The 57,671-nt window shown below is 68.2% G+C and carries 48 protein-coding genes and 1 pseudogene (2 of these 49 running past the window's edge); 29 read left to right on the top strand and 20 right to left on the bottom strand.

The window, feature by feature from the left end:
* The 5 genes in view from JI752_RS10340 to JI752_RS10320 are tightly spaced (at most 52 nt apart) and all read right to left on the bottom strand, a layout consistent with a single transcriptional unit that may run on beyond the window.
* Nucleotides 1–343: the start of a cysteine desulfurase gene (locus JI752_RS10340; RefSeq protein ID WP_216963312.1), read on the bottom strand. 902 nt of this gene lie to the left of the window's left edge; 343 of the gene's 1,245 nt are visible here — the first part of the coding sequence; the start codon lies at nt 341–343; its stop codon lies beyond the left edge, outside the window.
* A gap of 11 nt (nt 344–354) precedes the next feature.
* Nucleotides 355–1,653: a Fe-S cluster assembly protein SufD gene (sufD, locus tag JI752_RS10335; RefSeq protein WP_216963310.1), complete on the bottom strand. Its 1,299-nt coding sequence runs from the start codon at nt 1,651–1,653 to the stop codon at nt 355–357.
* A 1-nt stretch (nt 1,654) separates the two neighbouring features.
* Nucleotides 1,655–2,419 (bottom strand): Fe-S cluster assembly ATPase SufC, encoded by a 765-nt coding sequence (gene sufC / locus JI752_RS10330; protein WP_216963304.1) that lies wholly within the window; start codon nt 2,417–2,419, stop codon nt 1,655–1,657.
* Between the two features lie 52 nt (nt 2,420–2,471).
* Nucleotides 2,472–3,920, bottom strand: coding sequence for a Fe-S cluster assembly protein SufB (gene sufB, locus JI752_RS10325; RefSeq protein WP_216963302.1), 1,449 nt, complete (start codon nt 3,918–3,920; stop codon nt 2,472–2,474).
* 16 nt (nt 3,921–3,936) lie between these two features.
* A complete protein-coding gene (locus tag JI752_RS10320; protein WP_216963298.1) occupies nt 3,937–4,386 on the bottom strand; it encodes an SUF system Fe-S cluster assembly regulator in 450 nt (149 codons plus the stop codon).
* Between the two features lie 229 nt (nt 4,387–4,615).
* On the opposite strand from JI752_RS10320, the pseudogene JI752_RS10315 reads away from it, so the two are divergent.
* The 3 genes and pseudogenes from JI752_RS10315 to JI752_RS10305 form a co-directional block, all read left to right on the top strand.
* Nucleotides 4,616–5,077, top strand: a pseudogene (locus JI752_RS10315) (SET domain-containing protein-lysine N-methyltransferase); the annotation flags it as partial.
* 519 nt (nt 5,078–5,596) lie between these two features.
* Nucleotides 5,597–6,409, top strand: coding sequence for a 3-hydroxybutyrate dehydrogenase (locus JI752_RS10310; protein ID WP_216963293.1), 813 nt, complete (start codon nt 5,597–5,599; stop codon nt 6,407–6,409).
* Nucleotides 6,410–6,648: 239 nt separating this feature from the next.
* Nucleotides 6,649–8,871 carry a DUF5916 domain-containing protein gene (locus tag JI752_RS10305; protein WP_216963290.1) on the top strand — a complete coding sequence of 741 codons (2,223 nt, stop codon included), beginning with the start codon at nt 6,649–6,651 and terminating at the stop codon, nt 8,869–8,871.
* A 257-nt stretch (nt 8,872–9,128) separates the two neighbouring features.
* Here the strand turns inward: JI752_RS10305 and JI752_RS10300 are convergent, their stop codons facing one another.
* The 6 genes from JI752_RS10300 to fusA form a co-directional block, all read right to left on the bottom strand.
* Complete coding sequence (locus JI752_RS10300; RefSeq protein WP_345777341.1) at nt 9,129–9,587, bottom strand: putative toxin-antitoxin system toxin component, PIN family; 459 nt, start codon at nt 9,585–9,587, stop codon at nt 9,129–9,131.
* A 1-nt stretch (nt 9,588) separates the two neighbouring features.
* Nucleotides 9,589–10,269, bottom strand: coding sequence for a hypothetical protein (locus tag JI752_RS10295; RefSeq protein ID WP_216963284.1), 681 nt, complete (start codon nt 10,267–10,269; stop codon nt 9,589–9,591).
* A gap of 2 nt (nt 10,270–10,271) precedes the next feature.
* Nucleotides 10,272–10,832, bottom strand: coding sequence for a DUF1439 domain-containing protein (locus JI752_RS10290; RefSeq protein WP_216963281.1), 561 nt, complete (start codon nt 10,830–10,832; stop codon nt 10,272–10,274).
* A gap of 122 nt (nt 10,833–10,954) precedes the next feature.
* Nucleotides 10,955–11,593, bottom strand: a complete 639-nt coding sequence (locus tag JI752_RS10285; RefSeq protein ID WP_216963278.1) for a LysE family translocator — start codon at nt 11,591–11,593, stop codon at nt 10,955–10,957.
* 101 nt (nt 11,594–11,694) lie between these two features.
* The gene (locus JI752_RS10280) at nt 11,695–12,936 is read right to left on the bottom strand and encodes a DUF2272 domain-containing protein (protein WP_216963275.1); all 1,242 of its coding nucleotides are present in this window, start codon (nt 12,934–12,936) and stop codon (nt 11,695–11,697) included.
* Between the two features lie 90 nt (nt 12,937–13,026).
* Nucleotides 13,027–15,069, bottom strand: coding sequence for an elongation factor G (fusA, locus tag JI752_RS10275; protein ID WP_216963272.1), 2,043 nt, complete (start codon nt 15,067–15,069; stop codon nt 13,027–13,029).
* 309 nt (nt 15,070–15,378) lie between these two features.
* Here fusA and JI752_RS10270 point away from each other — a divergent pair, with 309 nt between their 5' ends.
* The 3 genes from JI752_RS10270 (at nt 15,379) to JI752_RS10260 (ending at nt 17,234) form a co-directional block, all read left to right on the top strand.
* Nucleotides 15,379–15,810, top strand: a complete 432-nt coding sequence (locus JI752_RS10270; RefSeq protein ID WP_216963269.1) for an OsmC family peroxiredoxin — start codon at nt 15,379–15,381, stop codon at nt 15,808–15,810.
* A gap of 9 nt (nt 15,811–15,819) precedes the next feature.
* Nucleotides 15,820–16,512, top strand: coding sequence for an alpha/beta fold hydrolase (locus tag JI752_RS10265; RefSeq protein WP_216963266.1), 693 nt, complete (start codon nt 15,820–15,822; stop codon nt 16,510–16,512).
* 101 nt (nt 16,513–16,613) lie between these two features.
* Nucleotides 16,614–17,234, top strand: a complete 621-nt coding sequence (locus JI752_RS10260) for a glycine zipper 2TM domain-containing protein (RefSeq protein ID WP_216963263.1) — start codon at nt 16,614–16,616, stop codon at nt 17,232–17,234.
* 6 nt (nt 17,235–17,240) lie between these two features.
* On the opposite strand, the gene JI752_RS10255 is transcribed toward JI752_RS10260, so the two are convergent.
* Nucleotides 17,241–18,122, bottom strand: coding sequence for a PhzF family phenazine biosynthesis protein (locus JI752_RS10255; protein ID WP_216963260.1), 882 nt, complete (start codon nt 18,120–18,122; stop codon nt 17,241–17,243).
* 185 nt (nt 18,123–18,307) lie between these two features.
* Between JI752_RS10255 and JI752_RS10250 the strand changes: the two genes are divergently transcribed.
* The 7 genes from JI752_RS10250 to JI752_RS19300 all read left to right on the top strand — a co-directional run bounded on the left by JI752_RS10250 (nt 18,308) and on the right by JI752_RS19300 (nt 29,378).
* Entirely contained in the window at nt 18,308–20,881 is a 2,574-nt protein-coding gene (locus JI752_RS10250; RefSeq protein WP_345777340.1) for a bifunctional aspartate kinase/diaminopimelate decarboxylase, read from the top strand.
* On the top strand, nt 20,878–22,239 hold the full coding sequence (murL, locus tag JI752_RS10245) for a UDP-N-acetyl-alpha-D-muramoyl-L-alanyl-L-glutamate epimerase (protein WP_216963254.1): 1,362 nt from the start codon (nt 20,878–20,880) through the stop codon (nt 22,237–22,239). The genes JI752_RS10250 and murL overlap by 4 nt, the downstream gene beginning before the upstream one ends.
* 7 nt (nt 22,240–22,246) lie before the next feature.
* Nucleotides 22,247–23,659, top strand: coding sequence for a UDP-N-acetylmuramoyl-L-alanine--D-glutamate ligase (gene murD, locus JI752_RS10240; protein ID WP_216964274.1), 1,413 nt, complete (start codon nt 22,247–22,249; stop codon nt 23,657–23,659).
* A gap of 418 nt (nt 23,660–24,077) precedes the next feature.
* Entirely contained in the window at nt 24,078–24,644 is a 567-nt protein-coding gene (locus tag JI752_RS10235) for a fimbrial protein (protein WP_216963251.1), read from the top strand.
* Between the two features lie 80 nt (nt 24,645–24,724).
* The gene (locus JI752_RS10230) at nt 24,725–25,450 is read left to right on the top strand and encodes a fimbria/pilus periplasmic chaperone (protein WP_254200538.1); all 726 of its coding nucleotides are present in this window, start codon (nt 24,725–24,727) and stop codon (nt 25,448–25,450) included.
* Between the two features lie 141 nt (nt 25,451–25,591).
* Nucleotides 25,592–28,162 carry a fimbria/pilus outer membrane usher protein gene (locus tag JI752_RS10225; RefSeq protein ID WP_216963248.1) on the top strand — a complete coding sequence of 857 codons (2,571 nt, stop codon included), beginning with the start codon at nt 25,592–25,594 and terminating at the stop codon, nt 28,160–28,162.
* Nucleotides 28,163–28,226: 64 nt separating this feature from the next.
* Nucleotides 28,227–29,378, top strand: a complete 1,152-nt coding sequence (locus tag JI752_RS19300; RefSeq protein WP_254200536.1) for a fimbrial protein — start codon at nt 28,227–28,229, stop codon at nt 29,376–29,378.
* Nucleotides 29,379–29,578: 200 nt separating this feature from the next.
* Here JI752_RS19300 and JI752_RS10215 read toward each other — a convergent pair whose 3' ends face one another.
* Nucleotides 29,579–30,595, bottom strand: coding sequence for a polyprenyl synthetase family protein (locus JI752_RS10215; RefSeq protein ID WP_216963244.1), 1,017 nt, complete (start codon nt 30,593–30,595; stop codon nt 29,579–29,581).
* 153 nt (nt 30,596–30,748) lie between these two features.
* Between JI752_RS10215 and JI752_RS10210 the strand changes: the two genes are divergently transcribed.
* From JI752_RS10210 to JI752_RS10190, 5 genes are all read left to right on the top strand, one after another.
* Complete coding sequence (locus JI752_RS10210) at nt 30,749–31,045, top strand: hypothetical protein (RefSeq protein ID WP_216963241.1); 297 nt, start codon at nt 30,749–30,751, stop codon at nt 31,043–31,045.
* Nucleotides 31,045–31,359: a DUF5076 domain-containing protein gene (locus tag JI752_RS10205; protein WP_216963238.1), complete on the top strand. Its 315-nt coding sequence runs from the start codon at nt 31,045–31,047 to the stop codon at nt 31,357–31,359. Before JI752_RS10210 ends, JI752_RS10205 begins: the two co-directional genes overlap by 1 nt.
* 137 nt (nt 31,360–31,496) lie before the next feature.
* A complete protein-coding gene (gene ssb, locus JI752_RS10200; RefSeq protein WP_216963235.1) occupies nt 31,497–32,003 on the top strand; it encodes a single-stranded DNA-binding protein in 507 nt (168 codons plus the stop codon).
* A 277-nt stretch (nt 32,004–32,280) separates the two neighbouring features.
* Nucleotides 32,281–33,039, top strand: a complete 759-nt coding sequence (locus tag JI752_RS10195) for a DUF4410 domain-containing protein (RefSeq protein ID WP_216963232.1) — start codon at nt 32,281–32,283, stop codon at nt 33,037–33,039.
* A gap of 186 nt (nt 33,040–33,225) precedes the next feature.
* Nucleotides 33,226–34,956 (top strand): alpha/beta-hydrolase family protein, encoded by a 1,731-nt coding sequence (locus JI752_RS10190; RefSeq protein ID WP_216963229.1) that lies wholly within the window; start codon nt 33,226–33,228, stop codon nt 34,954–34,956.
* 42 nt (nt 34,957–34,998) lie between these two features.
* Here the strand turns inward: JI752_RS10190 and JI752_RS10185 are convergent, their stop codons facing one another.
* On the bottom strand, nt 34,999–35,496 hold the full coding sequence (locus JI752_RS10185; protein ID WP_216963226.1) for a DUF6491 family protein: 498 nt from the start codon (nt 35,494–35,496) through the stop codon (nt 34,999–35,001).
* A gap of 87 nt (nt 35,497–35,583) precedes the next feature.
* Entirely contained in the window at nt 35,584–36,042 is a 459-nt protein-coding gene (locus JI752_RS10180; protein WP_216963223.1) for a glycine zipper 2TM domain-containing protein, read from the bottom strand.
* A gap of 267 nt (nt 36,043–36,309) precedes the next feature.
* Between JI752_RS10180 and JI752_RS10175 the strand changes: the two genes are divergently transcribed.
* The 3 genes from JI752_RS10175 to JI752_RS10165 are packed head-to-tail and all read left to right on the top strand — an operon-like array spanning nt 36,310 to nt 39,301.
* Nucleotides 36,310–37,749: a MipA/OmpV family protein gene (locus JI752_RS10175; RefSeq protein WP_216963220.1), complete on the top strand. Its 1,440-nt coding sequence runs from the start codon at nt 36,310–36,312 to the stop codon at nt 37,747–37,749.
* 15 nt (nt 37,750–37,764) lie between these two features.
* A complete protein-coding gene (locus JI752_RS10170) occupies nt 37,765–38,802 on the top strand; it encodes an AI-2E family transporter (protein WP_216963217.1) in 1,038 nt (345 codons plus the stop codon).
* A 37-nt stretch (nt 38,803–38,839) separates the two neighbouring features.
* The gene (locus JI752_RS10165; RefSeq protein WP_216963216.1) at nt 38,840–39,301 is read left to right on the top strand and encodes a hypothetical protein; all 462 of its coding nucleotides are present in this window, start codon (nt 38,840–38,842) and stop codon (nt 39,299–39,301) included.
* 16 nt (nt 39,302–39,317) lie between these two features.
* Here JI752_RS10165 and JI752_RS10160 read toward each other — a convergent pair whose 3' ends face one another.
* Genes JI752_RS10160 through JI752_RS10150 form a run of 3 tightly spaced genes read right to left on the bottom strand, consistent with a single transcriptional unit; the run spans nt 39,318 to nt 41,608 of the window.
* Nucleotides 39,318–39,866, bottom strand: a complete 549-nt coding sequence (locus JI752_RS10160; protein ID WP_216963212.1) for a hypothetical protein — start codon at nt 39,864–39,866, stop codon at nt 39,318–39,320.
* A gap of 40 nt (nt 39,867–39,906) precedes the next feature.
* Nucleotides 39,907–40,362, bottom strand: coding sequence for a DUF6491 family protein (locus tag JI752_RS10155; RefSeq protein ID WP_256448123.1), 456 nt, complete (start codon nt 40,360–40,362; stop codon nt 39,907–39,909).
* On the bottom strand, nt 40,343–41,608 hold the full coding sequence (locus JI752_RS10150) for a tetratricopeptide repeat protein (RefSeq protein WP_216963205.1): 1,266 nt from the start codon (nt 41,606–41,608) through the stop codon (nt 40,343–40,345). Before JI752_RS10150 ends, JI752_RS10155 begins: the two co-directional genes overlap by 20 nt.
* A 433-nt stretch (nt 41,609–42,041) precedes the next feature.
* Between JI752_RS10150 and JI752_RS10145 the strand changes: the two genes are divergently transcribed.
* Nucleotides 42,042–42,728, top strand: coding sequence for a MarC family protein (locus JI752_RS10145; protein WP_216963201.1), 687 nt, complete (start codon nt 42,042–42,044; stop codon nt 42,726–42,728).
* A 37-nt stretch (nt 42,729–42,765) separates the two neighbouring features.
* Nucleotides 42,766–44,199: a basic amino acid/polyamine antiporter gene (locus tag JI752_RS10140; protein WP_216963198.1), complete on the top strand. Its 1,434-nt coding sequence runs from the start codon at nt 42,766–42,768 to the stop codon at nt 44,197–44,199.
* 25 nt (nt 44,200–44,224) lie between these two features.
* On the opposite strand, the gene JI752_RS10135 is transcribed toward JI752_RS10140, so the two are convergent.
* The gene (locus JI752_RS10135) at nt 44,225–47,320 is read right to left on the bottom strand and encodes a sensor histidine kinase (protein WP_216963194.1); all 3,096 of its coding nucleotides are present in this window, start codon (nt 47,318–47,320) and stop codon (nt 44,225–44,227) included.
* A gap of 403 nt (nt 47,321–47,723) precedes the next feature.
* On the opposite strand from JI752_RS10135, the gene rfbB reads away from it, so the two are divergent.
* From rfbB to JI752_RS10110, 5 genes are all read left to right on the top strand, one after another.
* Nucleotides 47,724–48,776 (top strand): dTDP-glucose 4,6-dehydratase, encoded by a 1,053-nt coding sequence (rfbB, locus tag JI752_RS10130; RefSeq protein ID WP_216963191.1) that lies wholly within the window; start codon nt 47,724–47,726, stop codon nt 48,774–48,776.
* A 9-nt stretch (nt 48,777–48,785) separates the two neighbouring features.
* Entirely contained in the window at nt 48,786–49,667 is an 882-nt protein-coding gene (gene rfbA, locus JI752_RS10125; RefSeq protein WP_216963188.1) for a glucose-1-phosphate thymidylyltransferase RfbA, read from the top strand.
* A complete protein-coding gene (gene rfbC, locus JI752_RS10120) occupies nt 49,664–50,221 on the top strand; it encodes a dTDP-4-dehydrorhamnose 3,5-epimerase (RefSeq protein ID WP_216963174.1) in 558 nt (185 codons plus the stop codon). The genes rfbA and rfbC overlap by 4 nt, the downstream gene beginning before the upstream one ends.
* A gap of 10 nt (nt 50,222–50,231) precedes the next feature.
* A complete protein-coding gene (rfbD, locus tag JI752_RS10115) occupies nt 50,232–51,128 on the top strand; it encodes a dTDP-4-dehydrorhamnose reductase (protein WP_216963171.1) in 897 nt (298 codons plus the stop codon).
* A 108-nt stretch (nt 51,129–51,236) separates the two neighbouring features.
* Nucleotides 51,237–53,231, top strand: a complete 1,995-nt coding sequence (locus JI752_RS10110; protein WP_216963168.1) for a S9 family peptidase — start codon at nt 51,237–51,239, stop codon at nt 53,229–53,231.
* 69 nt (nt 53,232–53,300) lie between these two features.
* Here JI752_RS10110 and JI752_RS10105 read toward each other — a convergent pair whose 3' ends face one another.
* The gene (locus JI752_RS10105) at nt 53,301–55,079 is read right to left on the bottom strand and encodes an oligopeptide:H+ symporter (protein WP_345777348.1); all 1,779 of its coding nucleotides are present in this window, start codon (nt 55,077–55,079) and stop codon (nt 53,301–53,303) included.
* Between the two features lie 1,130 nt (nt 55,080–56,209).
* On the opposite strand from JI752_RS10105, the gene JI752_RS10100 reads away from it, so the two are divergent.
* Nucleotides 56,210–57,671, top strand: the 5' portion of a protein-coding gene (locus JI752_RS10100) for an oligopeptide transporter, OPT family (protein WP_216963165.1). It continues 479 nt past the right edge of the window; only the first 1,462 of its 1,941 coding nucleotides appear in the window; its start codon is at nt 56,210–56,212; its stop codon lies off the right edge, out of view.

Raw genomic sequence — 57,671 nt, 5'->3', positions numbered from 1 at the left:
GTGCCCACGAGTAGGCGACGAGATTCAGCGCGAACGTGGTGCCGCTGCACAGCACGAGTTCGTCGCCGCGCACGTTGAGGAACTTCGCCAGCTTCGTGCGCGCGCCCTCGTAGGCTTCGGTCGCTTCGGTGCCCAGCGCATGCACCGCGCGGCTGACGTTGGCGTTGTGGCGGCGATAGAAGTCATCGACCGCTTCGATCACGCTTTCGGGCTTCTGTCCGGTATTGGCCGAGTCGAAGTAGATCAGCGGCTTGCCGTGGACCTGGCGCGTGAGCAGCGGGAAATCCGCGCGGACGCGGGCCCAGTCGATGGCGGACGCGGATTCGGCGGCGGGCAGGTTCATGCGTGCTCCAGTCAGACGGTGCCCAGTCGGGCCAGCGCGGTGTCGAGGCGGGCTTCCTGTGCGGCGCGCAGGGCGTCGCCCGGTGCGAACACGGCCAGCGTTTCGCGGCAGAAGGCGGCGGTCAGCAGCGAGCGCGCCTGTTCGGCCGGCAACCCGCGGCTGCGCAGGTAGAACAGCGCGGTCGTATCGAGCTGGCCGACGGTGGCGCCGTGCGCGGCCTGCACTTCGTCGGCGTGGATCTCCAGCACGGGCTGGCTGTCGATCTCGGCGCCTTCGCTGAGCAGCAGGTTCTTGTTCGACAGGTTCGCGGCGGTGCCGTCGGCGCCTTCGCGGATCAGGATGCCGCCGTGGAAGGCCGCCTTGGAGCGGCCCGCCGCCATGCCGCGCCAAGTGAGGTCGCATGCCGTGTCGCGACCGACGTGGTCGATGCCCAGCCGCGTGTCGAGGTGACGCTTGCCGGACGCGAGCAGCACACCGTTGGCGTGCAGGCGTGCGCCGTTGCCGTGCAGCGCGGCGTTGAGCTCATGGCGCGACAGGCCCGCACCGAGCTCGAGGTCGAGCCGATGGTAGGCCGCATCCTTGGCGAGCACGGCGTCGCTGCGTGCCATCAGCGTCGCGCCGGCGCCTTCGTCCTGGACGCGTGCGTGACGCAGCACCGCGTTCGTGCCCAGGTGGACATGCATCAGGCTGTTGGCGAGGTGCTGGTGCGCATCCGTTGCGATGTGATGCTCGACGACGGCCAGCGACGCACCGTCGCGCAGCTCGATCAGATGGCGCAGGTGCCAGGCCTCGTCGGCCTGCGCCGGAGCGCCGATGAAGACGAGGTGGATCGGCGTATCCATCCGCGCGTTCGCGTGAGCGCGCAGCACGACGCCGTCATCGGCGAGTGCGGCGTTGAGGCGCGCGAAGATTTCGTCGGCGCGGTCGAAGCGGCGGGCGAGGAAGTTCGCTTCACGCGGCTCGCCTTCGATCAGCACGCGCGAGAGCGGCTGAAGCGTCACACCGGCAGGCAAGCCGGAAAGATCGCTGTGCGCGGCGTCGAAGCGGCCGTTGACGAAGACCATGCGCGGGCCGGGAATCGCCGCCAGCAATGCGTCATCGAACGTCGGAATGCCTGCCGGCGCCACTACGAACGCACGGCGTTCCAGCGAGCGCAGCGGCGTGTATTTCCACGCTTCCACCCGCGCGTGCGGAATTCCGTCACGCAGGACGGCATCGAGCGCGGCGCGGCGGCTGGCGCCCAGGCCGGCGGCATCGCGCGCGGCGAGCGAATCGAAGGCAGTCGCGAAGGAGTCGAGCAAGGCGCTCATGTCAGGCACTCGCCGCCGGAGTGATGCGCTCCTTCACCCACGCGTAGCCGTGCTGCTCCAGCTCCAGCGCGAGTTCCGGCCCGCCGGTCTCGACGATGCGGCCGTCGGCCAGCACGTGCACCTCGTCGGGCCTGATGTAGTCGAGCAGGCGCTGGTAATGCGTGATGACGAGGAAGGCGCGATCGGGCGAACGCAGCGCGTTCACGCCGTCGGCGACGGCCTTGAGCGCATCGATGTCCAGGCCCGAGTCGGTCTCGTCCAGGATCGCCAGCTTCGGTTCCAGCAGCGCGAGCTGGAAGATCTCGTTGCGCTTCTTCTCGCCGCCGGAGAAGCCTTCGTTGACGCCGCGGTGCAGGAGTTCGTCCTTCAGGTGCAGCACGGCGAGCTTCTCGCGCACGAGCTTGAGGAACTGCATCGAGTCCAGTTCCTTCTCGCCGCGCGCCTTGCGCTGGGCGTTGAGCGCCGAGCGCAGGAAGTAGGTGTTGTTCACGCCGGGAATTTCGACCGGGTACTGGAACGCCAGGAACACGCCGCCGGCGGCGCGCTCTTCCGGCTCCAGCGCCAGCAGGTCACGGCCTTCGAACGTCACGCTTCCGGCCGTCACCTCGTAGCCTTCGCGACCGGCGAGGACGTTGCCCAGCGTGGACTTGCCCGCGCCGTTGGGGCCCATGATGGCGTGCACCTTGCCCGGCTCGAGTTCGAGCGAGAGACCCTTGAGGATCTCCTTGCCGGCGACGGTGACGTGGAGGTTTTCGATCTTCAGCATGTTCGTTTCCGAGTTGTTCTTGAACCCTTCTCCTGCAGGCGGGAGAAGGGGATTACCCCACGGAGCCTTCCAGGCTCACTTCCAGCAGCTTCTTCGCTTCCACCGCGAACTCCATCGGCAATTCGCGGAAGACGCTCTTGCAGAAGCCGTCGACGATCATCGACACCGCGTCTTCCTCGCCGATGCCGCGCGAGCGGCAGTAGAACAGCTGGTCTTCGCTGATCTTCGAGGTGGTCGCTTCGTGCTCGACGGTGGCCGTCGGGTGCTTCACTTCGATGTATGGGAAGGTGTGCGCGCCGCACTTCTTGCCGATCAGCAGGCTGTCGCACTGCGTATGGTTGCGCGCGCCTTCGGCGCCACCCATCACCTTCACCAGGCCGCGATAGGTGTTCTGGCCGCGACCGGCGCTAATGCCCTTGCTGATGATCTTGCTCTTGGTGCGCTTGCCGACGTGGATCATCTTGGTGCCGGTGTCGGCCTGCTGGCGGTGGTGCGTCAGCGCGACGGAGTAGAACTCGCCGACCGAGTCGTCGCCCAGCAGCACGCAGGACGGGTACTTCCAGGTGATGGCCGAACCGGTCTCCACCTGCGTCCAGCTGATCTTGCTGCGCGCGCCGCGGCATTCGCCGCGCTTGGTCACGAAGTTGTAGATGCCGCCGACGCCGTTCTCGTCGCCGGGGTACCAGTTCTGCACGGTCGAATACTTGATCTCCGCATCGTCCAGCGCGACGAGTTCCACCACGGCCGCGTGCAGCTGGTTCTCGTCGCGCATCGGCGCGGTGCAGCCTTCCAGGTAGGAAACGTAGCTGCCTTCCTCGGCGATGATCAGCGTGCGCTCGAACTGGCCGGTGCCCATCGCGTTGATGCGGAAGTAGGTGCTCAGCTCCATCGGGCAACGCACGCCCTTGGGGATGAACACGAAGCTGCCGTCGGAGAACACGGCCGAGTTCAGCGCGGCGAAGTAGTTGTCGCCGGTGGGCACGACGGTGCCGAGGTACTTCTTCACCAGTTCCGGGTGCTCGTGCAGCGCCTCGGAGAGCGAGCAGAAGATGACGCCCTTCTCGGCCAGTTCCTTGCGGAAGGTCGTGCCGACGGAGACCGAGTCGAACACCGCGTCCACCGCGACACCGGCCAGCTTGGCGCGCTCGTGCAGCGGCACGCCGAGTTTCTCGTAGGTGTCGAGCAGCTCCTGCGGCACCTCGTCCAGCGAGGCGTACTTGGCCTTCGGCGCGGAGTAGTAGCTCACTGCCTGCAGGTCGATCGGCGCGATGTTGAGCTTGGCCCAGTGCGGCATCGGCATCGTCAGGAAATGCCGGTACGCCGCCAGGCGCCACTCGGTCATCCACTCCGGCTCGTTCTTCTTCGCCGAGAGCGCGCGGATGACGTCCTCGTTGAGGCCGGGCGGCAGGCTGTCGGATTCGATGTCCGTGACGAAGCCGGCCTCGTACTTGCGGCCGAGCTGCTCGTGGATCTCGCGGTTTTCTAGGATTTCGGTGGCCATGGGGGCTGCCTACTCGTCAAGCCAAGCGCAGGTCGATCTGCCTGCCGGGTGGTTCATTGGGTGGGGGCGGGGTGAGCATCTGCGCCAGGGTCACCCCGCGCAGCGCCTCCACCACCACATCGTTGATGCGCCGCCAGTTGGCGCGCACGCCGCAGGACTGCTCCAGGCCGCAATTACCCGTGTGGACGCTGCACTCGGTCATGCCCAGCGGCCCTTCCATGGCTTCGACAATCTCTATCAGGCCGATGTCATCGGCCGGACGCGCCAGGCGGTAGCCGCCGTTCGCGCCGCGGAAGCCTTCCACCAGGCCGGCCTGCGCCAGCGGCTTGAGGACCTTGGCCACGGTCGTGGCCTCCAGGCCCGCGCGCTCGGCGAGTTCCGAGGCGCTGAGCACGGAATCTTCGCCGTGGGCGAGGACGGTCATGACGACCGTGGCGTAGTCGGTGAGCTTGGTGACGCGGAGCATGGGGGTGGGGAAGTTCAATCCGTACCGGAATTGTACGGTTTCGCGCCGCCGCGGCCAAGGGTGCTGGAAAGCGCATCCGGTTCAGGTTCGCCGGAGGTGCCCGGCACGGTACCGAACCGGCGCGAACGTGCGGGCATCGCGTCGCATCTTCGTGTTCGTGACACAGTCGCGATGGCGATGTCGCGCCGATCCGTACAGAATGTCCGCTTTCCCAGATCCGGATTCCCGCATGCCGCGCAAGATCGTCGCCCGTCGTTCCGCCATCCACGGCAACGGTGTCTTCGCCGTCGCCCCGATCGCCAAGGGCGAGCGCGTCGTCGAATACAAGGGCCGTCGCCGCACGCACGCGCAGGTCGACGCCGACGCCGCCGGGGACATCGATTCCGGCCATACGTTCCTGTTCACGCTGAACGATGAATACGTCATCGACGCGAACTACGAAGGCGGCACTGCACGCTGGATCAACCACAGCTGCTCGCCCAACTGCGAGGCCGTGCTGGAAGAAGACGACGGCGACGACCGCACCCGCGATCGCGTGTTCATCGAGGCGATCCGCGAGATCAAGCCGGGCGAGGAGCTGTCGTACAACTACGGCATCACCCTGGACGAGAAGCACACCGCGGAGCTGAAGAAGATCTGGGAATGCCGCTGCGGTTCGCGCAACTGCACCGGCACGATGCTCCAGCCGAAGACCCCGGCGAAGAAAAAGCCCGCCAAGGCCGCCAAGTCGAAGAAGGCCGGCGCCAAGAAGAGCGGTGCCAAGAAGAGCGGTGCCAAGAAGGCTGAAAAGGCCGGCGCCAAGAAGGCCGGTGCGAAGAAGGGCGCAAAGAAGGCAGCCAAGCGCTGAAGCCTGGGCCGCGCTGGCACGACGCACGACAGTCAGCGCGGCACGTCGCCGCGTCCGTCATCCGGTGAAAGCCGGGACCCGGGCGTTCGAACGCTCCTAGGCAGTGTCGTCATCCCCGCGAAGGCGGGGATCCAACGCTCGGAAGCGGGACGGCATGAGTCCAGCGTGATATCGCACAGGCCTGGATAGTGCCGCCGTTCGGCGGCCCAACAGACCCCGCCTTCGCGGGAACGACGGCTGAGAGCGAATCGCCGCGTCATACCCGTCCCGTACCATCGGGCAATGGCGGCGCCGGCCGGGCGCCGACACACTGCGTCGCGCGCCGTCGAGCGCGTTCCGGTTCGCATCGCACAGGAGTCACGCATGAGCCCCCAGCCCCGCGCCCTCGAAGGCCAGACCGCGCTGATCACCGGTGCCGCCAGCGGCATCGGCAAGGAAATCGCCTTCGAACTCGCCCGCGCCGGCGCGCATGTGGTGATCGCCGACCTCAACGTGCAGGGCGCGCAGGCGGTCGCCAGCGAGATCGAAGCGGCCGGCGGCAAGGCGCTGGGCGTCGCCATGGACGTGACCGACGAAGCCGCCGTCAACGAAGGCGTGGCGCGCGCGACGGAGGCTTTCGGCGGCGTGGACATCCTCGTCTCCAATGCCGGCATCCAGATCGTCAATCCCATCGAGCAGTTCGCCCATGCCGACTGGAAGAAGATGCTGGCGATCCACCTCGACGGCGCCTTCCTGACCACGAAAGCCGTGCTGCCGCACATGTACGGCAAGAAGCCCGACGGCAGCAGCCGCGGCGGCACCGTCATCTACATGGGCTCGGTGCACTCGCACCTGGCTTCGCCTCTGAAGTCGGCCTACGTGACCGCCAAGCACGGCCTGCTGGGGCTGTCGCGCACGCTCGCCAAGGAAGGGGCGAAGCACGGCGTGCGCAGCCACGTCGTCTGCCCCGGTTTCGTGCGCACGCCGCTGGTGGACAAGCAGATTCCCGAGCAGGCCAGGGAGCTGGGCATCAGCGAGGCCGACGTCGTCAGCAAGGTGATGCTGGGCAACACGGTCGACGGCATCTTCACCACCGTGGAGGACGTGGCCCGCACGGTGCGCTTCCTCGCCGAATTCCCGACCGCCGCATTCACCGGCCAGAGCTTCGTCGTCAGCCACGGCTGGCACATGCAGTAACGGTCCCACGCGCGACGGGTCCGTACTGTCGTGATGCACCGCGGAGCGAAAGGGTTGCCATGACTCACGCCACTGCGTAGCGTGCGCTCCGCCCGCTAGTCTGCGCGTCGCCCGGCATGGTGACGTGCGCGGGCCAGCATGAAGCTGAACCTCCAGCACGGAACGCCGGCCGGCGACCCGCTAACGCGGTGCCGGGAGCGCGCCGGCTGGCCACATGGACCGCGACGACCCCCGACCGCATGCGCGCACCGCTGCTCCTGGCCCTGCTGGCCGCACTTTCCACGCCCACCTTCGCGGTGGAGATCGATGGCCGCATCGACCCCGCCGAATGGCAGGGCGCGCGCCACATCACCGACTTCCGCAAGGTCCAGCCGCTGTCGCTGGAGCCGGCCTCGCTGCCCACCGAAGCCTGGATCCTCGCCACGCCCGAAGGCCTGGCGGTCGCGTACCGCGCGACACAGCCGCTGGAAACGCGCACGCGCCAACGCGTGCAGCGTGACTTCGAGGAGCAGGTGGACCGCGTCAACCTCGTCGTCGACTACGACGGCGACGGGCGCACCGGCTACAACTTCACCATCTCCTCCACCGACGGCATCGCCGACGCGGTGGTGACCAACGAAAACCAGTTCAACGACGACTGGGACGGCAACTGGCGCCATGCCGTAAGCGAGGACGACACCGGCTGGTCGGTGGAGATCCTGATTCCGTGGTACATCGCGCCGATGCGCGAAGGCCGCGACGGCAAGCGCACGGTGAAGGTCTACCTGGACCGCGTGATCGGCTCGACCGGCGAACGTTCCGCGTGGCCGGGCGCGAGCTTCGCACGCCCGCGCTACCTGTCCGACTTCGCGCCGGTGGAGATGCCGCAGTACAGCCAGTCGCTGCTGGCGATCACGCCCTACGTCTCCGGCCTGTACGACAACGTCAACGGCTCCAGCGACTTCGACGGCGGCGCCGACCTGTTCTGGAAGCCCAACGGCCAGTTCCAGCTGTCGGCGACGGTGAACCCCGATTTCGGCCAGGTCGAAAGCGACGACCTGGTCGTCAACTTCGACGCCACCGAAATCTTCATCAGCGACAAGCGCCCGTTCTTCACCGAGAACCAGGGCATCTTCGAGTTCACCACGCCCTCGGACTACAGCCAGCTGCTTTACACGCGTCGCGTGGGCGGTCCGGCCGACGACGGCAACGGCGCCGGCGACATCACCGCGGCGGTGAAGCTCAACGGCAGCGTCGGCGCGACCAAGTACGGCATCTTCGCCGCCGACGAGGCCGATGAAGTGGGTCGCACGTTCGGCGCCGTGCGCGTGGTGCGCGACATGCCCAAGCAGAACCTGGGCGCGATGCTCACCTACGTCGATCGCCCGTTCCTGGATCGCACGGCCGCCGTGATGGGCGTGGACCACAACTGGCGGCCGACGGCGCGCGTAAGCGTGGAAACACGCCTGATCGGCAGCCAGATCGACGAGTTCGGCCGCACCACCGACGACACCGGCGCGACGATGTGGGTCAACTACGAGATGGACCACGGTTGGCGCCAACAGTGGCTGGCGATGCATTTTGGCAACGACCTGGAGATCAACGACTTCGGCTACCTGCAGCGCGCCAGCACCAATTACCTCAACTGGGAGGTGAAGCGCCGCTTCACCGATCTGCCGAAGGAGTCGCGCTACTCCGCCAAGGACTGGCGTTTCCGCATCAGCGGTACGGACAACGATCACGGCGACCGCCTGCAGCGGCAGCTGCGCATCAGCCGCGAAGGCAACGTGCGCGACGGCAGCTACGAGTACGCGCAGATCAACATCAACAGCTCCGGCGTGGACGACCTGCTCACGCGCGGCAACGGCGTGGTGAACAAGCCGACGAACTTCAACACCTACTTCGAGTACGAGCGCCCGCGCAAGGGCGACTGGGGCTGGGAGATGGAATCGGAGGTGTTCAGCGGCGGCCTGGCCGGCAACGACAAGGTCGGTTACAACCTGCGCGTGCAGCCGACGTACTTCATCAGCGACGCCTTCAGCGTGTACCTGGGCGGCTTCTACGAACGCATTCCCAGCTGGCTGGTCTGGCAGGAAGACAACCTGATCGGCGAGTTCGACGAGAAGATGCTGCAGATCGACGCCGGCCTGGACTGGACGATCACCAACAAGCAGGAGCTGCGCGTGAAGCTGCAGGCGATCGGCCTGGACGCGGGGATCGAGCAGGCCTACCGGATCGCACCGAGCGGCGCGGCGATCGCGTCGGACGATGTCGTCGAGGATTTCAGCGTGCGCAACCTGGGCTTCCAGGTGCGCTATCGCTACGAACTGGCGCCGCTGTCGTACCTGTACGTCGTCTACGGGCGCGGCGGTTACCAGCAGGATCCCTTCACGGAAAGCGCGAGCGACCTGGTGCGCGACAGCTTCGATCTGCGCGACGACGAGCAGCTGCTGGTGAAGTTGAGTTATCGCTTCGAGTTGTGATGGGGCGGGGTGTGGATAGCCTCGCATCGCGCAGTGTCCTGCATTGCGCGTGCAACGCCGTCATCCCGGCGAAGGCCGGGACCCAGGTCCTCGAAGGTTCCGACGCGATGCCGTCATCCCCGCGAAGGCGGGGATCCAACTTGCCGAAACGAAAGCCTGTGTCGAGCATGATGCCGCGCAGGCCTGGATAGTGCCGCCGTTCGGCGGCCCAAGAGCCCCAGCCTTCTGTCATGACAGCATGAGCGCGAGCGTATCCGTCAGCGACCCGCCCACGCTCCGACCCATTCCCCGGGCGCAAGGATCTCGAACAACCCCTCGCGCCTTGTCCGCTTCGCCAGACGCAGCAGTTCGTCATCGCGCGACAGCAGCCAGCGCGCCGAGGCGGCGGCCGCCAGCTCAAGGAATTTCTGATCGTCCGCGTCGCGGCATCGCGGCAGGGGTCGCGTCACCTGCACGACGCCAAACACGCTCGCCATCGCCGAGTCGTAGGCCGCGAGCCGGGACGCACGCGCGGCTTCGTCCAGCCGCAGCGCCGGGTACGACAGCACGCGTTCCCATTCTTCGCGACACGCCGCGCTGCTCACCGCGACGACATCGCCGGCGGAAAGCGCATCGCGCAGTACCGACACCGCGGGATCGCCGAACACGAACAGGTCCAGGCAGACATTCGTGTCGAGCACGATGCGCGGCGGCGCATCGCCGTGCGCGGTGTTCACGTCACTGGGCCACTTCGCGGATGTCGGCCGTGCCGATGCGCCAGGCTCGCTGGTCCGCGCTCGCGCCATCCACGACCGCGCGGCGCAGCGTGTACGCGCCGACGAAGCGCTGCTGGCGACCGTCCGCATGCGTGGCGGTCAGCGCGACCGGCACTTCGATGTAGCGCGAACCGGCGGCGGCATCCACCTGCCCGGGCGGCATGATTTCCACCGATACGCCCGTCGTGTCGGCGAATCCCGCGGCGAACTGCTCCAGCGTCTGTTTGCTGGCGCGGCCGCCGTCGGACCACAGCGCATGGGCCTGCGCGAAGTCGCGGCGGTTGATCGCGGCGTAGTAGTCGCGAATGACCGCGACGGCGTCCTGCGGCGTCGGCTCGGCGGTTGCGGGATCGATCACGGGCGCAGTGGGATCCACCGGTGTTTCCGTGCCCGTGACGGTGCCGTCGGCGGGCAGGATCGGATTGCCTTCGGCATCGAGCGCGACTGCATCGGCCGGTTGCGGCGGGCCGATCTGACCGGGGCCCGGCTGGTCGGGCATGCCGGTCACGCTGCCGCGCGCACCGGCCGGGGCGGGCAGGGCTTCGGCGTCACCGCCGGAACGCCCGGCGGCGCCGGGCTTGTCGCCGCCGCACGCGGGCAGCGCGAGCACGAACAGGAGAACGGCGTGGCGCAGCGCGGGCATCGTCATTGATCCAGATGGACGACCACGCCGCCGTTCTCGATGGCGGTCGTGCCGATGCGGCGCGAGCCCAGCCGGTCCAGCAGGCTGTTGTCGAAGCGGTAGACGGGTTCCTCGCGCGCGTAACCGGCCAGCCAGGAGTTGAGCAGGGCGCGCGCGCTGCCGTTCATGGCGCCGCCGAGCGTGGGCACGTCGACCTGCTCGATGCGCGGATCCTGCAGGTGCAGGCCGCGCGTGGTCGGGTCGTAGCGCAGCGCGCTGGTCAGGGCGAAATGGCCGGCCGGCTTGCTGCTGTCGCTGCCCAGCGCACCCAGGCCCAGGTCGAAATCCACGCGCAGGCGGTTCTGATCCTGCGGGATCGTCAGGCGCGGGTTCATCAGCGTCAGCGAGACGAGGCCGCCGAGCTTGTCGTAATGCTTGGGGAAGTTGCGGTCGAGCGAGTGCTGCAACTGCATCGGCGTGAAACGCACTTCATCGCCGAGCATGGCGCCCAGTGTCGAACAGGCGGCGAGCAGCAGGGTGAAGGCGGCAACGAAGGCGATCTGGAGATAGCGGCGCGGGTACATCTCGGGCTCCACGGGTTTGCCGGGACGATACCCGCGCCGCATGAACAACACCACACGACCCCACACGCATCGATGCTATCGCCGTCCCGTCCACGCCGGGTGACGAGCCGACCGGCGGTCGTTCACGCGCGTTGCTGCATCGCCAGGCGCAGACCCAGTCCGATGAAGAGGGTGCCGGTGACGCGCTGCGTCCAACGCCCGCCGCCGGCCATGCGTCGGCTGAAGCGCCCGGCGGCGAAACTCAGGATCACGTCGTTGCAGAAACCCACCACCGCGAGCAACGCGCCGAGCAGCAGGAACTGCAGCCACACCCAGCCGCGCTCGGGGTGGACGAACTGCGGCAGGAAGGCCAGGAAGAACAGCGCCACCTTCGGATTGAGCACGCCGGTCACCACCGAACGCAGGTAGACACTGCGGCCGGAGACGCGCGGCTTCGCGCCTTCGGCTTCGGCCTGCGGGCCGGCGGTCTCGCCGTTGCGCCAGGCCTTGATGCCGAGCCAGATCAGGTAGGCGGCGCCGAGGTACTTCACGAATTCGAAGGCCACGGCCGAGGTCGCCAGCAGGGCCGACAGGCCCAGGCCCGCAGCAACCGCATGCAGCAGCGTCGCCGTTTCCAGTCCAAGGCCGGCCTGCAGTCCGCGCCGCGTCCCGCCGGCCAGGCTCTGCCCGACGATCCACGCCGTGCCCGGGCCGGGCAGGATCACCAGCACCACGGCGGCGGCCAGGTAGGTCAGCAGCGTTTGCAGGTCGAACAGGGCCATGGCGGGCGTGGACGGTGATCGGAGTACGACAGACTATGCGCGCGGCATCGCTTCACGCGACGCGCCTGCACGCGATGGAGCGTTCCATCGCGTTGGCGCCCTCACGGCGACGCGGCATCGGTCTTGGCCCGCACGTCGCGCGCCCGCACCGGCACGGGCGGCGGCGCGCGGCGGCCGGCGGCGTAACGGGCGTAATCGCGATAGAGCATCTGCACCGTCGGCGTGCCGTCCAGGTCGTGCGCCAGCTTGCCGCCGGCGCGCGGTTTGAGCACCGCGAACCAGCGGTGCGCGCCGATGATGTCCTGGTCGGTGAGCGGACGGCCCTTCGTGTCGGTGGCGATCACCGACAGCGTGACCGAGTGGTTGACGTTGCCGCCGATCGCATAGAGCCGGTTGCGCTTGGCGTCGGTCTTCACCACCAGGTCGCAATGCAGCGCGGTGGACGGACTGTTTCCGGAACGGATGTCGGCGATGGAGGCGAAGGAACTCTCGCCGCGCGCGGTGCACAGCAGGTCGCCCGCCTCCGGTGTTGCTTCCTTGAGATCGTAGGCGACGAACAGATGGCCGGGATCCTGCCCATCGCGCGCGCGTACCGCCGCGCGCACGTAATCGATGTGGCCGCCGCTGCGACGGAACTGGTCGGTCGTCAGTCCCGCTTCGCAGGCCAGCCACGATATGAACGCCGCCGACCACGGCATCGCCCAGCCCGCTTCGTGCCAGCCGTAGTTGACGATGCTCTGCACGCGCATCGCTTCCTCGTTGCCGGTGGCGGCCCAGTACCCGGCGATCGCGGCCTCGACCGCAAGGTCGTCCTCCATCAGGCCCAGTCGCGGCGCCTGGCGCAGCACGCGGTCGCCGATGGACGCGTTGCGTTGCGGAGAGATGATCTCGACCACGCCGGACGGCTGCGGTACGCGCGGCACGATCGCCGCCGGCTCCACCGCCATGTCCAGCACGGGCAGGCCGAAGTAGGCCCATTCGGCGGCGGCCAGGTCGATCATGCGCGTGCGGAAATCGCCGCCGGTGGTGATCGACGGACATGAGGTCATCGCGATGCGATAGCCCGCCGCGCGTACGGGCGTGAAGCCGTCGCCGCTGCGTCGGTACAGCGGTTCGAGAGTGTTGGGCCCGGTGCGCACCATCATCGGCGGCGCTTCGTCGGCATATGCGTAGATCACGCGCCGAGCGGGGTCGGGAAATCCCGCAGGGCGGGGGAAGGCCGGGATCGAGCGGGTGGCGCTCGCGGCGGTCTGCGTCCATGCCGGGGCGGCGGCGAACAGGCCCAGGCTCATGCCAAGGCCAACGACGAGCACGGTCTGCAGCACGCTTCGTGACGGTCGCATCGGCGCGTTCCCCGGGGGCGGAGCGCACAGAGTGGCCACAACCGCGTGAAGCCGGCATCGCGTTGTCCGCGGTGCCGGCGTCGAACGCGCTCAGTCCTCGTCGTGCCGCGGCTTGTAGGCCTCCACGAGCTTTTGCTGCACGTTGGCCGGAACGGGCTCGTAGTGGCTGAAATCCAGCGAATACCGGCCGCGTCCGGCGGTCACCGATTTGAGTTCGGCCGCGTAGCCTTCCAGCTCCGACAGCGGGACATGCGCCTTCACCACGATCTCGCTTCCGCGCACGCTGTCGGTACCGCTGATGCGCGCGCGCTTGCTGGCCAGCCCGCCGCTGACGTCGCCCATGTGCTGCTCCGGCGCGCTGACTTCCAGCTCGACGATCGGCTCCAGCACCTGCGGCCGCGCCTTGCCGATCGCATCGAGGAACGCCTTCTTGCCCGCCGCGACGAACGCCACTTCCTTGCTGTCCACCGGATGATGCTTGCCGTCGTAGACGACCACGCGCACGTCCTGGATCGGATAGCCGGCCACCGCGCCGCTGCGCAGCACCTGGCGCACGCCTTTCTCCACCGCCGGCATGAACTGGCCGGGGATGGTGCCACCCTTCACTTCGTCGACGAACTCGAAGCCGCCGCCGCGCGGCAGCGGTTCGATGCGCAGGAACACCTCGCCGAACTGGCCCGCGCCGCCGGTCTGCTTCTTGTGGCGATGATGGCCCTCGGCCTTGCCGCTGACGGTTTCGCGGTAGGCGATGCGCGGCGGGCGCGAGGTGACTTCCACGCCGTAGCGGTCCTTCAACCGTTCCAGGTTGATGCGCAGGTGCAGGTCGGACAGGCCGCGGATGACCGTTTCGTTCGTCTCGGCCTCGTGCTCGACGACGAAGCAGGGATCCTCTTCGCCGAGCTTGTGCAGCGCGGTGGCGAGCTTCTGCTCCTGGCCCTTGCTCGCCGCTTCCACGGCCAGTCCGAACATCGGCTTGGGAAAGTCCAGCGGCGCCAGGCGGATCTGGTCTTCGTCGTGGCTGTCGTGCAGCACGGCGTCGAAATGCAGCTCCTCCACCTTCGCCACGGCGGCGATGTCGCCGGGAATCGCCTGCTCGATCTCGATGTGATCCTTGCCGCGCAGCTTGAACAGATGGCCGACCTTGAACGGCTTCTTGCCGTCGTCCACGAACAGCTGCGTGTCCTTCTTCACCAGCCCCTGGTAGATGCGGAAGATGCCGAGCTTGCCGACGAAGGGGTCGTTGACCACCTTGAACACATCGGCCAGCACGTGCGCCTTCGCGTCCGGCACGGCTTCGATGCGTGCGCGCTCCGGGCCTTTCTCGAACGGCGGCGCGTTGGCCTCGGCCGGATTGGGGAACCAGCGTTCGGCCACGTCGAGCAGCTCCTTCACACCCGCGCCCGTGCGCGCCGAGCAGAACAGCACCGGGACGAGGTGGCCCTCGCGCAGGCATTGCTCGAAGGCGTCGTGCAGTTCCTCACCGGACAGGCCGTCTTCGCCGACGTCGAGGTAGTGCTCCATCACCGTTTCGTTGATCTCGACGATCTGGTCGATGATCTTCTGGTGCCAGTCGGCGACCGGACCGAAGTCGCTGTCGCCCTGCGGGTTGATCAGGCAGTCGACCACGCGTTTGCCGCCATCGGCGGGCAGGTTGAGCGGGAGGCATTCGGGGCCGAAGGTCTCGCGCAGATCGGCCAGGACGCCGTCCAGCGCGACGCCTTCGTGGTCGATCTTGTTGACGACGATGACGCGGCACAGATTGCGCCCCTTGGCGTACTCCATCATCCGGCGCGTGCCGTACTCCACGCCGCTGGCGGCGTCGACGACGATCGCCACCGTCTCCACCGCGCCCAGCGCCGACAATGCCGGCCCGCGGAAATCCGGGTAGCCGGGGGTGTCGATCAGGTTCACGTGGATGCCTGCATGGTCGATGCTGGCGATGGCGGCGTCGATGGAGTGGCCGCGCTGTTTCTCGATCGGGTCGAAGTCGGAGACGGTGCTGCCGCGTTCGATGGTGCCTGCCGTCTGGAGTGCGCCGCCGGCCTGCAGCAGGGCTTCGAAAAGCGTGGTTTTGCCGGCGCCGGGGTGGCCTGCCAGGGCCACGTTGCGGATGGATTGTGTGCTGTAGGACATGAGCGGACTTCTCCCTGAATTCCTTAGGGTGGGAAGGCCGTCATGGCTGTCCGCGCTTCGCGCCGAAGCGGTGGCGCTCGGCGGGCGGTCATGGCGGGTGCCGGCGGGGGCCGGGAGCGAAAGCCTCGCGCAAGGGGCTGGGGTGGTCAAGCGCGCAAGGGCGCGAAGTGCGGATCGCTGCGGTTTTTTCCTTCGGCATGTGAAGACGCGCGTGAAGGCGGGGCCGGGCGAACCTCGCACGAATCGCCATGCGCGCCTAACGGACGCCGCGCTAGGCTGGCCGTCCTTCACCCCACGATGGAGAGCGTCATGGCGTTCAAGCGCATTGCCGATGCGGTCTGGCACGGCGACTTGCAAGGCGGAAAGGGCAGCATGAGCACGCCGCAGAGCGGGCTGTTCGCGGACCAGAACTACTCCTTCAAGACCCGATTCGGCGATGAGAACGGCACCAATCCCGAGGAACTGCTGGCCGCCGCGCACGCCGGGTGCTTCTCGATGGCGCTGTCGGCGGTGATGACCAAGGCCGGCGTCACGCCGGACACCATCCAGACCCGTGCCGAAGTGACGATGGAGCCGGGTGCGGACCCCGGGCCGACGGTCACCGGCGTCAACCTGGTCGTCTCCGCCAAGGCGCCCATCGACGAGGCGCAGTTCAAGCAGTTCATCGACGCGGCCAAGGCCGGTTGCGTGATCTCGCGCGCGCTGTCGGTGCCGGTGACGGTGCAGGCCACGCTGGGCTGACCGGAACGGATGGCAGCCGGGCGGGGGATCGGCCGCGCCGTGCTGGTGCATGGCGCGGGCGGTGGCGGTTGGGAATGGAACGTGTGGCGGGGCGTGTTCGCCGCCCGCGGCCTGCGCGCGGACGCGCCGGACCTGCAACCGGCGGCAGAGGGCCTGGAGGCCACCGGCTTCGACGACTACGCCGCCCAGGTCCGCGTCGCGCTGGAGGCCATGCCGCGCCCGCGCGCGCTGGTGGGCGCCAGCCTCGGCGGCCTTCTGGCCATGGCCTGCGCCGACGCGGCCGATGCGCTGGTGCTGGTGAATCCCCTGCCACCGGCGCCGTGGGCCGACGATCTCCCTGCGCGCGATTGGCCCGACCGCGTGCCCTGGGGCCGCGACGCCCGCTTGGCATCGACCCGCCGCGCGCTGCCCGATTCCGACGACGCGACGGCGTTGTTCGCCTTCCGCCGCTGGCGCGACGAATCCGGCGCCGTGCTGCGGCAGGCCCACGGCGGTCTGGTCATGGACGCGCCGCTCTGCCGCACGCTGTGCATCGCGTCGGTGCAGGACGAGGATGTCCCGCCCGACGTCACCGCCGAGCTGGCCCGTGCCTGGGGCGCGGACCTCCTGCGCGTGGCATCGCCCGGGCATGTCGGGCCGTTGCTCGGGCGTGACGCCGCAAGCGTCGCGGCGCAGGTGGCCGCCTGGCTCGCGGCGCCGTGAACCCCGCGCGCGGCGCGCGAATCTGAACGCCAGGATTCAGCGTGCATTGCCCGCGCCGGCCGGACGATGCGCGCATGCCATCCCGGCCCCGGAGCCACCCCATGAACCGCCTGATCGCCATCCCCGTCGCGCTGGCCGCCGCCATCGCATGCGGTTCGGCGTACGCCCAGTCCTACCCGCGCTACGGCTCCACCAGCAGCAGCGACTACGCGCGTGTGGTCCGCGTCGATCCGGTGTTCGATTCCTACTCCAGCGCCGCTCCCGCGCCGCCGCAACGCTGCTACGAACGCCCGACCTATGTCGGCAGCGATCCGTACCGCGAAGACGGCTACTACGATCCCTACGGCGGCTACCGTCGCCCCACCGGCGGCAGCGAGACCGGCCGCACCGTCTCCACGATCGTCGGCACCATCGTTGGCGCAGCGGTCGGAAGCCAGGTCGGCGGCGGAAGTGCGCGCTATGCGACCTCGGCGATCGGCTCGATGGTGGGCGGCATGGCCGGCCGCCAGATCTACGACGAGAGCCAGCGTCAACGCACCGGCATGGTGCGCGTGTGCGATCCGGTGTACGAGGGCGACGGCTACTACTCGCGCGAAGACGGCACGCGCGACGTGCGCGCCTATGACGTCACGTACGAATACGCAGGCCGCACCTACACCACGCGCACGAACTACGACCCGGGCGACCGGATCCGTGTGCGGGTGGACGTCACGCCGGAGTAAGCGGGCTCACGCCCAGTCGATCGTCCCGCGCACCACGTTGCAGACCTGCCCGCCGGACCACACCTCGCCGTCCTCGTCCACGCGCAGTTGCAGACGCGCATCGAAGCCCACCTCGCGGCCCTGGCTCACGGTGTAGCGCCCGTCACGCCCGGGCAGGGCGTCGTTGTGCTTGAGCCACGCGGCGAGCGTGGCGTTAGCCGCGCCCGAAGCCGCGTCCTCGAACCGCGCCGGCGCGCCGACGAAGGCGCGCACGACCAGGTCGTAGCCGTTGCCCGCATCCGCGCGCGCGAACGCGCACAGGCCCATCGTCTCGGTGGAATCGGCCAGCTGCGCAATGGCGTCCCAGTCCGGCGTCGCGCCGCGCAGCGCGGCTTCGCTTGCGACTTCGGCCAGCCACCAGCGTCGTCCGCCGTCCATCAGCGCCGACGGCAAGGCGCCCGGGGCCAGCCCGGCGAGCGCCGCGGCCAGACGGGCATCGCCGGCCTCGGCTATCTCCACCACCCGCGCGCGCGGCGTGCGTACCGAGATCGTGCGCGCCGAACCCTCGCCTTCGACCGCCAATGGCAGCAGGCCGACCGCACCTTCCTGCACCACGTGGCCTTCCACGGCCTGGGCCAGTCCGGCCTCGAGCACCACGTGGGCGGTGCCCACGCTCGGATGCCCGGCGAAAGGCACCTCGCGGCGCGGGCTGAACATGCGCACGCGGTAGGCCGCGCCGGGCTGCGTGGGCGGGAAAACGAACGTGGTTTCAGGCAGTCGCGTCCAGCGGGCGATGGCCTGCATGCGGGCGTCGTCCAGGCCGTTGGCGTCCAGCACGACGGCCAGCGGGTTGCCGGCGCCGGGCCGGTCGGCGAACACGTCGAGTTGCAGATAGCGGCGAAGCGTCATTCGGCGGGGGTCCGAGCGGATTATTCGACTAAACTTGCGGAGTTTACGGCCGCGTTACTCGCCAGTGCCGGCGAGGGGCGCCATTCTAGGTCCTGCGCGCGCCGCGCGTGGGCATGGTTTCGGCCGTAACGACTGAACCATTCTTCATCTCCAACCAACCCATCATCATCACGAGGACATTTGCGGTGGCGGAAGCGAATCGCTGGGTAGTACTCAAGTTCGGCGGCACATCGGTGTCTCGCCGGAACCGCTGGGACACCATCGGACGCCTCGCCGGAAAACGCATGTCCGAGGAAGGCGTGCGCGTGCTGGTGGTGGTGTCCGCACTGTCGGGTGTCACCAACGAGTTGCAGGCCATCGCCAATGGCGACGGCCTCCAGTCGCGCATCGAGGCGCTGGTCGAGCGCCACCGCGCGTTCTGTGCCGAACTCGATCTGGACCCGGATGCCGTGCTTGGCGAGCGCCTGGCCGCGTTGCAGTCGCTGGCGACGGACGCGCGCGCAGCGACGTGTCCGCTCGACTGGCAGGCCGAAGTGCTGGCCCAGGGCGAGCTGCTCTCGTCCACGCTCGGCGCCGCCTACTTGCGCACGCAGGGTCACGACATGGGCTGGTGCGATGCGCGCAACTGGCTCGACGCGGTGTCGCTGCCCAACGCCAGCGCATGGGCGCAGCGATTGTCGGTGAACTGCCGCCTGGACGGCGACGGTTTCGGCGAGCGTTTCTCCACGCAAGCCTCGCCGATGCTGATCACGCAGGGCTTCATCTCGCGCCACGGCGACGGCGGCACGGCGATCCTGGGGCGTGGCGGTTCGGACACCTCGGCGGCGTACTTCGGTGCATTGCTGAAGGCGCAGCGCGTGGAGATCTGGACCGATGTCCCGGGCATGTTCAGCGCCAACCCGCGCGACGTGCCCGAGGCGCGCCTGCTCACACGCCTGCATTACGCCGAGGCGCAGGAAATCGCCACGACCGGCGCGAAGGTGCTGCATCCGCGCTCGATCGCGCCGTGCCGCGACGCGGGCGTGCCGATGGCCATCCTCGACACCGAACGCCCGGACCTGCCCGGCACGCGCATCGACGCGACCGCGGCCACCGTGCCCGGCGTCAAGGCCATCAGCCGCCGCAACGGCATCGTGCTGGTGTCGATGGAAAGCATCGGCATGTGGCAGCAGGTGGGCTTCCTGGCCGACGTGTTCGAACGCTTCAAGCGCCACGGCCTGTCGATCGACCTGATCGGTTCGTCGGAAACCAACGTCACCGTCTCGCTCGACCCGAGCGAGAACCTGGTGACCACGAACGTGCTGGAAGCGCTCAGCGCGGACCTCGCCGAGATCTGCCGGGTCAAGGTGATCGCGCCGTGCGCGGCCATCACGCTGGTCGGCCGCGGCATGCGTTCGCTGCTGCATCGCCTGAGCGACATCTGGGCGACGTTCGGCCGCGAGCGCGTGCACCTGATCTCGCAGTCGTCCAACGACCTCAACCTCACGTTCGTCATCGACGAGACCGACGCCGAAGGCCTGCTGCCGCACCTGCACGCCGAGCTGATCCGCTCGCGCGCGATGCCGGTGCGCGATGCGACGGTGTTCGGCCCGAGCTGGCGCGAGATCGCCTTCGGTGCGCCGCAGCGTGCGCCGGCATGGTGGCGTGGGCGTCGTGATGCGTTGCTGTCGCTCGCGCAGCAGGGCACGCCGCGCTATGTCTACGACCTGGCCACCGTGCGCGAGCGCGCGCGTTCGCTCAGTGTCACCAGCGCGGTCGATCGCTGCTTCTACGCGATCAAGGCCAATCCGCATCCGGAAATCCTGCGCACGCTGGTCGGCGAAGGCTTCGGGCTGGAGTGCGTGTCGCAGGGCGAGTTCGAACACGTCTTCGCCACGCTGCCGCACATCACGCCCAGCCGCGTGCTGTTCACTCCGAGCTTCGCGCCGCGCCGAGAGTACGAAGCAGCGTTCGCGCGCGGGATCATCGTCACGCTCGACAACATCGAGGCCCTGCAGCGCTGGCCGGAGGTGTTCCGCAACCGCACGATCTGGCTGCGCATCGACCTGGGCCACGGCGACGGTCACCACGAGAAGGTGAAGACCGGCGGCGTGGCGGCCAAGTTCGGCTTGCCGATGACGCGCTTCGACGCGTTCGTCGAGGAAGCGCGCAAGCTCGGTGTGCGCATCAGCGGCCTGCACGCGCACCTGGGCAGCGGCATCGAAGATCCGCAGCACTGGCGCGGCGTGTATGCACACCTCGCGGGCCTGGCCGACGGCATCGGCACGATCGAGACGATCGACATCGGTGGCGGCCTGCCGATCCCGTACACGCCGGAAGCGCCGCAGTTCGATCTGCCGCTGTGGCGTGCGGGGCTGGAGGAGATCAAGGCCGCCTATCCGCGCTACGGGCTGGTGATCGAGCCGGGCCGTTACCTCGTCGCCGAAAGCGGCGCGCTGCTGCTGTCGGTGACGCAGGTCGTGGAGAAGGACGGCGTGCGCCGCATCGGCTGCGATGCGGGCATGAACGCGCTGATGCGACCGGCGATGTACGAGGCCTACCACGGCATCTTCAACCTGTCCCGCGACGGCGATTCGGCCGTGTTCGACGTGGTCGGTCCGATCTGCGAGAGCAGCGACGTGATCGGTCGCGGCCGCGCGCTGCCCGCCGACACCTTCGAAGGCGACGTGATGCTGGTCGCCGACGCCGGCGCCTACGGCATGGCGATGGCCAACACCTACAACCTGCGGGCCCTGCCGGCAGAGGACGTCATTGAATGAGTGAGTGGAAATTCAACCGCGACGCTATCCGCGCGTTCCGTTTCGTGCGCTGCGATTTCGACGCCGCCACGGGCATCGCGCAACTGGTGTACGCCTTCGACGACGGCCCGGAGATGATCGAGACGATCACCGTGCCGGGCGCGCCGTTCAAGCTGGACGACGCACGCGCACAGGCCGCCGAACGCGCCCTGCGCCTGCTGCACTTGATCGCCGGCGTGAGCTACTACAAGGCGGCGGTGCCGACGGAAATCCGCATCGATTCTTACGCGATCGACGCCGACACCGCAGCGTTGATCGAACTGATCTACGTCAACGGGCTGGGTGAGTTCGCCTACCGCAACGGCCTGAACCTGCACGGGAAGATCAAGTTCCCGGTGACGCAGGAACAGGGCACGAAGGCGCCGACGCTGGGCCTGTCGCACCACGCGCTGGTTGCCATCGGCGGCGGCAAGGATTCGCTGGTGAGCATCGAAGCGCTGCGCGCGCTGGGCGTCGAACAGACCGTGACGTGGATCGGCGGCTCGCAGCTGATCCGCGCCTGCGCCGAACGCACCGGCCTGCCGACGCTCAATCTCGGCCGCGCGCTCGCGCCGCAGTTGTTCGACTACAACCGCGAAGGCGCGTGGAACGGCCACATCCCGGTCACCGTGCTCAACTCAGCGATCATGGTCTTCGCGGCCGTGCTGCTGGGCGTGGACCAGGTGGTGTTCTCCAACGAGCGTTCGGCCAGCTACGGCAGCCTCATCGAAGGCACGGGCGAGGTGAACCACCAGTGGTCCAAGGGCTGGGCCTGCGAACAGGCGTTCGGCGAGTATGTGCAGCGCGAGGTCGCGGCGGACCTTCATTACTACTCGCTGCTGCGTCCGCTCAGCGAGTTGGCCGTAGCGCGGCAGTTCGCGAAGACCGATCGCTACGACGCGCATTTCAGCAGCTGCAACCGCAACTTCCACATCCTCGGCGAACGCCCGGCCAGCCGCTGGTGCGGCGTGTGCCCGAAGTGCCACTTCGTGTTCCTGGCGCTGGCGCCGTTCATGCCCAAGCCGCGTCTGATGGGCATCTTCGGACGCAACCTGCTGGACGATACGGCGCAGATCGACGGTTTCGATGCGCTGCTGGAGTACCAGAACCACAAGCCGTTCGAATGCGTGGGCGAAGGCCGCGAGTCGCGCGCCGCGATGGCCGCGCTGGCCGAGCGTCCGGAGTGGCGTGAGGACGCGCTGGTCGACCGTTTCGCGCGCGAGATCCGGCCGCAGCTCGACGCGGCCGAGCTGCGCATCGAGCCGCTGCTCGTGATCGACGACGAGCAGCGCATGCCGCCCGCATTGTGGGAGCGCCTGCGTGCGCAGTTCGCCGCCTGATCATTCGCTGACCCGCATCGCGCAGCTCGATGGCCGCAAGATCGCGCTGTGGGGCTGGGGTCGCGAAGGTCGCGCGGCGTACCGCGCGATCCGCGCGCGCCTGCCGGCATTGCCGCTGACGCTGTTCTGCTCGGCGCAGGAAGCGGAGGAAGTCGCCGCGCTGGGCGACGCGAACCTCGTCGCCGATACCGACGTCAGCGCCGCGCGGCTGTCGGCGTTCGACGTGGTGGTGAAGTCGCCCGGCATCAGCCCGTATCGGCCCGAAGCGGTGGAAGCCACCGCATCGGGCACGCGCTTCATCGGCGGCACCGCACTGTGGTTCGCCGAACACGCGGGCGACGACAACGTCGTCGCGAACGCCATCTGTGTGACGGGCACCAAGGGTAAGAGCACGACGACGGCGCTGCTGGCGCACTTGCTGCGTGCCGGCGGACATGTCACCGCGCTGGCCGGAAACATCGGTCTGCCGCTGCTGGAAGTGCTGCAGCCGCAGGTCACGCCGGAGTTCTGGGCGATCGAACTGTCGAGCTACCAGACCGGTGACGTCGCAGCGAGCGGCGCGCGCCCACAGGTCGCCGTTGCGCTCAATATTTTTCCCGAACATCTGGACTGGCACGGTTCGCACGAGCGCTACATCGAAGACAAACTTCGCCTGCTGACGCAAGCGCGGCCGCGCATCGCGGTGCTCAACGCCAACGATGCGAGGCTGGTCGGCATGGCCGCCTCGCTTCGCGGCGTGGAGGTGCGCTGGTTCGGCAATGACGAAGGTTGGCATCTGCGCGGCGACGATCTGTATCGCGGCAATACTTTCGTGATGGACACGCGCGCGCTGCCACTGCCGGGCCGCCACAATCGCGGCAACCTATGCGCGGTGCTGAGTTCGATCGAGGCGTTGGGCCTGGACGCGACTGCGCTCGTACCGCACGCGGCAAGTTTCCGGCCGCTGCCGAACCGGCTGCAGACCGTCGGTACGCGCGATGGCATCACCTACGTCAACGACTCCATCAGCACCACGCCGCACGCGAGCCTCGCGGCGCTGGACTGCTTCGGCGAGCGCCGCGTGGCGATTCTCGTCGGCGGGCACGATCGCGGCCTCCCCTGGGAGGATTTCGCCGAGGCGATGCGCACGCACGCGCCGGTGGCCATCATCACGATGGGCCAGAACGGACCGCGCATCCATGCGCTGCTCGAACCGGTCGCGGCGCAAGCGGGTTTCGTGCTCGGCGCAGCGGGTGATCTGAGCGATGCGATGGCGCAGGCGAAAGCGGCTCTCGGCGACGAAGGCGTGGTCCTGCTGTCGCCAGGCGCGCCAAGTTTCGGTGCGTACAAGGACTACGTCGCGCGCGGCCGGCATTTCGCCGAACTGGCGGGCTTCGATCCGGACGCGATCAGCGCCATTCCGGGGCTCGGCATCGCCTGAGCGGTCCGCGTCGATCGCCGATAGCAGTGACCCCAACTCTATAAGTCGTCAGAAGCCCCCTGCCGACGCTTCTGGTGTCCGGGAAAGTCCTGGGCGCTAGCCGCGTTTGGCTATTAATAAGCCTTAACGTGCTGCGCAACGCGGCAGGCGGAGCTGTGGCCGGGCTCATTCAGGCGATACAGCGTCGTCCGGGGCATATGGCGCCTGCTTCTCGGACTGTTGCCTTGCCCATTCGGCTTGCACTTCTTCTTATCGGAGGATTTTGACGCGACTTTTGCTTATCAGAATCATCTGATGCCAACCAGAAGATGCGAGGAATAGCCTGTATCCCGTCGTTGGACGGTGGCGCGAAGATCTCCGCTGGTTCCATTGCGACGGTCCATATCCCTGTCCCAATCAAGCCTTAGGATTCACAGAAATGAACAAGAACCTCCTCTCCGCCGCCATGGTCGCCGCACTCGGCTTTTCCGTCGTGGGTACGGCCGCCGCCGCCGACGGCAAGATCACCTTCAAGGGCGACATCACCGACGTGACCTGCACCGTGACCGCCGGTACCGGCATCACGGGCAGCAACGGCAACTTCGCCGTCGCCATGGGCTCGGTCAACAAGTCGGCGCTCGCCTCGGTCGGCGCACGCGCCGCCGATACGCCGTTCAGCCTGGTCATCGGCGGTTCGGGTCAGACCGGCTGCACCGACGGCAAGGTCGTCAAGCTGCGCTTCGAGCCGGCGCAGAGCCCGGTCGACATGACCACCGGTCGCCTGACCAACGCCGCCGGCACCGCCCCCGTCGTGCAGGTCGGCCTGCTGAACAAGAACAAGGCCGACATCAACCTGGCCGACCCGACCGATGCCGCCAACATCGGCGAGACCATCAGCGCCAACACCGCCACGATGAACTACTGGGCGCAGATGTACGCCCCGGCCACGGGCGTTGGCTCGGGCACGGTCGACACCTTCGTGATGTATTCGTTGCAGTACAACTGATCAGCGTGTTCGGACGCAGGCCGGAATCTCCGGCCTGCGGTTCGACCGAGCCGACCCAGTTCCATCAACGGGCAGTAGCCATGAACCTCTCCAAGACCCTGTGCGCCGTGGTGCTTTCGATGGCCGGCATCGTGTCATCCGCACATGCCGCCATCCAGATCGTCGGCACGCGCGTGGTGTATCCGGCCACCGAACGGGAAGTCACGGTGCGCGTCATGAACGTCGGCACCGACCCCCGACTGATCCAGGCATGGGTCGACAGCGGCGACGATCACGAAACCGCGGAGACCAGCAAAGCTCCGTTTACGATCAACCCTCCTCTTTCGCGCATCGATGCGGGCAAGGGCCAATCGTTCCGCCTGATGTTCACCGGCGCTGCGCTTCCGCAGGATCGCGAATCCGTCTTCTGGCTCAACGTGGTCGAAGTTCCGACGAAGCCCCAAGAGAAAGAAAGTGGGCAGAACTTCCTGCAGTTCGCGATTCGCACGCGCATCAAGATCTTCTATCGGCCCAGCACGCTGGTAGGCAATCCCGCAGGCTCGGTGTCCCAGCTGACATGGAAGCTGGCTCGTAAGGACGGCAAGCTCGCGGTGACCTGCACGAACGGCACTGCCTACAACGTATCCATGGGCGACATCCACCTCAAGGGCGCCGCGCAACGCAGCAGCGTCGAAGGCGGCGGTATGTGCCCGGCCAAGGGAAGCGAGACGTTCCTGGTTGACGGTGCGGACAGCGGAACCGTGGTCTACACCACGATCGACGACTACGGCACGACGGCCGAGCGCGAATCGCCCTATACGCGCTGACCGCGCGGTAATCGCTGCCAAGGCGCCTGCTGACGCGCCTTCGACAGCTCCCAGAAATTCCTCCCATCGCGACGCATTGCGCGTCGCGTGGGGACTCTTGCGCCCGACGAGGCGCAGCTCCCGATCGGAACCCTGAAGTTCATGTCACGCAACAAGACGCAGCCCGCATTCAACCTTCGCCCAATCGCGCTCAGCATCGCGATGGTCCTGGGAGCGATGCCGACCTTCGCGATCGCCGCGCCCGATCCGAACCCTTCGCCGGATCCGTCTCCCAGACCTGCACCGCAGGTCGAGTTCAACGTGATCGCACTGGGCGCCGTTGGCGCACAGTACGACCTGTCGCGGTTCGAGCGCGGCAACACAATGCTCCCGGGCGAGCAGCGCGTGGACCTGCGTGTGAACCAGGTGCCGTTCGCGCGCCAGAACATCACGTTCCGCGCGAACGACGAGGGGAACGTCGCGCCGTGCTTCACGCGCGAGCTGCTGACGATGATGGGCGTGGATACCGGCAAGCTTGAGGCGGCCGGTGCCAACCTCAATTCCGATTGCCTCGACATCAGTGCGTTGATTCCCGATGCGACCTGGACGACCGATGCCAACGAGCTGCGCATGGACGTGTCCATTCCGCAGATCGCGATGCATCGCGATGCGGCCGGCTACGTGGACCCTAAGCTCTGGGACCGAGGCATCAACGCTTTCACGCTGGGCTACAGCGCGAACGCATCGCAGTCGCGCACGGAAGACGGGGCCACCTACACGGGCGGCTATGTCGGCCTCAATGCCGGCCTGAACGTGGGTGGTTGGCGTATCCGCAACCAGTCCGGTTACCGCTGGAACGACAGCGGCGACCGCGAGTTCCAGAACATCCGCACCTACGCCGAGCACGACATCGACCGCTTGACCGCCACGCTGACGGTCGGCGACACGTTCACCTCGGGCGTGATCTTCGACACGACCGCGTTCCGCGGCCTCAGCCTGGCCACCGACGATCGCATGCGCCCGGATTCGGTCAATGGCTATGCGCCCATCGTGCGCGGTACGGCGGACACCAACGCCATCGTCGAGATCCGCCAGTCCGGCTACGTCGTCTACCAGACGACCGTGGCCCCGGGCGCCTTCGAGATCACCGACCTGGGCGCCACCGGCTTCGGCGGCGATCTCGAGGTCACCGTGATCGAGGCCGATGGCCGCAAGCACGCCTTCACGGTGCCGTTCGCCGCGATGCCGCAGCTGTTGCGTCCGGGCGTGTCGCGCTTTGCCGTCACCGCCGGCCAGCTGCGCCAGTCCAATCTTTCCGACACGCCGCGTTTCGCCGAGGGCACGTACCAGCGTGGCATCAACAACTGGCTGACCGGCTACACCGGCGCCCAGGTGGCCGGGGACAATCTGTACCGCAGCCTCGCGGTGGGTGGTGCCTTCAACACGCCCGTCGGCGCCGTCGCGCTGGATGTCACCGGTTCGCGCACGCAGTTCGGTGCGCAGGGCGGTGACCTCAGCGGCTACAGCGCGCGTGTCACCTACAGCAAAAACGTTCCGTCCACCTCGACCACGTTCGCGCTGGCGGCCTATCGCTATTCCAGCAGCGGGTTCCTTTCGCTGAACGATGCCGTCGTGGCCAATGACGACCTGCTCACCGATCGGCGCGAGCGCATCTACGAAGGCGAGGGCACCGCGCGCAGTCGCCTGCAGCTGACCGTCAACCAGCATCTGGGCGCCAATGCCGGCGACCTGTACGTGGTCGGCTCGCGCAACGACTACTGGAATGAACTTCCGGTCGACAACACCTACCAGATCGGCTGGAACAAGCGCTTCCGCAACGTGTCGCTGGGCGTGAACGCCAGCCGCAGTCGCGTCGCCAACGGGCAGACCGACGATCGCTATTTCGTCAACTTCATCATGCCCCTCGGCAGCCCGAGCGAGCGCAGGATGCCGCCGACGCTCAGCCTCAATGCAACGCACGGCGGCGATGGCAATCGCATGCGTGCCGGTGTCTCCGGTGTCGCGGGCGAGAATCGCCAGGTCAGTTATGGCGTCAGCGGCGATTTCGGCGACAACAACGACGACAGCATCGGCACTAACGTCAACTGGCAGCTGCCGTACGCCACGGTTGGCGGTGCCTACACCTACGGCAAGGACTCCCAGTCCGCCTCCGTGTCGGCGCAAGGCGCGCTGCTGGTCCATCGCGGCGGGATCACGCTGGCATCACAGTTGGGCGAGACCATCGGCCTCGTCAATGCTCCCGGCGCAAAGGGTGCGCGTCTGTCGGGTGGCGTCAACAAGGTCGACGGCCGCGGTTACGGCGTTGTCAGCAACATGCGGCCGTACCGCCTCAACGATCTGGTGATCGATCCGAAGGGAGTTTCCGCCGACGTCGAGTTCCCGGAAACCAGCATCAAGGTCGTCCCGCGCGCCGGCGCCGTGGTGCCCGTCACGTTCGAAACCAAGACGGGCGCCGCGTATCTGCTGCACGCACTGCGCGACGACGGCAGCCCGCTGCCGTTCGGTGCGGAAGTGACGGACGACGCGGGTGACGTCGTGGGCTACGTGGGCCAGTCGAGCCAGGCGTTCGTGCGGTTGCCCGACGGCACCGGCAAGGCGTTGAGCGTGCAGCTGGATGCCAGTGGCCGGAAGTGCTCGCTGGAATGGACGCCTGACGGCGGCGCGAAGGCGGGCGAGATTCGTCATGGAGAAGGCAAATGCCGTGCTCTGTGATGGCAACTGCACGGCGCGCACTTCAGGCGCGTGAGATAAACAGGATTCCGGTGCTCAAATGAGAATGTCTTCCTTCAGCTCCGTAGTGACCCGATGCGCGCGCATCGCGCCGTTGCTGGCGATCGGTTGCTTGTTCGCGTCGATGCCGGTGGGCACCGCGGCCGCCGGTACGGCCAATTGCGCGCCGCCTGCTGTCTCTTCGATTACAGCCGACGCGGGCGGTGGATCCTATGTCATCGGCCGCAATGCCGTGCCCGGCCCTGTACTCACGCCGTGGAGCGCATTCACCGCCGGCCCGGATAACCTGTTCGTTTGCACGATCACCATGGCTCCGAGCGGTGACTACTTCGGTTCGATGCGCCAGGCCGGCACTGGCCTCACTCCCGCCGATATGGGCGGTACGAACACGATAGTGATCGATGGGACGTCATACATTGTCTACAAGACCAATGTGGACGGCATTGGAATGGTCATGAAGGCGTACGGGGCATACGGGTCGGGCAACTCGACAACCTGGTTCCCGGGAGTGACTGGAGTTCCGCAGGCTTGGAGGCGCTTCACTGCCTGGACTGGCGGTGGAGTTACAAATTTGCCGGACCAGACCGCCTCCGGGGCGATTGCGTTCGCGTTCGTGAGGACAGGACCGATATCCGGCGGAACCGTGAATTACGGTGGCGCTCCGGTAGCGGAGTTCGCTGCAGCTGTGACGACAGGTGCCGTGAACAATGGTGCAAATGGTGGTCCCCAGTCCGCCATCGTGCCGATCACGCTCATCAATGGCCCGACGTTCGTCTCGGCCTCCTGCGTTACGCCCGACGTCCTGGTCGATCTGGGCCGGCATTCGAAGAGCAGCTTCACCGGCACGGATTACACGACCCCGTCGGTCGATTTCAACATCAAGTTGAACAGCTGCCCGGCCGGGATGAACAGCGTCAGGTATCGCATCGATCCGGCAACGACGGTGCAGCTTCCCGCGCAGTCGGTGGTGGCGCTGGATGGCACGTCCACCGCCACGGGCGTCGGCGTGCAGTTGCTCAACGGAGCCGGTGGCGTGCATCCGCTGGGCGTAGGCACCGATCAGGTGTTCGCTCCGTACAACAAGACGACAGGCGGCGACTACACCATCCCGCTCAAGGCGAACTACTACCAGACCAGCCCCACCGTGACGCCGGGGCAGGCCAACACGACGATGACGTTCACCATGACGTACCTGTAGCCGGACGTACGCGCACGCATCGGCAGCATCGGACGGCAGGGACTATCCCTGCCGTTTGTCGTTCGAGAAAGGTGTACTCGAAAGCAGTTCGCCGGGTCACGCGACGAGCGTGCGGGTCCTGCCGTATCCGCCGACATTACCGGCAGACCGTCTTCGTCGAATTGGTCGTACAGCGCGTACCGCCGCCGGCGCGCGCGCCGTCAGTGATCGCGACTGACCGCGTAACGCGCCAGCCCGCGCAGCGCGAGCGTGTAGTCGTTCTCGTCGAGTCCATCAAGCGCGCGCTCGGCAGCGTGTGCATATTCCTGCGCGCGGCGGCGGCTGTAATCGAGACCGCCGGTGGCATGGATCGCGGCGAGCACGTCGGGCATCGCGCCGGTGTCGCCGTGTTCGACCGCGCTGCGCAGGCGCGCGCGCGTGGCGTCGTCGCTGTGCACGATGGCGTGGATCAGCGGCAGCGTGGCCTTGCCTTCGGCCAGGTCGTCGCCGAGGTTCTTGCCCAGCGTGGCGGCATCGGAGGCGTAGTCGAGCACGTCGTCGGCGATCTGGAAGGCATAGCCCAGATTCATGCCGTAGTCGTGCAGCGCATCGCAGGTGGCCTCGTCCGCATCGGCCAGCAGCGCGCCCAGGCGCGTGGCGGCGGCGAACAGCACGGCGGTCTTGCGCTCGATCACGCGCAGGTACGCGGCTTCGTCGGTGTCCGGATTGCGCACGTGCAGCAGCTGCAGCACTTCGCCTTCGGCGATGCGGTTGGTGGTGTCGGCGAGGATCTGCATCACCGCCATGCGCTCCAGCTCGACCATCAGCTGGAAGCTGCGCGAGTACAGGAAATCACCGACCAGCACGCTGGCCGCATTGCCCCAGACCGCATTGGCGGTCTTGCGGCCGCGGCGCAGGTCGGACTCGTCGACCACGTCGTCGTGCAGCAGCGTGGCCGTGTGGATGAACTCCACCACCGCCGCGAGCTGGTGCGCGTCCTCGCCGATGCCGTGCCGTCCGCCGCGTCCGCCGAGCGCGCCGTTGGCGAGCAGCAGGAGCATCGGACGCAGCCGCTTGCCGCCCGCGCCGACGATGTACTCGGCGACCTGGTTGATCAGCACCACGTCCGAAGCGAGCCGGCGCCGGATCAGGGCATCCACCGCAGCCATGTCCTGACGTGCCAGGGCCTGGATGGTGGCCAGGTCGGGGATGGTCAGGGTCGTCGGGCTGGGAAGCATGGGCACGTCGCGTGTAAGGAGTTTCGGATTATACGGGGCGGTTCCATCGCAGGGATTTTTCGGAGAGTTCCGATATACGCCTCCCGCGGCTCGCACCAACCTGTGGTTTCGATGCCCGCATCGCTCCATCCCGCTTCCGGAACTCGCCCTCTCATGACCTCACTTCAAGACGACGCCAACCCCGTCCCCGCGTCTCCGGTCGCCGTGCCGCACTGGCCGGGTCAGCGCCACGTCGACGTGATCGAGCGCAGCCTGCGCCAGCTCGGTCCCGCCCGACGGGACGGCGTGCTCGATGCGCTGGCCCATGCCCTGGACCGGCACCTCATCGCGACCGGCGCGCCGCGAATCGGCGGCCGTGGCGCCGGACTCGACGCGGAGCTGGATGAGGTCCTGCGCTGCCTCGGTCCGCTGTCGCTGCGCGCGGTCGGCGACGCGGGAACTGCCGCCTGATGGCAAGCCGCGCCGCCACGCGGGTCCCAGCGGCCAGGGCGCTCGGCCCGGAGGCGCTCGCCGTGCCCGCGGGCGCGCGGGAGGACCCGGCGGCATTCGAACTCCTGCGCCTGTGGGCGGTGGACCGGCGACTGGCCATGTCCGTCTGCCCGCGCCTGGAGGGGGAGCCCGCCGATTTCGGTGTGCTGCTGGCCGACCTGTTCAGCCATGCCTGCGAGGGCCATGCCCGACAACACGCACGGGCGGAATCCGACGTCCGCGCCAGCATGTTCCTGGCCTTCGCCTGCCGACTTGGCGAGCTATCGCGCAGGTAATGCCCGACAGCACGGCGGCCGGCGATGGAGCCGTGGCGAACGGCGGACGGCTGTTATGATGCCGTTTCCGCCGGCACGGCCGCTTCAAGCGCCACTGCCGGCCCATGACAGACAGACGAAAGGGGCAGGCACATCCCATGGCACGCGGCATCAACAAGGTGATCCTGGTCGGCAATCTTGGCGACGATCCTGAAACCAAGTACACCCAGGGCGGCATGGCCGTGACCAAGGCCCGCCTGGCGACGACCAGCGTGCGCAAGGATCGCGACGGCAACACCCAGGAGCGCACCGAGTGGCACCGGGTGACCTTCTTCGGCAAGCTCGGCGAGATCGCCGGCGAGTACCTGCGCAAGGGCAGCCAGGTGTACGTCGAAGGCTCGATCCGCTACGACAAGTACACCGGCCAGGACGGCGTGGAGCGCTACTCCACCGACATCATCGCCGACGAGATGCAGATGCTCGGCGGACGTCCGGGCGAGGGCGGCGGCGGTGGCAGCCGTGGCGAGTTCCGCGGCGGTGGCGATCGCAGCGAGCGTCCTGCGCGCGCGCCGGCACGCCAGGAAGCCGCGCCGCGCCGCGAGGCACCGCCGGCCAAGTCGAGCAGTTTCGCCGACGACTTCGCGGACGACGACATCCCGTTCTGATCGACGCCATCGCAAGATGGCCGACGCGTCCGGCAAGAAGCCCGCTCTCCGAGCGGGCTTCTTTGTTTCTGCGTCACGCGCGTGGGATGGTGCCGCTCTGTCGACGGTGCACGTGATGACGCATAGGTCTCGCAGCCGTCGCCGAGCACGCCGCATGCCTCGCGCCATCCGCCCCCTCACACATCCCGCGCGCAGGCGTTGCAAGGCCCCCGACCTTCACCCCGGCATGACGCGCGCGGGCGTCTATTGAGCGCCACTTCAAGGTGGGCGCCCCTCCATGGCCTCCCGTGATCGCACAGTGCAGGAAGCCGCGCGGCGTTCGGGCAGTGCGCTGCTGTGCGTGGTTCTCCTCGCGCTGGCCGGCTGCGCCACCACCACGACTCAACCGTTCGAACAATCCTCCTCACACGCGGTGGAGCGTCCCGAACGCATCCTCGTCTACGACTTCGCGGGAACCCGCGGCGACCTGCCGCCGGATTCGGCCGTCACCGGCTACTTCGAGCAGAACGAAGCGCCGCAGACAGCGCAGGATGTAGACCAGGGCCGGTGGCTGGGGCGGCAGGTTGCGCAGCAGGTGGTCACGCGACTTTGCGAGGCGGGCATCGACGCGTACTCCGTGGGCGCCGGGCCGGTGCCGAAGATCGGCGATGTGATCCTGCGCGGTGAATTCGTGCACGTGCGTCCGGGCAGCCGCACGATGCGCATGCTGGTGGGCTTCGGTGCCGGGCGCGGTGAAATGAGCACGATGGTGGAGGCGTTCCAGGTCACCGCCACCGGGCCGCGCTCGCTTGCCGCGGCGCAGACCGAGACGGCGGGCGGCCGCATGCCGGGCATCCTGTTGCCGCTCGGCGTGGCCGGCACGGTGGCTTCGGCGGGCGTGGCGGTTTCCAGTGCCTCCAATGTCATGCAGGAACGCGGACCGGAGTCGCTGCGTGCGGCCGGTCGACGCACCGCCGACGCCATCGCCAAGGCCATCATCGACATCTACCGCGAACGCGGCTGGCTGGCCGCCGGCACGGGCGCCACACCGCCCTGATGCGCGCGATGGCGCGGCGTCCTTCGACGCCGACGCCTCACGGCTCCGTCACGATGCCTCTTGTTGGATGCACGAACGTTCCAGCAGGGGAGCGCAACGTCATGTGGATCGATCGCGAAGCCCGGGCGCGGCGCGACGCGCGCGAACGCGTCCTGCTCCGGCACGCTTCGGGCGAATGCAAAGCCAATGGCAACGCCTGATCGCCGCCGGATCGGCCACTGGACGCGCGCCGCCGCCGACGCCGTCGCGCGCCTGCTGCGTCCGCTGTCGCCCGCCGGATTGTTGCTGGGCGCGTTGTTGCTGGTGGCCTCGCTCACGCCCAGTCTGATTCCGCGCACCACGGTGACACAGGGATTGCTGGCGGGCGTGAGCCTGTCGGCCGGCTACGGCCTGGGCGTGTTCGTGCGCTGGCTGTGGGCGTACCTGGAGTTGCCACCGTCGCGTGGCCGTACGCCGCTGCGGACGAAGAAGGTGCTGTACGCGCTGTGCCTGCTGCTGATCATCTGGGCGCTGTGGCGCGCGCCGCACTGGCAGAACATCGTGCGCGCCGTATTCCACATGCCGCCGGCAGAGAACATCGACTCACTGAGCATCGGCGCGATCGCCCTGGGCCTGTTCGCGATCGTGCTCACCGTCGCGCGCCTGCTGCGCACGTCCGCGAGTCGTTTTTCCGATCTGCTGTCGAAGGTGCTGCCGCCTCGTGTGGCCAGCCTGCTGGGCGTGCTCGGCGTGGTGGTGGTGGTGATCACGCTGAGCAACAGCGTCGTGCTGCGCATCGCGATGCACCTGATCGACTCCTCGTTCCGCCAGGCCGATGCGCTCATCCCGCCCGATGTCGCGCCGCCTGCGGAACCCAACCGCACCGGCAGCGACGCCTCGCTGATCGCCTGGGATGCGCTGGGGCGCGCCGGCCGCCAGTTCGTCTCGACGACGCCCAGCGCCGCCCGCATCGAAGCGCTCGCGGGCGGGCCCGCGCAGATGCCGTTGCGTGTGTACGCCGGGCTGCCGTCCGCGGATTCGGCGCAGGCGCGCGCGCGTCTGGCGCTGGATGAGCTCAGGCGCGTGGGCGGTTTCGATCGCGCGGCGCTGATCATCATCACGCCCACCGGCACCGGATGGGTCGATCCGGCGGCCATCGAATCGATCGAGTACCTCTACCGCGGCGACATCGCCAGCGTGGCGATGCAGTACTCGTATCTCTCCAGCCCGCTGTCGTTGTTGATCGAACCCGAGTACGGCGAAGAGACTTCGCAGGCGCTGTTCCAGTCCGTGTACGGCTACTGGCGCACGCTGCCGAAGGATCGCCGCCCGCGTCTATACCTGCATGGCCTGAGTCTGGGCGCGTTGAACTCCGAGCGTTCCGTGGAACTGTTCGACGTCCTCGGCGATCCGCCGAACGGTGCGTTGTGGAGCGGGCCACCGTTCGCCGCGCGCACCTGGCGCGGGCTCACGCGCGCTCGCAATGCCGGAACGCCCGCATGGTTGCCGCAATTCCGCGACGGATCCTTCGTGCGTTTCATGAATCAGAACGGCACGCCCGTGCCCGCCGACACCCCATGGGGCGTGATGCGCGTGGTCTATCTGCAATACGCCAGCGATGCGGTGACCTTCTTCGACTACCGAGACGCCTTCCGCCCGCCGGCCTGGATGAAAGTTCCGCGCGGTCCGGACGTCGCGCCGCAGATGCGCTGGTACCCGCTGGTGTCGATGATGCAGCTGGCGCTGGACATGATCCTCGCCAACGATGCGCCGATGGGCTTCGGACACGTCTTCGCGCCGTCGCATTACGTCGCCGCGTGGCGGCAGGTCACTGGCGTGGAGGGATGGTCGCCGCAGGGCATCGAGCGTCTGCAGCACGAACTGGACGCGCAGCGTGCGGCAAGCCTTGCCGCCGACATCGACGAAGGCGGCGGCTGAGCGCGCGAGTCATGCGCGCCCGATCCGGGAAGTCGCGATGCGTCACGGCGTGGGCGTGCCGGACGGCGGCGATTCGGGCGTTTCCGCATCCGCCGGACGCTCGACGTACTCGGCTTCACGCATTTCACGTCGTGCGTCGCGCAGGCGGCTGGCGTCCAGCGGGCGGATGGTCTCGATGCGGCACGCACTGCCCGGCGCCGGCGAGCCGCCCGCGATGCGCGGCACCACGCTGTCGAAGCGGGCGGTGACCAGGCCCATGCGGTTGGTGATGGTGATGCGCGAAGCGACCGCCAGACCGCTGCAGCGATTGCGCATTTCCAGCAGAGCGCCGCGATTGGCGGTGGTCCACACGGCCAGCGCCTGGTCGCCGAGCGGCGTCCAGTTCTGTACGCCGGTCATGCGTTCCAGGCGGAAGGTCGCTGTCGGCGGCCCCGCGTTCTGCCGATAGAGGGCCAGGCGATCTGCGGTGGAGAGGGTAGGGCCGGTGGCGCAGGAGGCCAGCATCGCGGCCAGCGCCAGCATGGGGAGGGCGTTGCGCATGGGGTCGCCTGCCTCGGACGGGTGGAAGTGGCGACGCGCATGCGACGGCGAATGCGCCGCGCACGCGCGCCGTACACGACGGTTACCTCAGCGCGTCACGCGTGTCGTGGAGCCGTCGGACGAAACCTGCACGCGATCGCCGACGCGGAACTGCTGGCTGGAACCATCCTGCGTGACGGAGATGGTGCGACCGGATTCCAGCTCGACGGTGACCTCCACGCCAGGCCGCGTGCTGCGCGACATCGCATTGCCGGCCGCGCCGCCGCCGACCGCACCCGCGACCGCACCGGCGGCGTTCGCGCGGCTGCTGCCGCCGATCGTGCTGCCGGCGATGCCGCCCAATACCGCGCCCGTGGCGGTGCCCACGCCGCGCGAATCGTTCTGGATGGTGACGTCGCGCAAACCGCGCACGGTGCCCCACTGGACGGTGCGCGCGGTGCCGACTTCGGAACGGTTGAAGGTGGTGGGCGTCGTGTGCGTGGCGCATCCCGCCGCGAGAGCCAGACCCAATGCGATCCCTGCCGCGCCGGCAATCTTGTGATTCATGTCCGAGCCCTCCCTCTGCGTGGTCGACTTCGCCGCATTCACTTGTCCGGAAAACTCCGGGAGCGTGCGCGTGGATTACGCCTGCCGCGGTGAAGTGGTGGTGAACATCGCGTGTCCGTGCAGTGACGTTGTTTTCACGACATCGCGACATTGCTTGAACGAAAGTCGCGTCAATCGCGCGTGAGGCGATCCCGGGCGGGCGACGATGCGCTCGCGTCACGTGCGCGTTCGCCTTCCTTTCACACGGGACGTGCCGAGGACGATGCCGTGACGCAGCCCGCGACCTGCCTGCATGCCCCGGCGCCGCCACGGTGCCACGGACGCTGGCGCGGTCAGTTGCTCGCCAGTTCGCTGGCGACGGGGCTGTGGATGCTCGCGCCGCACGCAAGCGCGCAGGACGCCATGCTCGGCACCGTGCTGGAGGAGCCCGGCAGCGCCGGCCTGGGCTTCATGTTCCGCACCGAATCCTCGCCATACCGCGACGGCGGCATGCGCGAGGACTTCATGCCGCTGTACCTCTACGAGGGCGAGCGCTTCTTCCTGCGCGCGAACGAGGCGGGCGTGCGCGTGTGGCGCGACGACACGATGGGCGTGGAGGCCTTCGTCGAGCGCCGCCTGGAAGGCTACCCGGAAGACGAAGCGCCCTTGTCGCTGGAAGGCATGGAAGTGCGCAACACCGGCGCGGATCTGGGCGCGCGCTTCTATCTGAAGCACGGCGCTTCGCGGTGGGACGTGAGCGTGCGCCAGGACGTGTCCAACCTGTCGCACGGCACCGAGGCACGCGCGGGCTACGCCTACACCGTGCAGGGCGATCGCTGGCGGCTGCAGCCCGTCGCGCTGGCGTCCTGGCGCAGCGGCGATCTCAACGACTACTACTACGGCGTGGCGGATTTCGAAGCACGCCCCGACCGGCCCGCCTACGACGCAGGCGCCGGCTGGAACGCCACCCTCGCGCTGTACGGCTCGTACCGCATCTTCAGCCACTGGAGCCTGGTGGGCGGCGCGTATGTCACCAAGCTGTCCTCGCAGATCCGCAACAGCCCGGTGGTCGACGACGACTTGCAATGGGGCGTCATGGCCGGTGCGGCGTACGACTTCGGCAACGGCCAGGTGCGCTGGGACGAGGACTCCGCACCGACCTACGTGAAGGTGTTCTATGGCCGCGACACCGACGACGGCTGCCATCTGGTCAAGATCATGACGCTCAGTTGCGTGAGCCTCAACGACGACGACTACACCGACATCGCCGGCGTCCACGTCGGCCGTCCGTTCGTCTCGCGCTTCAACGGCTGGCCGCTGGACCTGATCGGCTACGTCGGGCTTCTGCACCACGACGAAAAGGGCCGTCAGCCCGACAGCTGGCAGATCGATGCGTACATGAAGGGCTTCTACTACGGTTTTCCCTGGAGCCACCGTGTCACCACGCGACTGGGCTTCGGCATCGGCCTGTCCTACGCCGAACGCGTGCCGTACACCGAAGTCACCACGCAGGCCGAGCGCGAACGCAATACCTCCAAGCTGCTCAACTACCTGGAACCGAGCATCGACGTGAGCGTGGGCGACATCTTCGGCAGCAAGCGCTGGCACGACGTGTACTTCGGGCTGGCGGTTTCGCATCGCTCCGGCATCTTCGGCAGTTCGCAGTTGCTGGGGACGGTCGATGGCGGATCGAACTACATCTATGCCTACCTCGAAGCCGCCTTCTGACGCCCGCAGACGTCCATGCAGATGCGACGCGCCCTGATACCGATCGTGCCGCTGCTCGGCGCGGCCGCGGTGTTCGTGATCATGGTGGCGCTGTACCTGGGGCGCTCGCTGTTCGCGCCGGTGTTCCTGGCGGTGTTCATCGTGTCCGTCGTGTGGCCCTTGCAACGCGCGATGGAAGCGCGCCTGCCGCGAGTGCTCGCCATGTTCCTCACGGTACTGGCCACCGCCGCGGTGGTGATCGCGATGGCGAGCCTGGTGATGTGGGGGCTGAATCGCGCCGTGCAGTGGGCCATCGGCAATGCGGCGGCCTTCCAGACGCACTACCAGCGGATGGATGTGTGGCTGCAAGGACACGGCTTCTATCTGGCGAGCGAGTTCATCCACAACTTCGAACCGCGCTGGCTGTTCGGTGCCTTGCAGCGCCTGGGCGTCGGCCTGCAGCAGGTGGCCAGCTTCATCGTCATCGCGTTGGTGTTCGTCGTGCTGGGTCTGCTGGAAGTGGACTCCACGCGACAGAAGCTGGTGCGCGCCGGACGCGCCGACGTGGTGGGCGCGTGCCGCGCGACAGCGGCCAAGTTCCAGCGCTACATGGTGATCCGCAGCGCGGTGAGCGCCGCGACCGGCCTGGGCGTGTGGGCGCTGGCGTATGCGGTGGGGTTGGATCTGGCGCCCGAATGGGGCCTGATCGCGTTCGCGCTGAACTTCATTCCCTTCATCGGGCCGCTGTTCGCGACGGTGCTGCCCACGTTGTTCGCGATCGTGCAGTTCGGTTTCGCCATCGAGCCGGTGCTCATCTTCATCGGACTGAACCTGGTGCAGTTCCTGCTGGGCAGCTACCTGGAGCCGCGCATCGCCGGCCGCCGCCTGTCGATCTCGCCGTTCCTGGTGCTGTTCGCGGTGTTCCTGTGGAGCATGCTGTGGGGCATCGCCGGCGCGTTCATCGGCGTGCCCATGCTGATCGCGCTGATGACCTTCGCCGAACATCACCCCGCCATGCGCTCATGGACGTCGTTGCTGGCCGGCGACCCCGCCGAGCGCGGGCGATCGGATTGAACCGTTTCCCTAAACCGTCCCGTGCGAGGAGGCCCTCATGTACCGGATCATCCTGTGGATCGCGATCGGCATCGTGCTCGCCCTCGTCGCCGTGTATCGGATTCCGGTCTGGCCGACGGCGCGCTCGACGGGCACGGTCGAACATTGCACGAACCTGACCGAGCCGGTGACGCGCGCCGTCGCGCGTCAGGAACTGGAACGCCACCGTCGCGCCGCGGCGGACGGAACCGACGCCGAGCGCCTCTCGCGCCGCACGGGCGAGGTGGCCGAAACGCGCCGCGCCGGCGCGGTGTACAGCGCCACCCGGCAGAACGAACTGGCCGATGCGGATTGCGTCCTCGAACTGGAGCAGATCGCCAGCGGCGAGCGCCTGAGCGCGGCACGCGGCGAATGGCTGCGCGTCACCGGGCTGATCCTGATCATCAGCATCGGCCTGCTCATCGCGCTGTACCTGGGGCGCATGGCCGCGCTCAAGCGCGGCTGGATGCGTCGGCGTTGAAGCGGCGCAACGCCGGCTAGGGCGTGCGCGTTCGGGCCTGCACGAACGCCCGCGTCATGTCGCGGGCGGCAGGCACGCCGGCCCCCTCCAAGCGCGCCTTTGCGTAAAGGCCCAGGACCGGCTCCAGCGGCGGCACCGATCCCGGCGCCATGCCCTCGGTGGCGAACAACGCGGCATCGAGTACATCGAGCACGTCCTCGGGATGTTTCTTCGCGATCGAGTCGCGCGTGATCAGCGCCAGCTGGGCGGCCTTCTCCTTGCTCGTGCGGAAGCGCCCGGAGACCCGCGTGACGAGTGCATCCGCGCGCTGGATGCGCGGTGCGTTGGAGGGCAGGGTGCGCCCGGCTTCCTGGTTGAGCATGCGATGCCCGGGCGACATGCCGCGTTCCAGCAGCGCGCCGTGCGTGCCCGCTTCGTTGGCGCGTCGTTCGTAGACGGAAACCATGAGGACCACGACCAGCGCCGCCGCCGCGATCACCCCGAGCATCGTCCGCCCCGTTACACCGCCGCACCGGCGCGGCGAACCGCTCCGGGCAAGGGACGGGCGGATGCGATCGTCGGTCATGGCGCCTCTCCTGCGGCCAGCGTGGGCGGAAGATCCGGTGTCATTGGGCTTCGTCTTCGACGGTACGAAGTTCGTCCGGAAGGGCGAGGCCCGGCGTCGGTAGCGGGCTGATCAGCATGATCGGGCAGGGCGGGCGCTGCATCGGCGGCGATCCGGGCAGCGACAGCACGCGGATCGCGTCGATCCGCGTGCGCACGCGACCGTCGCCATGACCGATCCGGATCGCGCGCGCTTCGTCGAGCCCGTGGCAGGGCGAGGGCAGTTCAATGAGGAATCCCGTCTCGCGACGCGGCCATACGGCGAGCGCCTGGTCGCCGAGGGCCTCCCAGCGCATGTTACGCACGTAGGGAAAGTCCGCCACCGGCAGGCCCGCCTGCGCGCGGTAACGTGACAATCGCTCGCGCGGATCGGTGGGCGTGTGCGCGCAGGCGCAAAGCAGGATCATCCATGTGCACGCGAGCAGTCGCGCGATCGCGTCAGAAGTTCTTGCGCACATTGATCCACACTTCCGTGGAGCTGTAGTTGAAGCCGACGACGTTGCTCTGGTCGCGGATGTACAGCAGCTCCGGTCGCAGCGACCAACTCGGCAGGAACTCCCACACCACGCCCAGGCCGCCTTCGTAGAGGTTGTCCTCGCGCCGCAGGATCGCCTCCTCGTCCACTTCGTCGGGATGGAAGTGCACGCGGTCGGTGTTGTACGCATCGCGTTCCCACCAGACGAAGACGAAGGCATCCAGCGTGTCGCCGAAGGTGTAGTCCAGGTTGGCGGTTGCGCCGTACACGTCGGATTCGCCATCGGGTCGCGAGGTCGCGTAGTTGCGGCCGCCGTGTGCGGTGAAGGAGAAACTGGCGGCGCCGTCGGCGAAGGACGTGCTCCAGCCCAGCGACGCCGAGGCGTTGGTGCGGCTGCGGGCGCGCAGCGGGCCGCTGGGGTAGCGGCGTCGCTCCACCGACACGCCCATCGTCAGCTGGTTGTCCAGGTTGAGGTTGCGGCTGTAGTCGACGAAGCCGGCAACGTCGTTGCGGTAATCGCCGTTGCCGCGGTAGCTCACGCGGCCGCGCAGGCCCAGCGCGACGTTGCCATCGTCGACGCCGCGGCTGCCGGCGAAGCTCCAGCGCAGGTCGCGGTCGTCGCGAGACTCCTCGTCGTAGAAGCGTTGCCGGTAGTCGAGCGTGCCGTCGATCGCATAGCCGTTGCCGAAGGAATGGTTGATTCCGCCGCCGGCGCGCAGGTTCCAGAACAGTTCGTCGCGATCGCCGCCGCCGAGGACGTTGGTCCCGCGCGTGGAATTGACGCGGTAGCGGCCATAGCCCGCTACGGCGTATCCGAAGGCCGTCGTGCTGCGTTCGTTCTCCAGCACCTCGCGCGCGGCGTCGTCGTAGATCTCCACCTGCGTGAGCAGGTCGGACGGGAGGTTCTCGAAGCGCAGTGCGACCTCGAACTGGTCGCGGGCCTTCGCGTACTGCCCCAGCGCGCGAAACGCGCGACCGAGGGCGAGGTGGGCCTCGGTGTCGTCCGGATCGAGCTCGATGCTGTGCTCCAGGGCGACGCGCGCCTGCTCGGCGTTGCCCGTGCCGAGCGCGGCGCGACCGAGCAGGTAGAAGAAGTTCGCGTCCTGCGCGTGCGAGTTCGCCAGCGGCGCGAGCAGTTCATAGCTCTGCTGGTACTGATGGTCGCGCACCATCGTCTCGGCCTGCTCCAGCGCAGGGTCCTGGGCATGCGCCGCGAAGCAGACGCACAAGCATGCGGCGCAGGCGATGCGCCAACCCTTCCGGCTGAGACGCGAGCGACCAGGCGATGGGCAAGGGCGTCGCATGGCTCCTCCATGCCAGAGCGGACTGGATGCCGTCGCAGATCCGACGCGGGCGACGGTGCCGGTAATACGCCAACTTCCATGGACGAGATGCCGGTGAGGTTCGAAGGCCCCGGGGTCGTGGCAGGTCGCTCCGCGCCCTACTTATCACACGCGCATGGCGGCGCCTCCACCATTCCTTCACGGGTTCGTGACGCGCGCGGCTCCATCGTCCGGTCGCAGCGCGCAGGGTGCATCACCGTGGCCGCGCTCTTCCGCGCGACCGTGAGCACCCGATGGCGCAAGCGCGGCCAGATCGGGATCCGGGCACGCGAATCCGGCCTGTCCGCCGCATGGCGAAGTTGACCGAAGGGAGCAGCCGATGACGTACGGCGAGTCATTCCTGATCGAGTTCGCCAAGGATCTCGTGTTGATCCCGATGACGCTGCTGCCCATCATCAATCCGCTGAGCTCCGCGCCGGTGTTCGTCGCCACCGTCGGTCGCCATCCGGCGTCGGCCAAGCGGCTTGCGCGGCAGATCTCGATCAACAGCTGGTTCGTCATCGTCGTGTCGATGCTGATCGGCACCTACGTGCTGCGCGTTTTCGGAATCTCGCTGCCGATCGTGCGCCTGGGCGGCGGATTGCTGGTGGCGGCAGCCGCGTGGCGCATGCTCGGTGCACAGCACGGCGAGGACGAGATGCACGCCGCCGCCGTGGACGAAGCCCGCGCGCTGTCGCAACAGGAGATCCTCAGCCGCAGCTTTTTTCCGATGACCTTTCCGCTGACCACCGGTCCCGGCACCATCGCCGCGTCGATCGCGCTTGGCACCGAGTTTCCGATGACCACGCCCGCGCTCTACCTGACGGGCCTGGCGATCTGCGCGGGCGGCGCGACGCTGGTGAGCATCGTGCTGTACTACATCTTCAAGAACGCCGCTGCCGTGCTCGGCAAGCTCGGGCCCGCCGGCACGCTGGTGATGATGCGGCTGATGTCGTTCATCCTGCTGTGCATCGGCATCCAGATCATGTGGAACGGCTGGGCCGAGCTCAACGGCATCGTCAGTTGAGGCGAACCGTGCACATGCATCGACAAGGAGAGCGCCGATGAGCACGCCGCAGGCCAAGACGCTCTCGTTCGGCGCGTTGTTCGCGCTGGTCGTGGGTTCGATGATCGGCTCGGGCATCTTCGCGCTGCCGGCCGCGTTCGCGCGTGCCACCGGCGTGGTGGGCGCGAGCATCGCCTGGCTCATCGCCGGCGGCGGCATGCTGATGCTGGCCTTCACCTTCCTGATCCTATCGCGACGCCGGCCGGATCTGGATTCGGGCATCTACGCCTATGCCCGGGCCGGTTTCGGCGGCTACGCCGGCTTCATGTCGGCGATCGGCTACTGGATCGGCTGCTGCCTGGCGGACGTGGCCTGCCTGGTGCTGATCAAGGCGACGATCGGTCAGTTCGTGCCGGCGTTCGGCGATGGCACGACCGCGCTGGCGATCGTGTCCGCGTCGCTGCTGCTGTGGGGCGTGCACCTGCTGATCCTGCGCGGCGTGCGTGAGGCCGCCGCGCTCAACACCATCGCCACCATCGCCAAGCTAGTGCCGATCGCCACCTTCATCTTCGTCGTCATCGTGGGCTTCCGGCGCGATGTGTTCGCGGCCAACCTGTGGGGCGGGGACGAGGCCACGTTCTCCGGCGTGGCCGGCCAGGTGCGCGCGACGCTGCTGGTGACGGTGTTCGCGTTCGTCGGCATCGAAGGCGCAAGCGTCTACTCGCGCTACGCCCGTAGGCGCGAGGACGTGGGCCTGGCGACCGTGCTCGGCTTCTTCGGCGTGCTCTGCCTGCTGATCATGGTGACGATGTTCTCCTACGGCATCCTGCTGCGGCCCGAACTCGCCGCGCAGCCCACGCCGGCGATGGCGGGCGTGATGGAGGCGGTGGTCGGTCCGTGGGGGCGTGTCTTCGTCAGCGTGGGGTTGCTGATCTCGGTGCTGGGAAACTACCTGTCATGGTCGCTGCTGGCGGCCGAGGTGCTGCATTCGGCGGCGCGCGACGGCACCGTGCCCGCGGCGCTGGCGCGCGAGAATGCACGCGGTGCGCCGGCGGCCGCGCTTTGGCTTACCAATTCGCTGATCCAGGCGTTCCTGCTGGTGACCTGGTTCGCCGAGTACGCCTTCCTGCTCGCGCTGAAGATGACCGGCGCGATGACGCTGGTCCCGTACCTGCTGGTCGGCGCTTACGGAGTGAAACTGGCGTGGACGGGTGAAACCTTCGCGGCCGACGAGTCCGCGGCGCGTCGCCGCGCGCTGCTGTGCACCGTGCTGGCCACGGCGTATGCCGCCGCGATGCTGACCTTCGGTGGCACGCGGTACCTGCTGTTCACCGCGCTGCTGTACGTGCCCGCCACGATCCTGTTCGTGCTGGCGCGCAGGGAAGAAGGCAAAGCGGTGTTCACGCGCGGGGAGCGCATGGTGTTCGTGCTGCTGTGCGTCGCAGCGGCGATCGCGCTGTACGGACTCGCCACCGGAGCACTCACGGTCTAGCCGGGCGCATGCATCGTGGCATGCGCTATCGCCATGGCAGCCGATCGAGCAGTCGTCGCCAATACGATGAACGCGTGGGACGCGCATACGCCGCGGCGGCGGGCACGCGCAGGGCGACTTCGGTACCCGCGCCCGGGCGCGACAGCACGTCCAGGTGCGCACCCAGTCGTTCGGCGCGCTCGGACATGCCGTCCAGTCCCCAGTGGCCGGGACGGTTGGGCGTGTGCTGGTGCATGCCGACGCCGTCGTCGCGTACGCGCAGGCGCAGTTCGCGCTGGTGATAACCCACTTCGATCTCCACCGCGTTCGCACGCGCATGCTGGAGTGCGTTGAGGACCGCTTCGCGGCCGATCAGGTACAGCTCCTCGGCGACGCCGGGCAGCAGGGCACGCGGCTTTCCTTCCTCGATCAGGCGCATGTCCGGCAATGGCTGGGTGAGGATCTCGTCGCGCACGTGCAGCAGCGCGCTGCCCAGGTCGTGCCAGTACTGCACGTCGCCGCGCAGTCCGCGCACGCGGTCGCGTCCTTCGGTCAGCGCGTGCTCGGCCAGGTCCAGCGCCTTCTCCAGATCCTCGCGCACCGGATCGTCTTCGCGAAGGCCCTGGCTGGCCGCGTGCAGCCGCAGGATCAATCCCTGGGTGCCCTGCAGCAGCGTGTCGTGCAGTTCACGCGCGATGCGCTCGCGCTCCATGTAGCGCTCCTGCATGCGCAGGCGGATCTGACCGGCGAGATGGCGAAGGCGGAGCAGGTAAGCGATCCACAGCACCGAGATCGCCAGCAGCGCGCACAGCAGGCGGAACCACGCCGTCTGGTAGTAGCGCGGCGCGATCGTGAGCCGCTGCGATGCGCCCAGTTCGTTCCACACGCCGTCGTTGTTGGCGGCGATGACGCGGAAGGTATACGTGCCCGGGCCTGGATCGCTGTAGAAGGCGACGCGTCGCGTGCCGGCGTCCTGCCAGTCCTGGTCGTAGCCCTCCAGCTTGTAGCGGAACCGCACGCGCTCGGGAATCGACAGGCTCAGCGCGGTGTAGGCGATCTGCAGGTTTCTGACGCCGGCGGGCAATGCCAGTGTCTGCGCGCCCACGCCCCAGGTGCGGTCGTTGGCGAGCAGCGAACGGATCCGCACCGGTGGCGGAATCGGATTGCGCGCGATCGCCGCCGGATCGATCGACACCACGCCGCTGGTGGTGGCGAACCACAGCTGGCCGTCGTCGGTCTGCACGGCGGTGGGCAAGGGGCGGAACTGCGCCGGGATGCCCGGTACGCCGTCGAGGAAATCGAAGCGTTCGTACACGCGGCCTTCGCCCGACTCGAACAGGCGCGGTACCCGTGCGGCCGGCACGTGCACGATTCCGCGTGCGCCGTTCAACCACAGGTCGCCCTCGCGCGTTTGCACGATGCCGGAGATGCCGAGGAACGGATCGTCGGCGCCCGCGAGGACGCTTCGCACGCGACCCTCGCGATACAACGCCAGCCCGCGTTCGCCGCCGATCCAGATTCCGTCCGCGCCCTCGAACAGCGCGGTAACGTTGCCCACGTTCAGTCCCTGTGCGGTGTCGAGAAGTTGCAGCGCGCCGCGGCGCATCAGCGTGATCTTGTTGCGCGCGAAGCCCATCCACAGCGCGCCGTCGTTCGCCGCCAGCAGCGTGAGCGGCGAGGAGCCTTCCGGCATGCCCCGCAGGTCCTGGAAGTGCTGCCACTTTCCCTGCGCCAGCCGGTAGACGCCGGGCGTGTTCAACGACACCCACAGCGCGCCGTCGCCATCCTTCGCGATGGCCTGCACGCCGGAGTAGTCGCGCACGGGCAGCGCGGTCACTTCCGTCGCGCGGCCCGCGCGCAGCGCCCACAGGCCGTCGGGCCCGCCGAGCCATACGACGCCGTCGCGGTCGCGATGCGCGGCGGTGATCGGCGCGGGCACGTCGAGGAAGGTCAGCCGATCGCCGTGCAGGTGCATGAGCGGCCGGTTTCGGGTGCCTGCCAGCAACGCCCCGCTGTCGTCGGGGGCGATGGCGAAATCCTGCGCGCCTTCCGGAAGCAGCGCCGGCACCACGTTGGAATGGCGGAAGCGGTCGAGCCCGCGGCTGCTGCCGATCCAGACCGTGCCTTCGCGGTCTTCCAGGATCGGTTGCACGTAATCCGAACTGAGCCCGTCGACCCGGCGGAACGCTTCGAACGCCCGCGTCGCCTCGCCACCCGCCGCGGCGGTGGGATGCGCGAGCCGGAACACGCCTTCGCCCAGCGTGGTCGCCCACAGCGTCCCGTCGCGATCGAACAGCAGCCCGGCCGATGGCAGGGTGAGGGCGCGCGTGGCCGGCGTGGCATCCAACGGCAATGCGCGCACGGCGCCGTCGGATTCGGCGACCCAGATGCTGCCGTCGGGCGCCTGTGCGATCTGGCTGATCCGCCCGACCGGCGCGGCCACGCTCTGGAACGTCGTTGCACCCTTGCGAAGGAACGCCACTTGATGCTCCGTCGCCACCCACAGCGTGCCGGCGGCGTCGACGAACACCGTGCGCGCCTGCTTTCCCGGGTACCGCCACTGCGGCCCCAGCCGTTCCCAGCGATGTCCGCGTAGGCGGACGAGGCCGGTGAACGTGGCCGCCCACAAGGTGCCGTCGTGGTCCTGTGCGAAGCGGAACACCGTGCTGGTGGGCAGGCCGTCGGCCTCGCCGTAGTGGGTGATCCGGTCGCCTTCGATGAAACTCACCGCGCCATAGCGGAACCCCACCCACAGCCCGCCGTTCGCCGGTGCGTACAGCGTGGAGATGCTTGCGGCGGGGAAGGCGTTCGAACCGGTCGGCTCGAAGCGCTCGAACTGGACGCCATCGAAGCGGAACAGGCCGATCTGCGTGGCCAGCCACAGATAACCGTCGCGCGTCTGCGCCAGCGCCGTGACCTGACCGGGCGCGCCTTCCTTCACCGTCCAGGCGGTGTGGTGGAACTGGCCGATGCGCCGCGTCGCGTCCAGTGCGTGCGCGGCATCGGCGACCAGCAGGGCGAACAGGCAGCACATCGACGCCAGCATCGCGCGCACGGCGCTTCGCGCAGGGTGCACTTTGCCGCCTCGCTCGTTGGACGCGTTGGCCAACCCGATCTCCTCGCGAACGTCATGCAGTGGCACGCGTTCCCCGCGCTCGTCAGTGCCTTCCCTGTAGGCCGTGCCCACGATCACCCGGCCCGATGCGGCGGGGGTCGTTCTCGGCGCTGGCCTGCACCGCATTGTGGCCTATCCCGTCGTGGCGCGGCAGCGCGGTTCAGGCGCCGTTGCAGCCATCGGATGATTGCGACCGGTTGCGCAAGATGGCGGGCCGAAACGGCCGTCCTGTGGGCATGCGGGACGGCTTTCTGGGATACTCTGCGGCGGCGAGCGGTGGCGGATCAGAGCGCTTTCAGACCCGCGCGTTGGCGTCGCCCCGGACCGGGGCCGACCGCCGACGCCGCAATGGCCTTCGGCCCCTCGGTGGCCGGACCCGCCTGATGCGGGCATGCCCTCGTCCTTCATGACATTCGAGCAAGGAGTTCCAGTGGCGACGTGGCTTGTGACCGGGGGCGCCGGCTTCATCGGCGGTAATTTCGTGTTGGATGCGGTGCGCCGGGGCACCAAGGTCGTGAACCTGGATGCGCTGACCTACGCCGGCAACGTCGACACCCTGGCCTCGCTCCAGGACGATCCGCGCCATAGCTTCGTGCACGGTGACATCGGCGATGCCGCGCTCGTCGCGCGACTGCTGCGCGAGCATCGTCCGCAGGCGGTGATCAACTTCGCCGCCGAGAGCCACGTGGACCGTTCCATCGACGGCCCGGCCGCGTTCGTGCAGACCAATGTCGTTGGCACGCTGGCGTTGCTGGAAACCGTGCGCGACTACTGGCGTGGCCTGGAGGCCGCCGAGCGCGACGCGTTCCGCTTCCTGCACGTGTCCACCGACGAGGTGTACGGCTCGCTCGGCGAGACGGGCAAGTTCACCGAAGAAACGCCGTACGCGCCGAACTCGCCGTACTCCGCGTCCAAGGCCGCCTCCGACCATCTGGTGCGTGCGTTCCACCACACCTACGGGCTGCCGGTGCTCACCACCAACTGTTCGAACAACTACGGTCCGTACCAGTTTCCCGAGAAGCTCATCCCGCTGATCATCGCCCGCGCACTGGCCGGCGAGCCGCTGCCCGTGTACGGCGACGGCCGCAACGTGCGCGACTGGCTCTTCGTGGGCGACCACTGCGCGGCGATCCGGCGCGTGCTGGAAGCCGGACGCACGGGCGAGACCTACAACGTCGGCGGCGACGCCGAGCGCCGCAACATCGACGTAGTCACCACCATCTGCCGCCTGCTCGACGAGCGCCGCCCGCTGGCCGCTGGCCGCGCGCGCGAATCGCTGATCACCTTCGTCGCCGACCGTCCCGGCCACGACCGCCGCTATGCGATCGATGCGTCCAAGATTCAGCGCGAACTGGGCTGGTCGCCGACGGTGACCTTCGAGGAAGGCATCGCGCAAACCGTGCAGTGGTATCTGGATCACCAGCCGTGGGTGCAGCGTGTGCTCGACGGCAGCTATCGACTTGAACGCATCGGTCAGGCCTGAGGCACTCCCATGAACCGCAAGGGCATCATCCTGGCCGGCGGCACCGGCACGCGGCTGTATCCGATCACCAAGGGCGTCAGCAAGCAGCTGCTGCCGGTGTACGACAAGCCGATGATCTACTACCCGCTCAGCGTGCTGATGCTGGCGGGCATCCGCGAAGTGCTGGTCATCAACACGCCGCACGAGCAGTCGCTGTTCCAGGCGCTGCTCGGCGACGGTTCGCAATGGGGCATGCGCATCGAGTACGCCGTGCAGCCCAGTCCGGACGGACTCGCGCAGGCGTACCTGATCGGTCGCGATTTCGTCGCCGGCCAGCCCAGTTGCCTGGTGCTTGGCGACAACATCTTCCACGGCCCCGGGCTGACGGGGATGCTCAAGCGCGCCGGCGAGCGTGACGGCGCGACCGTGTTCGGCTACTGGGTGCGCGATCCGGAGCGCTACGGCGTGGCCGAGTTCGACCAGGACGGCCGCGTGATCGGCCTGGAAGAAAAGCCCGCGCGTCCGCGTTCCAACTACGCCATCACCGGGCTGTACTTCTACGACGGCCGCGCCAGCGACTTCGCCGCGCAGCTCAAGCCTTCCGCGCGCGGCGAGCTGGAGATCACCGATCTCAACCGGCGCTATCTCGACGAACGTGCGCTGCACCTGGAGCAGCTCGGACGCGGATACGCGTGGCTGGACACCGGCACGCACCAGTCGCTGCTGGAAGCGTCCAACTACATCGAGACGATCGAAGCGCGGCAAGGCCTGCGCGTGTGCTGCCCGGAGGAGATCGCCTGGAACAACGGCTGGATCGATGCCGCGCAGCTCAACGAACTCGCCCGCCCGCTGGCGAAGAACGGTTACGGCGAATACCTGATGAGCCTGGCCGAGCGGGGCCCGGTGCCGTGAAGGTGATCCAGACCGATCTGCCGGGATGCCTGGTGATCGAGCCCCGCGTGTTTGCCGACGATCGCGGCGATTTCTTCGAATCGTTCAATCACGACAAGCTCGCCGCGCATGGGCTGCAACCCGCGTTCGTGCAGGGCAACATCTCCACCTCGCGCAAGGGCGTGCTGCGTGGGCTGCACTACCAGTGGCCGAAGCCGCAGGGCAAGTACGTGTCCGTCATCGAGGGCGAAGTGTGGGATGTGGCGGTCGACATCCGTCGCGGCTCGCCGCATTTCGGTCGCTGGACCGCGGTGCTGCTCAGCGGAGAGAACAAGCGCCATGTGTGGATTCCGGAAGGCTTCGCACACGGCTTCGTGACGCTGAGCGAACGCGCGGTGTTCAGCTACCTGTGCACCGCGACCTACGACGCCGCGGCCGATGCCGCGATCCGCTGGAACGACGCGCGGCTGGCGATCGACTGGCCCGTCAGCGACATCACGGTGTCGGACAAGGACGCGCGCGCCCCGTTCCTGGAAGACGTTCCGGAAGACCGTCTGCCGGTGTACTCGCCGTGACGCGGGCCGCGTGAAGCTCCTGCTCGTCGGCGCGAACGGCCAGGTCGGGCATGCGCTGACGCGCAGCCTCGCGCCGCTGGGCGAGGTCGTCGCGACCACGCGCGGCGGCACGCTCGAAGTCAGTGCGCGCTGCGAGGCACTGGACCTGGGCGATGCGGACGCGATCGCGCCGCTGGTCGAACGCGTGCAACCCGACGCCGTCGTCAACGCCGCCGCGTACACCGCGGTGGACCGCGCCGAGGACGAAGCGGAACTGGCGATGCGCATCAACGCGCGGGCGCCGGAGCGGCTTGCGCAGACGTGCGCGTCGCTCGACATCCCGCTGCTGCATTACTCCACCGACTACGTGTTCGACGGAACAAGCACGCGCCCGTACCGCGAGGGCGACGCCACCGCGCCGCTGGGCGTGTACGGCCAGAGCAAGCTCGCCGGCGAGCAGGCCATCGCGGCCAGCGGCGCGCGCCATCTCATCCTGCGCACCGCCTGGGTCCATGGCCTGTACGGGCAGAACTTCCTGCGCACGATGCTGCGCCTGGGCGCCGAGCGCGACGCGCTGCGCGTGGTCGCCGACCAGCACGGCTGCCCGACGCCGGCCTGGCTGATCGCCGACGTCACGGCGACGATCCTGCGCCGCGGCATCGTCGAATCCGGCGTGCGCCATCTGGTCGCCACCGGCGAGACGACGTGGCACGGATTCGCCGAGGCGATCTTCGACGAGGCGGTGGCATCCGGTCGCATCGCGCGCCGGCCGGTCGTGCATCCCATCGCCACCGCGGACTACCCAACCCGCGCGGCACGGCCCGCGTACTCGGTGCTCGCCACCGATCGACTGCGGTCGGAATACGGCCTGGAATTGCCCCACTGGCGCGCGGCCCTGCGCGAAACCTTCGCGGCCGAAACCGACTGACATCGCACGACGGCGCGTGGGTCGATGCGCTAGGCTTCGGCCACGCACACCGGCGGCGCCAAGGGGGCGGCCACGGAAGGTGCAGTGCCGATAGGGAAGGGGGAAAACATGAAGCAGTTGTTCCTGGCGGCAGCGCTGACGGCGCTGTCTTCGCCGGCCATGTGCGCGGACGTGGACGTTTCGGCGTACGTTCGCAAGGATCAGTTCGGAGACATCTTGATCTCGCCCAATGGCAGTCACTTCGCGGCCACCGTGCCGCTGGAGGACCGCACCGTGCTGGCGGTGATCGAGCGCGGCACCAACAAGCTGACGGGCAGCTTCAACGTGGGCCGCAACACCGAGATTTCCGAATTCGCCTGGGTCACGCCCGACAGGCTGCTCTTCGGCACCGCCAGGAAGTTCGGCGCGCTCGCCCGCCCGCAGCTCACCGGCAACCTGTACGCGATGAACGCCGACGGCAGCAAGCTCGACATCCTGGTCGGGCAGGACATCGACGACGGCGGCCCGGGCACGTCGATCAAGCCCAAGAAGGGCAACAACAAGATCGCCGCGTTCCTGATCGATGCGCCGCCGGCGGACACCCGCTCGGTGCTGGTCGCGGCGTTGCCGTACACCTACGGTCCGGCGGACGTGTTCACCACGGTCGAACGCCTGGACCTGTTCAGCGGCCGGCTCTCGCGCGTGGCCACCGTGCCGGTGCGCAACGCCGGTTTCGCGCTCGACAACCAGGGCCAGGTGCGCTTCGCCTCCGGCGCCAACGCCGACCGCATCCGCAAGCTGTACTACCGCGCCAACGACGGCGCGGAGTGGGAGCTGATGACGATCGAGAAGAACGGCCTGTTCGAGGAGCCGGTCGGCTTCTCCGCCGACGACAGCATTGCGTACCTGCAGGTCGAGCAGCCCGACGGTCCGGACGCGATCGTCGCGCTGGAACTGGCCACGGGCAAGCGCACCCAGGTGCTGCGCGACGACGACGTCGACCCGTCGCGCATCATCTACCGCAACGGCACGCATGTACCGATCGGCGCTTACTTCAACGACGGCCGCCCGCGCTCGGAGTTCTTCGATGCGCAGGCGCCGGAGGCGCGACTGCAGAAGAGCCTGGAAGGCGCGTTCGCCGGCAACGCGGTGACGATCACCTCGCAGACCAGCGACGGCGGCGTGGCCCTGGTGCAAGTCGCCAGCGCGCAGAACCCGGGCGATTTCTACCTGTTCGACACCAAGGCCAAGAAGGCCGAGCACGCGCTGGCGCGTCGCGAATGGTTCGATCCGGAGCAGCAGTCCCCCATGCAGCCGGTGACGTTCGCCGCGCGCGACGGCCTCACGCTGCACGGCTACCTGACGGTACCCAAGGGCAGCAGCGGCAAGAACCTGCCGATGGTGGTGATGCCGCACGGCGGCCCGTACGGCGTCCGCGACGTGTGGACCTTCGACGAAGAAGTGCAGATGCTCGCCGACGCCGGCTACGCGGTGTTGCAGGTGAACTTCCGCGGCTCCGGCGGTTACGGCGTGGCGTTCACTTCGGCCGGCCAGCGCGAGTGGGGCGGCAAGATGCAGGACGACGTGACCGACGCGACGCGCTGGGCGATCCAGCAGGGCATCGCCGACAAAGGCCGCATCTGCCTGTACGGCGGCAGCTACGGCGGTTATGCCTCGCTGATGGGCGTGGCGAAGGAGCCGGACCTGTACAAGTGCGCTGCCGGTTACGTCGGCGTGTACGACCTGCCGACGATGCACACACAGGGCGACATCCAGGAGCGCGGTTCGGGCGAGACCTACATCAACGATTGGATCGGCAAGCGCGATTCGCTCGGCGCGGTGTCGCCCAACCGCATGGCCGATCGCATCAAGGTGCCGGTGTTCCTCGCCGCCGGCGGCGAAGACCAGCGCGCGCCCATCACGCACAGCCGGATGATGGAACAGGCGCTGCGCAAGGCCGGCGTTCCGGTGGAGACGCTGTACTACAACGACGAAGGCCACGGCTTTTACATCGAGGCGCACCGCAAGGAGTTCTACACGCGCCTGCTCGCGTTCCTCTCTCGCAGCCTGGGTGGCTCGGTGGCGGCGACGGGCACCGGCGGCGAGGCGAAAGCCGCGAAGTAAGCACGCCGGCAGCCATCCTGCGACACCACGAACGACGCCCACGGGCGTCGTTCGTTTTTTGCGCGACGGTTACTTCACGCCGTGCATCAACCGCCGCAGCAGCGGCGCGGCGATCATCGCCAGCACCGCCCAGCCCAGGCCGATCCCCATCATCAGCCAGAACAGGTTGGCGTACTTGTCGCCGGCGACGGCGAAATCGATCGCGGCGCCTTCGGGCATGTCGAGCGCGGCGAGCTTGCCGAACAGCGCCGCGAGCGTTTCGGAAAACGCGGTCGCCAGGAACCAGGTGCCCATCATCAGGCTCATCACGCTCTTCACCGACAGCTGCGTGACGGCCGACAGGCCCACCGGCGCCAGGCACATCTCGCCGATCTCCAGCAGCAGGTAGGCCAGCACCAGCCACCACACGCTGGCGAGCTGGCCGCTGTCGCCGGCATGCTGCGCCGCCCACGCCAGCGGGATGAAGCTCAGGCCGGCGAACACCAGGCCGATGGCGGATTTCACCGGCTTGGACGGGTCCATGCCGCGACGGTCCAGCGCATCCCACAGCCGCGCGAACACCGGCGCCAGCAGCACCAGGAACAACGCGCCCAGGTAGGTCAGCGAGCCCGCCGTCTGCGGCAGCACCACGCAGTCGCGCAGCAGGAACACGAGCATCAGCACGATCGCGCCGGCGAACAGCAGCTTGGGCAGGCGCGAATCCGGATCGCGATCCGACAGCATCGCCGCCGCGACGAACGCCGCCGGCGCGAGCACCAGCGACACCGTCGACCACGGCCACGGCGTGCCTTCGCGGATCACCAGCGAGGGGAACACGTCCTTGGTCAGCAGCCGGTCGGTGAAGGTCACCCACGAACCGTAGGTCTGCTCATAAAGCGTGAAGTACACCAGCGCCATGAAGATCAGCGCCAGCAGCGCGATCATCTGGTGGCGCTGCTCGCGCGTGCAGCGCGCGGTGGTGAACCAGAAGAACCATCCCAGCACGGCGAGCATCACCAGCAGCATCAGCACCAGCGCGAGCGAGATCTCGCCGCCCAGCGCGAAGCGGCCATTGGCGACCGCCCACATCAGCGCCGCCAGCGGCACCAGCGCGAGCAGCGCGCCGAGGTAGATCGCCCATTCGCGCGGCAGGCCGAACACGCGCTCGCGCAGGCGCGCGGGGTCGGGCGGCTCGGCATGGCCGTGCAGGTACCTCTGCCCCCACAGGAACTGCGCCAGCCCCAGCAGCATGCCGATGCCGGCCGCGCCGAAGCCCCACTTCCACCCCAGCGTCTGGCCGAGATACCCGCACACCAACGCCGAGAACAGCGCGCCCAGGTTGATGCCGGCGTAGAACAGCGAGAAGCCCGAATCGCGGCGCGGATCGTTCTGCGGATACAGGCGGCCGACGATGGTGGAGATGTTCGGCTTGAGGAATCCCACGCCGACGATGATCAGCGCCAGCGAGAGATAGAACACGCGCAGCGCGCCTTCATCGCGCACCACGGTCGCGCCGCTGCCGCTGGCGGCGTGGCCTTCCACCGCCATGCCCAGGTGCCCGGCGACCAGCAGCAGCCCGCCGAAGACGACCGCCTTGCGCATGCCCAGGAAGCGGTCGGCGAGCAGTCCGCCGACGACCGGCAGGCAGTAGACGAGGCCGCCGTATGCGCCCAGCACGTCGAGCCCGGGGCCGTCGCCGAAGCGGTGGTGCTGCAGCAGGTAGAGCAGCAGCAGCGCCTTCATCCCGTAGAAGGAGAAGCGCTCCCACATCTCGGTGAAGAAACAGACGTAGACGCCCTTCGGGTGGCCAAAGAGTTCGTCGCGCGGGTTGCGGGCGACGTCCGCGGCACGGGGATCAGAGAGGTCGATGGCGGCCACGGCGGGCTCCGCGAAGGGTCGGGCGAGTATAGGAGCGCGCTCTGAAGTCGCGTGCGGATCAATGCAAAGGGCACGTAGCCCGGGTAAGCGCAGCGCACCCGGGGGCGTCACCACCCGATTCCCGGGTGCGCTGCGCTCACCCGGGCTATGCACGACGAGTTGCTGCAGGGGGGCGACGAGCACTCGGATGGGGTCGGACGGGCATCGGGATGAGGTCGAGCGGGCAGACCGATGCCCTCGCGAAGGCAGCCGGATGGGTGCCCGAACCCACTGCGATGGGTGCGCGAGGGCACCGGAATGCCCTCGCACGGGTGGTCCGGTGGGTGTGCGAGGGCGGCGATGGGTGCGTGAGGGTGACTCACTGCCTGCCGGCGGGCAGGTCACCGGGGTCGGGAGGGCATCGACATGGGGTCGCACAGGCACCGCAGACCTCGTTCGAGGGCAGCGGGTTGCTCGTTCGAGGGCATGGCGTTCCTCGTTCGAGGACGGTCCGATGCTCGTTCACCCGACGCCGCACCCCTCTCGAATCTCGTTATCCCGTCTACCTCGTCATCCCGGCGAAGGCCGGGACGCAGGCCATCACGCCTTCAAGCGCACCGCGTCGCGCACGGCCTCCCGACGTCATCCCAACTATCCCGTCATCCCGGCGAAGGCCGGGACCCAGGCCATCACGCCTTCCGGAGCGCCCATCGGCACCGTCAAGCTCGCCGGCACCAACACCGTCATCCCAGCGAAAGCGGGGATCCATTTGGCCTCTGTTCTTCAACGCGGAGCGAGCGTGGGAGGGAAAGACCAAGGTCAAGGTCAAGATGGATTCCTGCTTTCGCAGGAATGACGGGGAGGGGCTGACGGCATGAGGGAATCGCAACGCGTGCATTGCATACGGAAGGCGTGATGGCCTGGGTCCCGGCCTTCGCCGGGATGACGGTGTAGGTGGGGTTGTGAAGCCGCGCGATGCCTTCCGCTGGCGATCGCCGCTCACGCAGGCATACCGCCGCGTATCGCTGCACCGCCGCATCTTTGCCGCGTCCTGTCCATTTGCGCCGGGGTTTTTACAGTTCCCGGCGGGCAATGCGATGATCCGGGACCGCTCGGTCCACCGAGTCCACCTGGAGCTGCCGATGGCCTCGCCCGCGACGCCGCAATTAACCATCCGAGCCGTGCTGCTGGCCGTCGTGCTGGCGGTGATCCTCTCCGCCGCCAACGCCTACCTGGGCCTGTTCGCGGGCCTGACCATCGCCACCGCCATTCCCGCGGCCGTCGTCTCGATGGGCGTGCTGCGCCTGCTCGGCGGCGGCAGCATCCTGGAGAACAACATCGTCCAGACCGGCGCTTCCGCCGGTTCGTCGATCGCCGCCGGCGTGATCTTCACGATCCCCGCGCTGATCATCATGGGCTACTGGCCCGACTTCGAATACTGGTGGGTCGTCGGCATCGCCGGCCTGGGCGGCCTGCTCGGCGTGCTGTTCTCGGTGCCGCTGCGCCGCTCGATGATCGTCGAGGAGCCGCTGCCGTTCCCCGAAGGCAAGGCCGCGGCCGAAGTGCTCAAGGCCGGCGAGAACCCCGGCCCGGGGCTGAAGATCCTCGCCGTCGCCGGCGCGCTCGGCGCGCTGGTGAAGCTCGCCGCAGAGAGCGGCCTGCGCCTGATCCCCGACAACGCCGTCGCCTCGGGCTTCATCGGCAAGTACCTGGGCTACATGGGCACCAACCTGTCGCCGGCGCTGCTGGGCGTGGGCTACATCGTCGGGTTGAACATCGGCATCGTCGTGGTGTCCGGCTCCATCCTGTCGTGGCAGTTCGCGATTCCGATCTACCACGCGTTCTTCCTGCACACCGATCCGGCGCTGGCCGCGCAGATCGCAGGCGCGTCCGCCGCCGATGCGGGCGGCGCGATCTGGTCGGCGAAGATCCGTTACCTCGGCGTCGGCGCGATGCTGATCGGCGGTATCTGGACGCTGTTCTCGCTGCGCAATTCGCTGGCCTCGGGCATCAAGAGCGGCCTGGCCGCGGCGCGCAAGGGCGGTGGCCTGGCCGTTGCCGAAACCGAACGCGACCTGCCGATGAAGTGGATGCTCGTCGCGCTGGCCGTCTTCGTCGTGCCGCTGTGGATGCTGTACCACGCGATCGTCGCCAGCTGGGGCGTGAGCCTGACGATGACGATCATCATGATCGTCGCCGGCTTCCTGTTCGTGTCGGTGTCGGCCTACCTCGCCGGTCTCGTGGGTTCGTCGAACAACCCGGTGTCGGGCATCACGATTGCGACCATCCTGTTCGCCTCGCTGGTGCTGATGCTGTTGCTGGGCCGCGATTCGGCCATCGGCCCGGTCGCTGCGATCATGATCGGCGCGGTGGTGTGCTGCGCGGCCGCCGTCGGCGGCGACAACCTGCAGGATTTGAAGGCCGGCTACATCGTCGGCGCGACGCCGTGGAAACAGCAGTTGATGCTCGGCATCGGTGCGTTCTCGTGCGCGCTGATCATGGCGCCGGTGCTGAACCTGCTGGCGCAGGCCTACGGCATCGGTCCGCCGACGGCCACGCACCCCAACTCACTGTCCGCGCCGCAGGCGACGCTGATGGCGTCGG

The sequence above is a fragment of the Lysobacter sp. MMG2 genome (genome assembly GCF_016735495.2).
In the GTDB taxonomy this organism is placed as follows: domain Bacteria; phylum Pseudomonadota; class Gammaproteobacteria; order Xanthomonadales; family Xanthomonadaceae; genus Lysobacter_J.
Note: the sequence above shows the minus strand (reverse complement) of the source record. Positions and strands in the feature narration are given on the sequence as shown.

Excerpts from the sequence above, each read along its gene's own strand:
- sufD (WP_216963310.1), bottom strand. The coding sequence starts at position 1,653 with ATGAGCGCCTTGCTCGACTCCTTCGCGACTGCCTTCGATTCGCTCGCC.
- sufC (WP_216963304.1), bottom strand. The coding sequence starts at position 2,419 with ATGCTGAAGATCGAAAACCTCCACGTCACCGTCGCCGGCAAGGAGATC.
- sufB (WP_216963302.1), bottom strand. The coding sequence starts at position 3,920 with ATGGCCACCGAAATCCTAGAAAACCGCGAGATCCACGAGCAGCTCGGC.
- JI752_RS10320 (WP_216963298.1), bottom strand. The coding sequence starts at position 4,386 with ATGCTCCGCGTCACCAAGCTCACCGACTACGCCACGGTCGTCATGACC.
- JI752_RS10310 (WP_216963293.1), top strand. The coding sequence starts at position 5,597 with ATGAGCCCCCAGCCCCGCGCCCTCGAAGGCCAGACCGCGCTGATCACC.
- JI752_RS10305 (WP_216963290.1), top strand. The coding sequence starts at position 6,649 with ATGCGCGCACCGCTGCTCCTGGCCCTGCTGGCCGCACTTTCCACGCCC.
- JI752_RS10295 (WP_216963284.1), bottom strand. The coding sequence starts at position 10,269 with ATGCCCGCGCTGCGCCACGCCGTTCTCCTGTTCGTGCTCGCGCTGCCC.
- JI752_RS10290 (WP_216963281.1), bottom strand. The coding sequence starts at position 10,832 with ATGTACCCGCGCCGCTATCTCCAGATCGCCTTCGTTGCCGCCTTCACC.
- JI752_RS10285 (WP_216963278.1), bottom strand. The coding sequence starts at position 11,593 with ATGGCCCTGTTCGACCTGCAAACGCTGCTGACCTACCTGGCCGCCGCC.
- JI752_RS10280 (WP_216963275.1), bottom strand. The coding sequence starts at position 12,936 with ATGCGACCGTCACGAAGCGTGCTGCAGACCGTGCTCGTCGTTGGCCTT.
- fusA (WP_216963272.1), bottom strand. The coding sequence starts at position 15,069 with ATGTCCTACAGCACACAATCCATCCGCAACGTGGCCCTGGCAGGCCAC.
- JI752_RS10270 (WP_216963269.1), top strand. The coding sequence starts at position 15,379 with ATGGCGTTCAAGCGCATTGCCGATGCGGTCTGGCACGGCGACTTGCAA.
- JI752_RS10265 (WP_216963266.1), top strand. The coding sequence starts at position 15,820 with ATGGCAGCCGGGCGGGGGATCGGCCGCGCCGTGCTGGTGCATGGCGCG.
- JI752_RS10260 (WP_216963263.1), top strand. The coding sequence starts at position 16,614 with ATGAACCGCCTGATCGCCATCCCCGTCGCGCTGGCCGCCGCCATCGCA.
- JI752_RS10255 (WP_216963260.1), bottom strand. The coding sequence starts at position 18,122 with ATGACGCTTCGCCGCTATCTGCAACTCGACGTGTTCGCCGACCGGCCC.
- murL (WP_216963254.1), top strand. The coding sequence starts at position 20,878 with ATGAGTGAGTGGAAATTCAACCGCGACGCTATCCGCGCGTTCCGTTTC.
- JI752_RS10235 (WP_216963251.1), top strand. The coding sequence starts at position 24,078 with ATGAACAAGAACCTCCTCTCCGCCGCCATGGTCGCCGCACTCGGCTTT.
- JI752_RS10230 (WP_254200538.1), top strand. The coding sequence starts at position 24,725 with ATGAACCTCTCCAAGACCCTGTGCGCCGTGGTGCTTTCGATGGCCGGC.
- JI752_RS10225 (WP_216963248.1), top strand. The coding sequence starts at position 25,592 with ATGTCACGCAACAAGACGCAGCCCGCATTCAACCTTCGCCCAATCGCG.
- JI752_RS19300 (WP_254200536.1), top strand. The coding sequence starts at position 28,227 with ATGTCTTCCTTCAGCTCCGTAGTGACCCGATGCGCGCGCATCGCGCCG.
- JI752_RS10215 (WP_216963244.1), bottom strand. The coding sequence starts at position 30,595 with ATGCTTCCCAGCCCGACGACCCTGACCATCCCCGACCTGGCCACCATC.
- JI752_RS10210 (WP_216963241.1), top strand. The coding sequence starts at position 30,749 with ATGACCTCACTTCAAGACGACGCCAACCCCGTCCCCGCGTCTCCGGTC.
- JI752_RS10205 (WP_216963238.1), top strand. The coding sequence starts at position 31,045 with ATGGCAAGCCGCGCCGCCACGCGGGTCCCAGCGGCCAGGGCGCTCGGC.
- ssb (WP_216963235.1), top strand. The coding sequence starts at position 31,497 with ATGGCACGCGGCATCAACAAGGTGATCCTGGTCGGCAATCTTGGCGAC.
- JI752_RS10195 (WP_216963232.1), top strand. The coding sequence starts at position 32,281 with ATGGCCTCCCGTGATCGCACAGTGCAGGAAGCCGCGCGGCGTTCGGGC.
- JI752_RS10190 (WP_216963229.1), top strand. The coding sequence starts at position 33,226 with ATGGCAACGCCTGATCGCCGCCGGATCGGCCACTGGACGCGCGCCGCC.
- JI752_RS10185 (WP_216963226.1), bottom strand. The coding sequence starts at position 35,496 with ATGCGCAACGCCCTCCCCATGCTGGCGCTGGCCGCGATGCTGGCCTCC.
- JI752_RS10180 (WP_216963223.1), bottom strand. The coding sequence starts at position 36,042 with ATGAATCACAAGATTGCCGGCGCGGCAGGGATCGCATTGGGTCTGGCT.
- JI752_RS10170 (WP_216963217.1), top strand. The coding sequence starts at position 37,765 with ATGCAGATGCGACGCGCCCTGATACCGATCGTGCCGCTGCTCGGCGCG.
- JI752_RS10165 (WP_216963216.1), top strand. The coding sequence starts at position 38,840 with ATGTACCGGATCATCCTGTGGATCGCGATCGGCATCGTGCTCGCCCTC.
- JI752_RS10160 (WP_216963212.1), bottom strand. The coding sequence starts at position 39,866 with ATGACCGACGATCGCATCCGCCCGTCCCTTGCCCGGAGCGGTTCGCCG.
- JI752_RS10155 (WP_256448123.1), bottom strand. The coding sequence starts at position 40,362 with ATGTGCGCAAGAACTTCTGACGCGATCGCGCGACTGCTCGCGTGCACA.
- JI752_RS10145 (WP_216963201.1), top strand. The coding sequence starts at position 42,042 with ATGACGTACGGCGAGTCATTCCTGATCGAGTTCGCCAAGGATCTCGTG.
- JI752_RS10140 (WP_216963198.1), top strand. The coding sequence starts at position 42,766 with ATGAGCACGCCGCAGGCCAAGACGCTCTCGTTCGGCGCGTTGTTCGCG.
- rfbA (WP_216963188.1), top strand. The coding sequence starts at position 48,786 with ATGAACCGCAAGGGCATCATCCTGGCCGGCGGCACCGGCACGCGGCTG.
- JI752_RS10110 (WP_216963168.1), top strand. The coding sequence starts at position 51,237 with ATGAAGCAGTTGTTCCTGGCGGCAGCGCTGACGGCGCTGTCTTCGCCG.